This window comes from Clostridium sp. AM27-28 (genome assembly GCF_003480955.1).
Classification (GTDB): Bacteria; Bacillota; Clostridia; order Lachnospirales; family Lachnospiraceae; genus Otoolea; species Otoolea fessa.
Window position 1 is genome coordinate 115,343 of sequence record NZ_QUJT01000004.1, and the last position, 57,671, is coordinate 173,013.

The following is a 57,671-nucleotide window of genomic DNA, read 5'->3' on the forward strand; positions in this document are numbered from 1 at the left end:
GCAAACGTAGCGATCGATATCGATGCGGCGAAGTTCTGGGATATCGTTGAGGCAGGGCTGAGAAGATACAGCGAGGCATAGTTATAATACTTGTGTTCGGAGGCAGATATAGATGAGAGACCTGAAAGAAGTTTTAGAGCAGAACAAAGAGAAATATATCGAAGAACTCAAGAATCTGGTGGGAATTGATACCCATGACTTAGGGCACGGAATCGACGGTGGTCTGGAGAAACAGGGACAGGAGTATATGGTAAACCTGTTTGAATCGATGGGAGCCGACGAGATCACGGTGGATCCGATGGATGAGGCTGTGATTCAGGAAAGCTACAAAAAGCACCAGGAAGGAAACCTGGGGCACAACCAGACCGACCGTGCCAATGTCTATGCGACATTTAAAGGAAAACAGGGCGGAAAAAGCCTGTTATTTAACGGTCATATTGACGTTATGCCGGCGGAGATGGAAGACGGCTGGACGAACCCGCCGTTTGAGCCGGTAATTCGGGATGGCAAGATGTACGGACGCGGCTGCACGGATATGAAGGGCGGTCTGATGGCATCGGTGATGGCGGTAAAGCTTTTGCAGGATGCCGGGTATGAGCTGCCGGGCGATGTGACAATTACCTCCGTGTGTGACGAGGAAGGCGGAGGCAATGGCTCGATCCAGGCGGTAATGCGCGGTCTGAAAGCCGACGGCGTTGTCAACTGCGAGCCGACCGACGATACCCTGATTCTGGCGCATATGGGCTGGGTATTCTTTAAGGTTGATTTTGAAGGAAAAGCGTGCCATTCCGGTGCAAAAGCCGAGGGCGTCAGCGCGATCGAGAAGGCGATCAAAGTAATTCAGGGGTTAAATGAGATGGAGCACCGCTGGCTTCTGACGATCCGCCACCGCCTGCTTCCGCCGCCGAGCTTAAATATCGGCGTGATCGAGGGTGGAACCGCCGGTTCTACCGTGCCGGGCGAGTGCAGTTTTTCTACCTGCGTCCACTATGTTCCGACCCTGATGAATCAGGATATGGTTGTAAAGGAATTTACAGAGGTCGTTGAGCGGATCAGCCGTTCCGACGCGTGGATGGAGGCACATCCGCCGAAGATTTCCATTTACCAGACCGGACATGGGTTTGAGATGGAGGAGGATCATCCGCTGGTAGACACCTTTAAGGAGGCGTACAGTGAGGCACTTTCGCGCAGCGTGAAGGTGGAAGGATCCCATTTTGGCTGTGATTCCCGCCTGTGGCGCAACATTGCCGGATGCCCGACGATCCAGTACGGACCGGGCGAGGGCGCACAGTGCCATACCGTGGATGAGTGGCTGAAGCTCGATTCCTATCTGGAAGCGATTTTGGTGTATGCGAAACTGATTCTTTCCTGGGGAGAGAAGAAATAAGGAATTGATAAATATATAAGGAGATAAAAATATGAGCAAGAAAGTTTTACTGGCAGGCGAGTCCTGGATGAGCTATACAACCCATGTTAAGGGATTTGATTCATTTTACACTTCTACCTATGAAACCGGTGAAAAATGGCTGAAAGCAGCCCTTGAGGCAGGTGGTTATGAGGTGACATTCCTTCCAAACCATCTGGCAAATGAGGAATTTCCATTTACAATGGAAGAACTGAAACAGTATGATCTGGTAATTCTGTCCGATATCGGAGCGAACACCCTGCTTCTGCCGGGTGCTACGTTTAACCGCAGTGAGAAAATGCCGAACCGCTGCAATCTGATCCGCGACTATGTCAACGATGGCGGCGCTCTTCTGATGGTCGGCGGCTATCTGACCTTCTCCGGCGTGGATGCAAAGGGCAAATGGCATGACACAGCCGTACAGGAGGTTCTTCCAGTCGAGGTTCTGACGGTCGATGACCGTATGGAACACTGCGAGGGTGTAAAACCGGTAACCGTGGGCGAGCATGAAGCTTTAAAGGGCATTCCGACCGACTGGCCGGAGGTTCTCGGTTACAATAAGGTAATCGCAAAACCGGAGGCAGAGGTTCCGGTTACTGTAGAGGGCGATCCGTTTATCGCGTTTGCTTCTTATGGAAAAGGGCGCAGCGGTGTTGTCACAACCGACTGTGCACCGCACTGGGCACCGCCGGAATTCTGCGAGTGGGAATACTACAATAAATTGTGGCAGAATATCGCAGACTGGCTGATTCAGAAATAAGATAGCAGGAAAAAGGAGAGCGCGTATGGACGGAGCGGTGGAACTTTTAAAAGAGCTTCTGACCATTCGGAGTGTCAATGGACGGGATGACGAGGGAGCAGTGGCAGAATATTTGTGCAAGTATTTCGAAAAATCGGGAATTTCTGCACATATACAGCGGATTGACGCGACACACGCCAATGTGCTGGCGGAGCTTGAGGGGGAGTCGGGCGCTCCGATCTTCTGGAATGGTCATCTGGACACGGTTCCTTACGGAGATACCGGAGAATGGAAGACTGACCCGGCGGTTCCGGTGGAACGGGACGGTTTTCTCTATGGCCGCGGTGCCAGCGATATGAAGAGTGGGCTTGCCGCGATGGTGTACGCGCTCTGTGAATATAAAAAATCCGGTCGTCCGGTGCCGCGCACGATCCGCTTCCTCGGAACCTGTGATGAGGAAAAGGGCGGCATCGGCGCCAAGGAGATCTTAAAGGAAGTCCCGGAGACGTCGATTGGAACGCTTCTGATAGGAGAACCGACGGGATGCAGGCTGGGCGTGGCGCAGAAAGGCTGCCTGTGGCTGGAGATAGAAGCACACGGAAAGACGAGCCACGGGGCATACCCGCAGGAGGGCTGCAATGCCGTGGAACAGGCGATGGCGCTGGCAGGTGAGATTGAAACATATGTGAAAAGCTTCACACACCCGGTTCTCGGCGCATCGACCGCGCAGGTAACGCAGATTTCCGGAGGCGTGGCGCCAAATATGACGCCGGACACCTGCCGGATTCTCATGGATATCCGTATGACACCGGGACTGACAAGTCAGATGGTAGTCGGTCAGGCGGAGGCGTTTGCGGCGGCGCGTTCCGTTACATCAGAAGAAAAATTCCGCGTCAGCTGCCGGATTGTCAATGACCGGCGGGCGATCGAGATTGGAGAATCCCATCCGCTTGTGAAACAGCTCTCGAAGGGACTGGAGAAAAAAGGGCTTCCGGTGGAGACGACAGGGATTAATTTCTTTACAGATGCTTCGATCCTGGTGGAACACAAGCTGGATGCAGCCGTTCTCTTATTTGGTCCAGGCGAGGCAGGCATGGCGCATAAGCCAAATGAGCGGGTCGAGATAGAAAAATATCAGAAATCCATTCAGGTTCTCATGGATCTGATCGCATCGGAGGTGGATGAGTGAGGGCAACCATCAAGGATATTGCCGCTGCGACTGGTTTTTCCGTGACGACAATCTCACTGGTTCTCAATGGAAAAGGATATAAGATCTCGGATGAGACAAAGAATCAGATCCTAGCGAAGGCGCGGGAACTGAATTATCGTCCGAACCAGCTCGCGGTCAGTCTGGTAAAGCGGCAGAGCAAGACCATAGGATTTATCGTCCCGGATATTTCCAATGTATATTTTGCCAATATGGCGCGTGCGATCGATGAGGCGTGCCGCGAAAATGGCTGGAGTGTGATTCTCTGCAACACGAATGATAATTATGACCGGGATCGCGAGTATATCGATCTTCTGGCGGATAAAGGTGCGGACGGTATTGTGTTTATCATGGCTAAAGATAATACGCGGGAGATGGCGGCGGAGGAGATCGATTATCTGGAATCGATCCACATACCCTATGTGGTAGTTGACCGGATCCCGGAGCTTCGGAACTGTCCGGCGGTCGGTACCGACCATGAGATCGGCGGTTATCTGGCGGCGCGCCATCTGTTAAGCCTTGGACACCGGCGGATTGCCTGCGTTGTGGGACCGCATGCGACCCAGATGGATTCGGAGGCCCGTTACCATGGCTACTGCCGGGCGATGGAGGAGGCGGGAATTCCAGTGGATGAACGTCTCGTCTGTGCCGGCGAGTATACGCAGGAGGGTGGCGCGGCGGCGGTCGAAAAGCTCATTTCACAGGATTTTACGGCGATTTTCGCCTGCAACGACGCTTCGGCGTATGGCGTATGCAGAAAACTCAAGGAATATAGAAAGAAAGTACCGGAAGATGTTTCGGTTGTCGGATACGATGACGTTTTCTATGCACGGATGCTGGAGGTGCCGCTGACAACGGTACGCCAGCAGGTACGGGAGATGGGAAGAGAGGCGGTACGGCTGCTTCTGAAACAGATACGGGAACATAAAAGACCGGAGAGCAAGGTAATCTTTGCGCCGGAACTGGTGGTGCGGGAGAGCACGGCGAGAATACAGCCGTCCCGGTAACCGGAGAGAGAGGGGAGCAGAGTGAAGGTATTGAATTTTGGTTCACTGAATATTGATTATACGTATCAGGTGGATCATTTTGTAAGAGCGGGAGAGACGATGTCCTCCGAGTCGCTGCAGGTATTCAGCGGCGGCAAAGGGCTGAATCAGTCGATCGCGCTGAGCAAGGCGGGCGCAGACGTATGGCACGCCGGAGCTGTCGGAGCCGGGGATGGAGATTTCCTTATCGAGCAGATGAAGAAGGCGGGCGTCCACACGGAGTTGATCGAGCATCTCGACGGGCAGACAGGACACGCGATCATCCAGAAAGATCCGGCAGGGCAGAACTGCATTCTGCTGTATGGCGGTGCCAACCAGCGGATCACGAAGGAAATGGTGGATCGCGTCCTGACCCAGTTTGAGGCGGACGATTTCCTGATTTTACAGAATGAGATCAGCGAGATCGGCTATATCATGGAGAAAGCCCATGAAAAAGGCATGAAGATCGTTCTGAATCCGTCCCCGATGAATGCGAAGATCCTGTCCTATCCGCTGGAATATGTGGATTACTTCTTATTAAATGAGGTGGAGGCGTCGGATATCTGCGGCATTGAGGCAACCAAAGATCCGCAGGCGCTGATGAACGGACTGGTAAAACGGTTCCCGGAGGCGAAGATTGTCCTGACACTCGGCGGCGATGGTTCCGTGTACCGCGATGGCGACACAGTCCTTCGTCAGGGAATCTATAAAGTGCCGGTTGTGGACACGACGGCGGCAGGCGATACATTTACCGGTTATTTTATCGGCGGCTTACAGCTCGGTGAAGACCCGAAGACGGCGCTGGAACATGCGGCAAAAGCGGCAGCGATCGCCGTTTCCCGCCCAGGAGCAGCTCCGTCGGTGCCGAACCGGGAGGAAGTAGAGACGTTTGAGGGATAAAAAGCACCTGAAAGCTTGTCTTTTAAAACAGAATATAGTAAAATACCATTTGGTGGCGTTTCCGAAATTCGGGTTGGTACCGGGATTTGCGGAGGCGCCTCTTTTTTGCGCCCGTCTGACTCTTGTCAGTGTGGGCCTGTAGAAATAAAAAAGGAGAAGGTAAGTAGAAATGGGAAGAGAACGTTTTTCCTCTCGGCTGGGATTTATCCTGATTTCCGCGGGCTGTGCGATCGGTCTGGGAAATGTGTGGAGATTCCCGTACATCGTCGGTCAGTATGGCGGCGCGGCGTTTGTACTGATTTATGCGGCATTTCTGGTGCTTTTAGGTCTTCCGATCATCGTTATGGAATACTCGGTCGGCAGAGCGAGCCAGAAGAGTGCGGCGCTTTCATTTGATGTGCTGGAGCCAAAGGGTACTAAGTGGCATTTTGAAAAATGGTTCGCGATGGCGGGCAACTATGTCCTGATGATGTTTTATACGACGGTAGCCGGATGGCTTCTGCTGTATGTGTTCAAGATGGCGAAAGGCGATTTCGTGGGTCTGGATGCGGACGGTGTAGCAGGGGAATTTGGCTCTGTACTGGCAAATCCGGGACTGATGACGGTATTTATGCTGCTCTGTGTCGTATTCTGTTTTTCCATCTGTGCGATGGGACTCCAGAACGGTGTTGAGAAGATCACAAAGATGATGATGGTCTGCCTGTTATTCCTGATGGTTGTGCTGGCAATCAATTCGGTGCGGATGGAAGGCGGACGTCCGGGACTTGAATTTTACTTAAAGCCGGATTTTGGCAAGATTCAGGAGGTTGGTGTCGGCAAGGTCGTATTTGCAGCGCTGGGACAGTCGTTCTTCACGTTGAGTATCGGTATCGGTGCGATGGCGATTTTTGGAAGTTATATCGATAAAGAGCGCAGTCTGACCGGCGAGGCAATCAATGTACTGGTCCTTGACACGCTGGTAGCGTTTATGGCAGGACTTATCATTTTCCCGGCATGTGCGGCTTACGGCATCGAGGCAGGACAGGGACCAAGCCTGATCTTCATCACGCTGCCGAATGTATTTAACCACATGGCAGGCGGACGTTTCTGGGGCACGCTGTTCTTTGTCTTTATGACCTTTGCAGCGGCATCAACGGTCACAGCGGTATTCCAGAATATCGTATCCTTTGCAACGGATCTGACTGGCTGTTCGATCAAAAAGGCAGTCTGCGTCAATCTGGTGGTGATTGCGGTCCTGTCGCTTCCGTGCGTGCTGGGTTTCAATCTCTGGAGTGGTTTCATGCCGTTCGGAGAGGGCAGCAACGTGTTGGATCTCGAGGATTTCATCGTCAGCAACAACCTGCTTCCACTCGGAAGCCTCGTTTACCTGATGTTCTGTACCAGCCGGTATGGATGGGGATTTGAGAATTTCCTCAAGGAGGCAAATGAGGGAAAAGGCGTGAAGTTCCCGCACCAGGTGCGGGTGTATGTGACGTATGTCATTCCGCTGATTGTGCTGTTTATTTTTGTGCAGGGGTACTGGAGTAAGTTTTTCCAGTAGACTGTGTAGCTCTTTAGGTAACGAGAACAAAGGAAAGTCCGGCAGAGGCAAACTCCGTCGGACTTTCCTTTGTTCGCCAAGGCTATTGACATAGTATTTAAGAGAAAGTTTTACGGGATTTTTACACAGTTTTGTTAATTCTGTATAAACAAAAGGTATATTATAACCATTTGTATTAATTTTTATACAGAGTGAAGGGGGCAGAAGATTCATTTTTCAATTGTGAATTTTTTTTACCTGTGTTATACTATACGCGGTAGATTCTAGCTCCTACGCCCGATAATATTTTCACAATTTCGGCAGAAAAGGCATCTGACGGGAGGTGAATGGGTGGAGGATGAAGGAAAATTTAGTAAGAGAAAGAGGGTTTAATTGATGGGTTTGGCTACATTTATAGGCGGCATTCATCCATATGAGGGTAAAGAACTGTCTGAGGATAAGCCGATCAAGGTTCTCGAACCGTTACAGGGCGAGATCATGGTTTATCCGCTGTCCCAGCATATTGGCGCACCTGCGAAACCACTGGTAGCGAAGGGCGATCACGTGCTGAAAGGCCAGATCATTGCAGAGGCAGGCGGATTTATTTCCGCAAACGTACTCAGTTCTGTTTCCGGTACGGTAAAGGGAATCGAGTCCAAGCTGGTTGCTAATGGTGCAATGGTTCAGTCAATCCTGGTGGAGAATGACGGTGAAGAAGAGGCGATTGAGGGCTTCGGAACAGACAGAGATGCAACAAAGCTGTCGAAAGAAGAGATCCGTAAGATCGTTAAGGATGCCGGTATCGTCGGCCTGGGCGGCGCTGGTTTCCCGACACATGTAAAGCTTACTCCGAAAGATGAGAACGCAATTGATTACGTTATCGTCAACGGTGCAGAGTGTGAGCCGTACTTAACCAGTGACTATCGTACCATGATGGAGCGCCCGGAGCAGATTATCGGCGGCCTGAAGGTTATGCTTCAGCTGTTTGACAATGCGAAGGGTGTTATCGGTATCGAGAACAACAAGCCGGAGGCTATCAAGAAGCTGACGGAGATGGTAAAGGACGAGCCGAGAATCGAAGTATGTCCGCTGCTTACCAAGTACCCGCAGGGTGGTGAGCGTACACTTATCTATGCAGTGACAGGACGTGAGATCAATTCTTCCATGCTGCCGGCAGATGCAGGTTGTATCGTAGACAATATTGATACCGTTGCTTCTATTTATAATGCAGTATGCAAGACAACTCCGCTGATCCGCAAGATCATTACGGTAACCGGTGACGCCATTGCAGAGCCGCAGAACTTTGAGGTACGTCTTGGTACCAACTATCAGAGACTGGTAGAGGCAGCAGGCGGCTTTAAACAGGAACCGGAGAAGATGATTTCTGGTGGTCCTATGATGGGACAGGCTCTTTTCAGCCTTGACTTCCCGGTAGCGAAGACTTCATCTGCTCTGACCACCTTTACCAAGGACCAGGTAGCAGCGATGGAGCCGTCAGCATGTATCCGCTGCGGACGCTGTGTAGGCGTTTGTCCGGAGCACCTTGTACCTCCGCTGATGATGAAAGCATCTACGGCTCACGATCTTGAGAAATTCCAGAGCTTAAACGGCATGGAATGCGTTGAGTGCGGATGCTGTGCATATGCTTGTCCGGCAAGACGGCCGCTGACCCAGGCATTCAAAGAGATGCGTAAGGCAGTAGCAGCCAGCCGCAGAAAGTAGGAGGTGGGAAGAAATGGAAAAATTATTAAAAGTATCGTCATCACCTCATGTTCGTGACGGAGTTACGACACAGCGCCTGATGTTTGACGTTGTGATCGCCATGATTCCTGCCAGTGTTTATGGTGTATGGCAGTTCGGCATGAATGCACTTCTGGTTCTGATCGCTACCGTGATCGCCAGTGTGGCAGCCGAGTATCTTTATGAGAAATTAATGCACAAGCCGATTACGATTTCGGACGGCAGTGCAGTTGTTACCGGCATGATTCTTGCACTGAATATGCCGCCGGAAATCCCGGTTTGGATCCCGGTTCTTGGTGCATTCTTTGCAATCATCGTTGTAAAACAGCTTTACGGTGGTCTGGGACAGAACTTCATGAACCCGGCACTGGCAGCCAGATGTTTCCTTCTGACTTCCTTCGCTCTGTTTATGAATAACTTCTCATCCGCAAAGCTTGGATTTGACAGTCTGACAGGTGCAACTCCGCTGGCACAGTTAAGAGCCGGTGAGACAGTGGATCTGGCATCCCTGGTAATCGGACGTATCCCGGGAACTATCGGTGAGGTATCTGTAATTGCCCTGCTGATTGGTGCGATTTACATGGTAGTCCGCAAAGTTATCAGCCCGGTTATCCCGCTGATTTACATTGGAACCGTATTTGTATTTACATTCCTGTTTGGCGGATTCAACCTGACCTATTCTCTCAGTGAGATCTGTGCAGGTGGTCTTATCTTCGGTGCATTCTTTATGGCAACCGATTATGTAACGAGTCCTCTGACTCCGAAGGGACAGATCGTATACGGACTGATCCTCGGAATCGTAACCGGAATCTTCCGTCTCTGGGGTGCTTCTCCGGAGGGCGTTTCCTATGCGATCATCTTCAGCAACCTGCTGGTACCGCTGATTGAGCGCTATACGCTTCCGACAGCATTTGGAAAAGGAGGTCAGAAGAAATAATGAACCAGATTATCAAAAATACAATCATCCTTTTCGTTATTACTCTGGTAGCTGGTATCTGTCTGGGAACAGTACATGATATTACGCTGGATCCGATTGCACAGGCACAGGAGGCAGCAGCTACTAAAACTTATCAGGAAGTTTACCCGGATGCGGCGAGCTTTGATGAACCGCAGGAGCTGGCTGACGCAGTAACTGCTGCAGCGGACAGCATCTCTGAGTGGGGATTTGGAAAAGTTACCATCAATGATGCAAAAGAAGCGCTGGATGCAAGCGGCAACCAGATCGGTTACCTGATTACCTCTACCTCCGCAGAGAGCTACGGCGGCAACGTGCAGATCGCAGTTGGTATCACCAACGAGGGCGAGCTGACCGGTATCGGTTTCTTAAGCATCAGCGATACGCCAGGTCTTGGTATGAGAGCCAAAGAACCGGATTTCAAGGATCAGTTTATCGGCAAGAAAGCTGAGAACCTGGAAGTTACAAAGACAGGCGCGTCTGCAGATAATCAGATTGAAGCCATCAGTGGTGCAACGATCACTTCCAAGGCAGTCACCAACGCGACAGATGCAGCTATCTATTTCGTGGCTAACTGCCTGGCACAGTAGGAGGTGGAAAGATTATGAATAAATATGTAGAGCGCTTATATAACGGTATCTGGAAAGAAAACCCGATTTTCGTTCAGATGCTGGGTCTGTGTCCGACCCTGGCGGTAACCACTTCCGCCATCAACGGTGTCGGCATGGGACTTTCGACAACCGCCGTACTGATTGCGGCGAACTTTCTGATTGCATTGCTTCGTAAGATCATTCCGGACGGCGTGCGTCTGCCGGCAGAGATCGTAGTCGTAGCATCCTTCGTAACCATCGTAGATATGTTGATGGAAGGTTTCGTTCCAAGCTTATATGCTTCCCTGGGACTTTACATTCCACTGATCGTAGTTAACTGTATCATCCTTGGCCGTGCCGAGGCATATGCTATGAAGAACGGCCCGATCCTGTCTGCATTTGACGGTATCGGTATGGGACTTGGATTTACAGTTGCTCTGGCACTCATCGGTTCTTTCCGTGAGCTTCTGGGTGCAGGTACTATCTTTGGTATCCAGATTATGCCGGCTTCCTATCAGCCGATCTCAATCTTCATCCTGGCGCCGGGTGCATTCTTCGTACTGGCTTGCCTGACTGCTCTTCAGAATCGTCTGAAGATGCCGTGTGCAACAAACGGTTCCGTAAAAGAGAAGAAGAAGGGTGGCTGCTGCAGCGGCGACTGCTTAAGCTGTGCTGGTCATGATGCAGAAGTTAAGAAGGAACAGGAGGAGAAGTGATGAAAGAATTACTTATTATTGCGATAAGCTCGGCGCTGGTCAGCAACGTCGTACTGAGCCAGTTCCTCGGTATCTGCTCCTTCGTCGGCGTATCCAAAAAAGTTGAAACAGCAGCTGGTATGGGTGGTGCGGTTATCTTCGTTATTACCATCGCATCCATCGTTGCAAACTTGATTTATCAGTTCGTTCTGGCACCGCTTGGTATCGATTACCTGAAAACCATCGTTTTCATTCTCGTTATCGCAGCACTGGTTCAGATCGTTGAGATGTTCTTAAAGAAGTGCATGGTTTCCCTGTATAACGCGCTGGGTGTATTCCTTCCGCTGATTACAACAAACTGTGCCGTTCTTGGTGTTGCCCTGACAAACGTCCAGAACGGATATGGATTTTTACAGAGCGTGGTAAATGGTGTTGGTACAGCCGTTGGTTATACCATCTCCATCGTGCTTCTGGCAGGTATCCGTGAGCACATCGAGGGAAATGATATCCCGTATAACTTCCAGGGATCTCCTATCGTACTTGTAACGGCTGGTCTGATGGCGATTGCATTTCTCGGATTTTCCGGATTACTGTAGAAGGAGGAGACGAAAATGGATATGAATTCAATCATTATCGCTGCTGTTGTGATCGCGGCAGTCGGCATCATCGTCGGTGTCGGTCTGGGTCTGTTCGGCGCGAAATTTAAAGTTGAAGTAGATGAAAAAGAGGCAGCTGTTCGTGAAGAGCTGCCAGGCAACAACTGCGGTGGCTGTGGTTACCCGGGCTGTGATGGTCTTGCAAAGGCCATCGCAGAGGGCAAAGCTCCGGTCAATGCCTGCCCGGTTGGCGGTGCTCCGGTTGGCGAGAAGATCGCTGCTATCATGGGTGTAGAGGCTGGTTCCTCTGAGAAGAAGGTAGCTTTCGTTAAATGTAAAGGTACCTGCGACAAGACAAAAGTACAGTACGAGTACCATGGTATCGAGGACTGTGCGAAGGCATCCGTTGTACCGGGTGGCGGTGCAAAGGCATGTTCTTACGGCTGTACCGGTTTCGGTACCTGTGTGAAGGCATGTAAATTCGATGCAATCCACGTGGTAGACGGCGTAGCGGTTGTAGACAAAGAGAAGTGTGTAGCGTGTGGTGCCTGCGTGGCAGCCTGCCCGAAACACCTGATCGACCTGGTACCGTACAAGGCAAAACATCTGGTACAGTGCAGCTCCCACGATCGTGGACCGGCTGTCAAGGCAGCCTGCCAGGTTGGCTGTATCGGCTGTACGCTGTGTACCAAGCAGTGTAAGTTTGACGCAATCCATATGGATAACAACGTAGCTGTTATCGATTATGAGAAGTGCGTAAACTGCGGAGCTTGTGCAGCGAAGTGCCCGGTTAAGGTTATTCAGTAAATAACGTAAAAGAATACGGAAATAAAAAGTCCGGTTGAACCGTTTGGAAAGATGGTTCAGCCGGATTTTTTTGGTTAAAAGATAAGGTGCTTTTCTGAAGCATCTGATGAAGGTGTTCTCTGAAATTTTTGATGTTATGCTATACGATATTTAAAGGATTGCTTTTGCTAATGCAGTATGTATCACATTTAATAATGCCTGCGAGGTATACTGGCTGCCACTTTCAAAGGAGAGATTTTCAAGCGATTGCGTGCTCACGATCTGCTCCGAGAGATGCGAAGCGGAAGAGGAGAGCAGTGGGTACATAGTTTCGATGGAATCGCTTAAAGGACGGCAGGTAACAGAGGTGATCTGGGTAGAATCAACCGTGACTTCGACGTTGACTGCCTGGCTGCCGAGTGTCAGGGTGGAACTGTACATACCAGGCAGATAGGAAATGCCGGCCGCAGCGGGAGCGGAGGCGCTCTGCGTCTTCCTGCCCGGTCGGAACATGATGAGAAGAAGGGCGATGAGAAGAAGCCCCAGTCCGATAAAGATAGCAGTATAAATAATCTCTTTCATGCGGAGTACGACAATTTTTGTTTTTGAGCTCATAAAAAATCCCCGGAATTCGTTTAATACAGTGTATGAGCGAATTTCGGGGAAAATGTTTTTAAATTATATGGAAGGGGTATTAAACATTAAAACGGAACAGCACAACATCGCCATCCTTTACCACGTAGTCCTTGCCCTCCATGCGTACCAACCCTTTTTCTCTGGCTGCATTGTAGGAACCACAGTCTAAGAGATCCTGATAGTTGACTACCTCGGCTTTGATGAAACCGCGCTCAAAATCAGAGTGGATCTTTCCAGCTGCCTGCGGAGCTTTGGTGCCGACCTTGATGGTCCATGCGCGTGTCTCGGTTTCTCCGGCAGTCAGATAACTGATGAGACCAAGCAGACGGTAGCTGGCTGCGATCAGTTTTTCAAGACCGGATTCGGTCAGACCGAGATCTTCGAGGAACATCTTTTTCTCGTCCTCGTCCAGTTCTGCGATTTCCTGTTCAATCTGTGCACAGATAACAAATACCTCGCTGTCGTTCTCAGCTGCAAATTCGCGAACCTGTTTTACATATTCATTGGAAGCACCGTCATCTGCCAGATCATCCTCAGATACGTTGGCAGCGAAGATAACCGGTTTCCAGGTTAAGAGGTCCAGCGTATTGATGAACGTGAGTTCATCCTCGTCCTCCGGCTCAAAGCCTTTAGCCAGATTGCCGTTTTCAAGGTGCGCATACAGTTTTTTCAGAGTTTCCAGCTCTTTTGCAAGGGATTTATTTCCCATGGCGCTCTTGGTTGTCTTGGCAATACGGCGTTCCAGAACTTCCATATCGGAGAAGATGAGCTCCAGGTTGATGGTTTCGATATCGCGGAGCGGATTGACGCTGCCGTCTACATGGATAACATTTGGATCCTCAAAGCAACGGACAACGTGTACGATCGCGTCTACCTCACGGATATTGGCAAGGAACTGGTTTCCAAGACCTTCGCCCTTGGAAGCGCCCTTTACCAGACCAGCGATATCAACGAACTCGATCACAGCCGGAGTGATTTTGGCAGAATTATAAAGAGCTGCTAACTGACCCAGACGCGGATCTGGAACCGGTACGACACCGACGTTCGGATCGATGGTACAGAACGGGTAATTGGCAGACTCAGCGCCGGCCTTGGTCAGAGAATTAAACAGTGTACTTTTGCCTACGTTTGGCAGACCTACGATACCTAATTTCATTTTATGATTTACCTATCCGAAAACCCTTTGCTTATCAGGATTTCCGCCTTTCTTTCGGTTTCTTATTGCGCCTTTTTACGCCCTTTTTGTAATGTTTCTTAATTTTAATGAAAGAAATCAATGCAACTATGTATTATAGCAGAAAGACGGCGCTTTTTCAATCTCAAAGGAGACATTTTGTGGCTATAGGAATGCAGAAATGGTTACTGTTCACAGGTAGGCACTTTTGGAACCGAAAGTGCCGTAAGAAAACGTGGTGGCAGCAGGAATTTGCCGTATTTAAATGCGAAGCCACGGCAAATTCCGTTACTGGGCACGTATGCGTGAACAGTAACCAGAAATGTGTAATGGTTGTCTATTTTCCTGTTTAAGAAGTAAGAAAGGATTTTTTAAGGGAGCTGCGGAGTGGTAGGATAGGGCTGAAATACATGATTTTGCAGTAGAAAGAAACTATAAAAATATAGGAATAATTAGAACAAATAAAAAAAAATAAAAAAAACAAAAAAATGCTTGCATTCGCGGAGCGCCTGTGCTATACTAAGCTTCGTCAGTGAGTGACTCACTCGACAGGCAAAAATAAAAAGCAGTAAGCGGGAGTGCTGGAATTGGCAGACAGGCAAGACTAAGGATCTTGTGGGTGTATGCTCGTGTGGGTTCAAGTCCCATCTCCCGCAGTAAGCAGAAGTGGCGGAATTGGCAGACGCGCACGGTTCAGGTCCGTGTGATGGCAACATCATGAGGGTTCAAGTCCCTTCTTCTGCATGACTGATAGCCCGGTACAGAGATGTGCCGGGTTTTTGCTATACTCTGATTCAATAAATTCAGATATAAATTTGCGGAAAACAGGCTTGCAATTTAAATGAAATTGTGCTATACTACTCTTTGTCGGTGAGAAAATCATCGGACAGAGAAAATTGAAAAACAGTAAGCGGGAGTGCTGGAATTGGCAGACAGGCAAGACTAAGGATCTTGTGGGTGTATGCTCGTGTGGGTTCAAGTCCCATCTCCCGCAGTAAGCAGAAGTGGCGGAATTGGCAGACGCGCACGGTTCAGGTCCGTGTGATGGCAACATCATGAGGGTTCAAGTCCCTTCTTCTGCATGATCGATAGCCCGGTACAGAGATGTACCGGGTTTTGTTTTGTTAAAAAAATAGATAGAATATGATGCTGGGATTTGCCATATAAGCATAAACTGTAAAATGAGTGAATTAGTGAATGGCAAGAGCCAGAAAAAAGAAAACCTTTTAAACTTATCTTTGGATGCGACAGAAGCGGAACGGGAAAAGTCCCCGGCACTTCAGATGGGATACGACCAGAATACGAAACGCTGGGAACTAATCATTCAATATAATGGAACTGTGGAAAAGTTGCAGGAACAGCTGCCGCAGGCGGAGATTTATCCACTTTCCGGCGGCTACGCGATTGTGCGGCTCCCTGAATCGCAGGTGAATGATCTGGCAGGATTATCACAGGTTGAGTATATAGAAAAGCCGAAGCGTCTTTATTTTGAGGTGAACCGGGCGATTCGTGATGCCTGTATTGCGCCGGTGCAGAGCGGAAATCAAGTCTCTCAAAACGTGTATGGCAGAGATGCTGATTTAAGTGGTCGCGGCACATTGACTGCCATCATCGATTCCGGAATCGATTATTTCCATCCGGACTTTCGAAACGCAGATGGAACGACGCGCATCGCCGCACTTTGGGATCAGGAGCAGAACCGGATTTATACGCGGGAGGAGCTCAACCGGGCATTGGAGGCGGGCAGCCGGGAACGCGCTTACGAGATCGTCCAGTCGCGGGATGTGAGCGGGCACGGGACGGCAGTTGCGGCGATTGCAGCCGGAAATGGCTGGGAGGGCGGCGGACACTACCGGGGAGTAGCCTGGGAGAGTGAACTTCTGATCGTGAAGCTTGGAACGCCGCTTGCGGATTCATTTCCCAGGACAACAGAGCTGATGCGGGCGTTGGACTATGTGGTGGGAATCGCACAGGAATGGCGGATGCCGGTGGCGGTGAATCTGAGCTTTGGAAATACATACGGTTCGCATGACGGAACCAGCCTGCTGGAGACGTATCTAAATTCGATGGCAGAGCGGGGGCGGACTTCCATCATCGTGGGAACCGGAAATGAAGGATACAGCATGGGACACCGGGCGGGATTTCTGCAGATGGGACGTCCGGTGGAGATAGAGCTTGCTGTGGGGGAATATCAGACGGGCTTCGGTGTGCAGCTATGGAAATTGTATCAGGACCGGTTTTCAGTAGAAATTTTCAGCCCGGGCGGCAGCAGCACCGGGGTGATCCGGGAATCATTGGGAGCACAGCGGTTTTCCTATGAGACGGAAGAGATTCTTCTATATTATGGGATGCCGAGTCCATACAGTCAGGCGCAGGAGATTTATCTGGATTTGATTCCAAAAGGAAGCTACATTCAGGACGGGCTCTGGAAAATCCGTCTGATTCCAGAAGAAATACGGGATGGTCAGTATGATCTGTGGCTGCCAGCGGGCATGGCACTGAACAGGGAAACACGTTTTTTGGCGGCATCGCCGGACACGACGCTGACAATCCCATCGACCGCCAGCCGGGCGATCTCGGTGGGGGCGTACGATGACGCCACGCAGGCGTATGCAGATTTTTCCGGTCGTGGATTTGCAAGATTGGGGCATCCGATCAAACCAGAGCTGGCGGCACCTGGTGTAAATATCATCACCGCCCGCGCAGGCGGCGGATATGAGGCGGTAACAGGAACTTCCTTTGCCGCTCCATTTGTGACCGGATCGGCGGCTCTGATGATGCAATGGGGGATTGTAAATGGGAACGATCCCTATTTGTATGGGGAGAAGCTGAAAGCATATCTCATCCGCGGGGCGCGGAGTCTGCCGGGGGAGACGGTATATCCGAATGAGCGGGTGGGGTATGGGGCATTGTGTCTGGAGCGAAGTTTTCCGTTGTAAAAACAATAGAAAGTGCAAGGTGCACAAAAAACAATAAATGAAATTGTAAATTATATTTAAAGTGTTAATTGAATTTTCTGCTCAAAAGAGTATAATTTATATGGTATAAAATGCAATGAGTATGGCAATAAAAGAACGGGAATACAGAGAGTTACTGGATGGAGCAGGAAAACTGTTTGGATAGAAAATCCGCCTTTGTTATCCGACTGGATAGCAGAGGCGTTTTTTTATAAATAAACAAAGGAAAGAGGTTTAACTATGAGTGGAGTAATGATGATGATAATCGCCATCGTTGTTCTGGGAGGAGCATACCTCCTGTACGGGCGTTATCTCCAGAATAAGTGGGGCATCGATCCGAATGCCAAAACTCCGGCATATGAGATGGAGGATGGTGTCGATTATGTACCGGCTGATACAAACGTTGTGTTTGGTCATCAGTTCGCGTCGATCGCCGGTGCGGGTCCGATCAATGGTCCGATCCAGGCGGCAATTTTTGGCTGGCTTCCGGTCCTGCTTTGGATTTTAATTGGCGGCGTATTTTTCGGCGCCGTTCAGGATTTTGCATCCATGTATGCGTCTGTCAAAAATAAGGGACGTACAATCGGATACATCATCGAAGAGTACATTGGAAAATTAGGAAAGAAATTATTTCTTTTATTCTGCTGGCTGTTCTGTATTCTGGTTGTTGCAGCGTTTGCAGACGTTGTAGCGGGAACATTTAAGGGATTTACGGTCGATGAGGCTGGTGCTGTCACAAAGATAGCGGCAAATGGAGCTGTTGCAACTACTTCTATGTTATTTATCATCGAGGCAGTTGCACTTGGATATTTCCTCAAATATACCAAATTCAACAAATGGATCAACACAGCCGTCGCTATCTTATTACTGGTGGCAGCGATCGCGCTGGGACTGAATTTCCCGGTCTATGTCGATCTTGGAACCTGGCATATTATTATCTTTGTGTACATTCTGATTGCCAGTGTCGCTCCGGTATGGGCACTGCTTCAGCCGCGTGATTATCTGAACAGCTATCTGCTGATCTTTATGATCGTCGGTGCAGTTATCGGTGTATTTGTGGCCAATCCGGCATGTAATTTGAAATCGTTTACAAGCTTTAATGTAAATGGACAGTATATGTTCCCGATTTTATTTGTAACGATTGCCTGTGGCGCAGTTTCCGGTTTCCATTCTCTGGTATCTTCCGGTACTGCATCTAAACAGATCAAAAATGAAAAGAACATGCTTCCAGTTTCGTTTGGCGCAATGCTGATGGAGAGTATGCTTGCTATCATCGCACTGATTGCAGTTGCTTCCTTTGCAGATGGCGAGGCAGCAGCACAGGGACTTACCACCCAGCCGCAGATTTTTGCAGGCGCGATCGCAAACTTTCTTTCCGTAGTTGGTCTGCCGCATTCGCTTGTATTTACATTAATCAACCTGGCGGTATCTGCATTTGCACTGACTTCCCTGGATTCGGTTGCCCGGGTAGGACGTCTGTCGTTCCAGGAATTTTTCATGGATTCGGACACAGACGAGGAAAATATGAGCCCGTTTGTAAAAGTAGTAACCAATAAATATTTTGCAACCATCATCACACTGGTACTCGCGTACCTGCTTACCAAGGTCGGCTATGCAGAGATCTGGCCGTTATTCGGTTCTGCAAACCAGCTGTTATCGGTACTTGCTCTTGTAGCTTGTGCAGTATTCTTAAAGAAAACCAAGCGTCAGGGCTGGATGCTCTGGGTGCCGATGCTGTTCATGATGGCAGTTACCTTTACTGCACTGAGCATGACCATCATAAAGCTCACAAACGCATTTATGACGAGCGGTCTGGATCTGGGAAATACACTGCAGCTTGTATTTGCAGTGCTGCTGTTAATCCTGGGTGTATTAGTAGCAATTCAGGGTATCAAGAAACTGCTTGAAAAAGCGGATAAGTAAAAATAATAAGTGAAAATAAAATGTAGATGAGGTCCATCAGGGACAGCCGTTACGTTTTGTATGTATGATAGCAAAGAGAGGATGTCTGTATTCAAAAGAACAGATGTCTTCTCTTTTTCATTCTAAGCCCCTTTGTTCAATAGATGGAAATAAGTAGTCATAATTCCCCTTCTTTCCACATAAAATAAAAAAAGAAAATAGAAAAAGATCAAAAATCCATGGAAAACCTCTGTCCCAAATTACAAAAATATGATATTATTATAAGATAATGGGCGAACTTTCGAATTTATTCCGTAAATTATTCTGAATAAAGGTGGGATCTGGATGAATATCAGAGAAACGATCGAAAAATGGGAACAGGAAACCCTGAGTCCGTATGCGTCGCTGAGTGCGAATACACGGGGACGGGAGCGGAAAGAACCGCTCTGCGACATCCGGCCAGAGTATCAGCGCGATCGCGACCGTATTCTGCACAGCAAATCGTTCCGGCGTCTGAAACAGAAAACGCAGGTTTTTCTGGCGCCGGAGGGCGACCATTACCGGACGCGCCTGACGCACACGCTGGAAGTATCGCAGATAGCGCGCACGATCGCGAAAGCGCTGCGGCTGAATGAGTCTCTGGCGGAGGCGATCGCGCTGGGGCACGATCTGGGACATACGCCGTTTGGTCATTCGGGGGAGGCGGTGCTCAACCGGCTCTGCAGCGAGGGGTTCGCGCATTATCAGCAGAGTGTCCGTATTGTGGAGGTGCTGGAGCAGAAGGGGCAGGGGCTGAACCTGACCTGGGAGGTTCGCAACGGGATCCTAAACCACCGGACGAGCGGTCATCCGGCGACGCTGGAAGGGAATGTTGTGCGGCTTTCAGATAAAATTGCCTACATAAACCATGATATAGATGATGCGATCCGGGGAAAGATCATGAAGGAAGAGGATTTGCCGCGGGAGTACACGGACATTCTGGGAAACAGTGTGCATGAGCGGCTGAATATCATGATCCACGACATCATCGAGCACAGCCAGGACAAGCCGGAGGTGGCGATGTCACCGGAACGCGAGGAGGCGATGCACGGGCTGCGCCGCTGGATGTTTGACCATGTCTACCATGACGGGATTGCGAAAGCGGAGGAAGGGCGCGCACAGCAGATGATCGAGATGCTGTATGGATATTATATGGCGCATCCGGAGGAACTTCCGGAAGAATCCCACCGGATTATGGAGATGAGAAATGAGACGAAAGAGCGCGCGGTATGCGATTATATCGCGGGTATGACAGATATTTACGCGATTGACCGGTTTAAGGAATTGTTTATTCCGAAAGCCTGGAGCGTATAAGGAGGAAGAAATGTATTATCCGGAAGAGGTAATCGAGGAAGTCAGAATGCGTAGCGACATTGTGGATGTGATTTCCGGATACGTGAAGCTGCAGAAGAAGGGAAGCAACCTGTTTGGACTCTGCCCGTTTCATCATGAGAAATCGCCATCCTTTTCGGTGTCGCCGTCCAAGCAGATGTACCACTGCTTTGGCTGCGGTGTCAGCGGCAATGTGATTACGTTTGTGATGGAATATGAAAATTATTCATTCCGCGAGGCGGTTGAGATGCTGGCGGACCGTTCGGGCGTGAAACTGCCGAAGATGGAATATTCTAAAGAGGCAAAGGCGAAGGCGGACCGCAAGGCGGCGCTTCTGGAGATCAATAAGCTGGCAGCCAATTATTTTTATTACCAGCTCAAGCAGCCGCAGGGAAAGATAGGATATGATTATCTGGTAAAGCGGAAGCTGACGGATGAGACGATCCGGCGGTTCGGACTGGGATTTTCCAATAAAATCAGCGACGATCTGTACCGGTATCTGAAAAGCAAGGGCTATGAGGACGAGCTTTTAAAGGATACGGGGCTGGTGACGATCGAGGAGCGCGGCGCCAGGGACAAGTTCTGGAACCGTGTTATGTTTCCGATCATGGATGTCAACAGCCGGGTGATCGGGTTTGGCGGACGTGTCCTCGGGGACGGGGAACCGAAATACTTAAACTCACCGGAGACGATGCTGTTTGACAAAAGCCGGAATCTATACGGACTTAATTACGCGCGTACTTCGAGAAAGAAATATATGATGCTCTGCGAGGGCTACATGGATGTGATTTCCATGCATCAGGCGGGTTATACGAACGCGGTCGCATCGCTGGGAACGGCGCTGACCGAGCAGCATGCGGCGCTTCTGAAGCGATATACGGATCAGGTCATTCTGACCTACGACAGCGATGGCGCGGGCGTCAAAGCGGCGCTGCGGGCGATTCCGATCCTCAAGCGGGCAGGAATTTCAACCAAGGTATTGAATATGCGTCCGTATAAGGATCCAGATGAATTTATGAAAAACCTGGGAGCAGAGGAGTTTGAAAAGCGGATCGAGACGGCTAGAAACAGCTTTCTCTATGAGATCGATGTGCTGAAAGCCGGTTTTGATATGGAAGATCCGGAGCAGAAGACGGCATTTTACAATCAGACGGCGCGCAAGCTGCTTGAATTTGGCGAGGCGCTGGAGCGGGATAATTATATACAGGCGGTTTCGCGGGAATACTTTATCAATTATGAAGATCTGCGGCGGCTGGTCAACCAGCTCGGAAGCCGGTATGGCGTCGGGGAGACGGCAGCAGGCGGATATGCGGGTCGCTATGGTGATTCATATAGAACCGGAAATACGACTGGTGCGGTACAAAACAGGGAGGTAGGCGGAAGCGTCGGCAGTGCCGGGACAGTGGCGGAAAACCGCGGTGCTGGAAATGCAGAGTTTCCGGGAAATGCGGGACCGGCGGTGAGACCGGTGGGCAGGAAGAAGGAGAAGGACGAGGGCATCCGCCGTTCAGAACGCCTGCTTCTTACATGGCTGATTGAAGAACCATCGCTGTATGCCCGGATCAAGGACATCATCGGACCGGAGGATTTTGTAAAACCACTTTATAAAGAAGCGGCAAAAGCTGTATTTGAGGGTCTGGAAGCTGGAAATGTCAATCCGGCGGCGATTTTGAACCGCTTTATCGACGACGAGGGCAATTATAAAGAAGTCGCGGCGCTTTTCAATGCAAGTCTGGAAGAATCCTTAAACAATGAGGAGCAGAAAAAGGCATTTGCGGAGACGGTGCGCCGGATCAAGAAGAACAGCCTCGACGATCAGATCCGGCGGGCGTCGGATTTGAATGAGCTGCAGCGGCTCATACGGGAACAGGCGGGATTGTCTTCGCTCGTCATTACGTTGGAGTGATTGCGGATTGGGAAAAATTGGGTTACTGTACACGGGTAGGCACTTTTGGAACCGAAAGTGCCGTAAGAAAACGTGGTGGCAGCAGGAATTTGCCGTATTGAAATGCGAAGCCACGGCAAATTCCGTTACTGGACACGTATGCGTGTTCAGTAACAAAATTGGAAATGGTCGGGCAGATTCTGAGGATGGAAGGAAGGACGAACTATGGAAGAGAAAAAAGTTACATTTGAAGAAAAACTCACACAGCTTCTGGAATTGGCAAAAACAAAGAAAAATGTACTGGACAATAAAGAAATATTGAATTATTTCCATGGTGAGATACTGAGCCCGGAACAGCTCGATCAGATCTATGATTTTCTGGAAAATCATCATGTAGATGTTCTCCGGATGGATGACGATGAGGACATGGAGCCAGAACTTTTTGAAGACGGCGAGGAGGAGGAGCCGATCGACGTGGACAACCTGGATCTCAGCATCCCGGATGGCGTCAGCCTCGATGATCCAGTCCGGATGTATCTGAAAGAGATCGGAAAAGTGCCGCTGCTTTCCCCGGAAGAGGAGATTGAACTGGCGAAGCGGATGGAGCTGGGAGATGAAAATGCCAGAAAACGTCTGGCGGAGGCGAATCTGCGCCTGGTTGTCAGCATTGCGAAGCGCTATGTCGGCAGAGGTATGCAGTTCCTTGACCTGATTCAGGAAGGAAATCTGGGTCTTATCAAGGCGGTTGAAAAATATGATTATTCAAAAGGATTTAAGTTCAGCACCTATGCAACCTGGTGGATCCGTCAGGCGATCACGCGCGCGATCGCGGATCAGGCGCGGACGATCCGGATTCCGGTTCACATGGTGGAGACGATCAACCGTCTGATCCGGACTTCCAGACAGCTTTTACAGGAACTTGGACGGGAACCTACCCCGGAGGAGATCGCGGAAAAGATGGAGATGCCGGTTGAGCGTGTGCGGGAGATCATGAAGATTTCACAGGATCCGGTTTCCTTGGAGACACCGATCGGCGAGGAGGAAGACAGTCATCTGGGCGATTTCATTCAGGACGATCATGTGCAGGTTCCGGTCGATGCGGCAACCTATACATTGCTGCATGAACAGCTCATGGAAGTGCTCGATACGCTGACCGAGCGGGAGCAGAAGGTGCTGCGTCTGCGCTTTGGCCTGGACGACGGCAGACCGCGCACGCTCGAAGAGGTAGGACGGCAGTTCAATGTCACCCGCGAGCGGATCCGCCAGATCGAGGCGAAAGCGCTGCGGAAGCTGCGCCATCCGAGCCGGAGCAAAAAATTGAAGGATTATCTGGATGAATGATCTGGAAAGAAGAAATAAAAAGTAGAACACAGGAGAATAAATCATGCGGACAGAAGTAAAACTCTCGAAGCGTCTGGAACGGATCGCTTCTTTTGTACAGCCGGGCAGCCGGGTAGCAGATATCGGCACCGATCACGGTTATGTGCCGATCTGGCTGGTGCAGAAGGGTGTGTGCCCGTCGGCATTGGCGATGGATGTGCGGAAAGGACCGCTGGAGCGGGCGGAAGAACACGTGGAAGAGGTGGGACTTTCCGGAAAAATTGAACTGCGCCTGTCAGATGGACTGGCAAAATTGAAGGCAGGCGAGGCAGACACAGTTGTGATCGCCGGAATGGGCGGAAAACTGACCTGCCGGATTCTGGAACAGGGACGCCATGTGTGGGAGAATTGGAGCGAGGGAAAAGAACGCCTGATTCTGTCGCCGCAGTCGGAGCAGGACGAAGTGCGTCATTTTCTGGAAGAACAGGGATTTTCGATTCTCCGGGAAGCGATGCTGACGGACGAGGGAAAATATTACATAGTGATAGAAGCGGCGCGAGGCACGATGCGGCCGGGGAGAGAGCAGGATTACCGTTTTGGAGCCGATTTGATCCGGAAGAAAGATCCGGTGCTGCTTGCGTATCTGGAGAAAGAAGAGAAGATGACGCGGCAGGTGCTGGCAGGGCTGACAGAAAATGATGCCCAGAACAAGAAGGAAACTTTAGAAGCCAGTGAAGCGGGAGAGACGGCGATCAGCCGCCGAGCAGCGCGCATCAACGAACTGACCGCCTATCTGGCGCTGATAGAGGAGACGAGACATGAAATGCAGTGAGATTATCAAGATCCTGGAAACACTTTCGCCGCGCAGCATGGCATGTGACTGGGACAATCCGGGGCTTTTAGCGGGGCGCAGCGGGAAGGAAGTGAAGACGATCTTTCTGGCGGTAGACGCCACAGATTCTGTGATTGAGCAGGCAGAGCAGGCGGGGGCGGATATGATTTTGACGCACCATCCGCTTATTTTCAAAGGAATCAAGCAGGTGTCCGATCAGAATTTCATCGGCAGAAGAGTCCTGCGGATGATTCAGGATGATATTTCCTACTATGCGATGCACACGAATTTCGACGCAGCGCCGGGCTGCATGGCAGATCTGGCGGCAAAGAAGCTGGGACTGACGGATTGTGAAGTTTTAGAGAAAATGGGAGAGACCGGAGACGGCACTTCCTACGGAATCGGATGCACTGGACGCTTCGAACAGCCGATGACACTGCGGGCAGCTGCCGAGCAGGTCAAGGAGGCATTTGGCCTGCCGTATGCGGCGGTCTTCGGTGAGCTGGACGGTGAGGCAGTGATTCAGAAAGCGGCGGTCTGCCCGGGCGCGGGAGGAAGCACGATGGGAGAGGCACTGGCAGCCGGGGCGCAGGTTTATATCACAGGAGATATCAGCCACCATGAAGGAATCGACGCGGTTGCACAGGGCATGGCGGTCATTGACGCCGGACATTATGGAATTGAACACATTTTTACAGAATTTATGGAGAAATATCTGATGAGGAAGCTGGGTGATGCCGTGAAGGTTGTGCGGGAGAAACCGGCGTTTCCAATCCAGATTGTTTAGGGAGGGGATTACATGCCGGATGTACGGATTGGGAGTGAGATAAAAACATATCCGCAGGGAACCGCCTACGCGGAGATTGCGGAGGAATATCAGAAGAATTACGAGAATGATATTCTTCTGGTCTCGGTAAATGGACGGCTGCGGGAGCTGCATAAAACACTGCAGAAGGACTGCCAGATGGAATTTATCACAGCGGCAGATACGGCTGGCTATCTGGCATATCAGAGAAGTGCCGTCTTTCTGATGATGAAAGCCTTTCAGGATGTGGCAGGCAGGGAAAATGTGAAAAATATCACGGTCTGCTTTTCTGTTGAAAATGGTCTGTATGTGGAGGTGGAAGGCGGGGTAACACTCAGCCAGGAGCTGTTAGACCGTGTGAAAGAGGAGATGAAGCGCCTGTCTGAGCAGGATCTGCCGCTGCAGAAACGGAGTGAAAATACGGATGAGGCGATGGATCATTTCCAGGAGCAGGGAATGTATGACAAAGCGCGTTTGTTCAATTACCGGAGGGCGTCGCGGGTCAATGTTTACCGGCTCGGCGATTATGACGACTATTTCTACGGATATATGGTCATGAGCACCCGGTATCTCAAATATTTTGATTTACAGATGTACGAGGAAGGATTTATCCTGCGTCTGCCGAACAAGAAGCAGCCGAAGGCGATTCAGCCGTTCCATCCGCAGAAAAAACTGTTTGATGTCCAGCAGGAGGCGGAAAAGCTCGGTCACAAGCTCGGTGTGTTTGATGTGGGAACACTCAACGATACGATCGCGCGGGGGCGCATGAACGACCTGATCCTGATGCAGGAGGCGCTGCAGGAAAAGAAGATCGGAGATATTGCGGAGCAGATTTATGAGAGCGGACGCAAACTGATCATGATTGCAGGACCGTCCTCTTCGGGAAAAACGACCTTTTCACACCGTCTGTCGATTCAGCTCGGCGCGCTGGGAATGAAACCGCATCCGATCGCGGTGGACAATTATTTTGTCAACCGTGTGGACAGCCCGCGGGATGAAAATGGAAATTACGATTATGAGGCATTAAACTGCATCGATGTGAAACAGTTTAATGAAGATATGGAAGAACTTCTGGCGGGAAAACGCGTGGAACTGCCGGTTTACAACTTTGTCAAGGGCGAGCGCGAATATAAGGGCGATTTCTTGCAGCTTGGGGCGGAGGATATTCTGGTCATTGAGGGAATCCACTGCCTGAATGATGATTTGTCGTATTCACTGCCGCGTGATAAGAAATTTAAGATCTATATCAGTGCGCTGACCCAGTTAAATATCGACGATCACAACCGAGTTCCGACGACGGACGGACGTCTGATCCGGCGGATGGTCCGTGATGCGAGAACGCGCGGTGCGTCGGCACAGGACACGATCCGGATGTGGGATTCCGTCCGCCGGGGCGAGGAGCGGAATATTTTCCCGTATCAGGAAGAGGCAGATGCGATGTTCAACTCTGCGTTTTTATATGAGCTTTCGGTGCTCAAACAGTATGCGGAGCCGATCTTATATAGTGTTCCGCGTGATTCAGCGGAGTATAACGAGGCGAAGCGGCTGCTCAAATTTCTCGATTATTTTCTAGGTGTCAGCAGCGAACAGGTGCCGCACAATTCGATTGTGCGCGAATTTATCGGTGGAAGCTGTTTTAAAGTATGATTGACTGGACAAATGCCTGAAAATATGGTAGAGTTAGAATGTTTTGAGTAAGACAGATGGTCGCGGCTGCAGAACCGAAAGGCTGCAGGTGAGGAAAGTCCGGGCTTCACAGGGCAGGATGCCAGATAACGTCTGGTGGAGGCGACTCCAAGGATAGTGCAACAGAAATGTACCGCCCGGTTTACCGGGTAAGGGTGGAAGGGCAGTGTAAGAGACTACCGCCCGGCTGGTAACAGCCGGGGCACATGTAAACCCCATCCGAAGCAAGACCGAACAGAGAGCGCAAGGCGGCCCGTCTGCTCTCGGGTAGGTCGCTTGAGCCTGCTGGCGACAGCAGGACTAGATAGATGACCATTCAACGACATAACCCGGCTTACCGTTTTGCTCAAATCATTTAAGGGGGCTGTTGCCGAATGCAGATACCAGAGGGCGTCTTTATTCGGCAGCGGCTCTTTTTTCTATTTACATACAAATGAAAAGGGGGAAACTTTATGTTAGAAGGATTTGCATCACTCGTTGGTGTGATCAGCAACGTCATGTACAGTTATCTGCTGATTATCATGCTGCTGGCGGTCGGACTGTATTTCACACTCCGAAGCCGTTTCGTACAGCTCCGTCTGCTTCCGGAATCAATCCGGGTAGTCGGAGAGAAGACGGACAGCAACTCCGTATCCGCATTTCAGGCGTTGATGGTATCGACGGCGAGCCGTGTAGGCACAGGCAATATCGTAGGTGTAGCCAATGCGATCGCGATTGGCGGTTACGGCGCGGTGTTCTGGATGTGGTTGATTGCGATTGTGGGCGGCGCATCGGCATTTATCGAGAGCACACTGGCGCAGATTTATAAGAAGCGCGACGCGTCCGGCGGAAGCTATGGCGGTCCGTCTTACTATATCGAGGCGGCGCTGAAGAACCGTGCGCTGGGTGTTATCTTCGCGATTGCCCTGATTGCTACTTATGCTGGCGGTTTCAATATGCTGGCGTCCTTTAACCTGATTGACAGTATGTCGAATTACGGTTTTTACCATCAGTTTATGATGGGGGACAAGAGCCTGGTTCCGATGATCGGCGGCGCCATTCTGGCGATTCTGGTCGGCATCTGTATCATGGGCGGCGGAAAACAGATTGTCCGCATTACCGGTGTGCTGGTTCCGTTTATGGGCGTTTTCTACATCCTGATGGCAGTTGCGGTCATGTTCTTAAACATCGGAAGACTACCGGAAGTGTTTGTCAATATTTTCTCCAATGCCTTTGATTTCAAGGCGATCTTCGGCGGATTCGCAGGTTCTGCCATGATGCAGGGAATCAAGAGGGGTCTGTATTCCAACGAGGCGGGTGTTGGTTCTGCACCGAACGCGGCGGCAGCAGCTAATGTCAGCCATCCGGTTAAGCAGGGACTGGTACAGATGCTTTCCGTCTTTATCGATACAATCCTCATCTGTACGGCAACAGCGATGATGTGCCTCTGCACCGGTATCGTTCCGTCCGAAGAACTGAAAGGCGCTCCGTTCGTACAGGAATCTTTGGGAACGGTATTTGGCGTGATTGGACCGTATTTCATTACATTTGCACTTCTTTTATTTGCATTTACGACACTGCTCGGCAACCTGTTCTACTGTGAGGGATGTCTCAACTACATCGCACGCCGTACGCTGAAAAACAAAGAAATGAACGTGTTCCGCCTGTTTGCGGTGGTAGTTGTCTTCATCGGCGCACAGCTCCAGTTCGGTCTGGTATGGGATCTCGCGGATGTCCTCATGGGTATCATGGCGATCATCAACCTGCCGGTTATCGTGATTCTGGGAAATACAGCGCTCAAATGTCTGGACGATTACCAGGCGCAGAAAAAGGAAGGCAAGAATCCGTGCTTCAAGGCTGAGAGTATCGGGCTGGAAGGTAAGACAGAGTTCTGGAATTAAGATGTTCAAGGGTAGGCACTTTTGGAATCTATAATCTGGAAAATAATAAAAAGCCATGAAATCGCTTATGATCTGTAAATCTACAGAAAAGTCGTTCATGGCTTTTTTGATATTCATTTGATATATTCAGAAGAATCTACAGCGAATACTTCTCATCGCAGTACTGGCAGCGGTATACCTCTTTTTCCTCATCCGCGAGATAGAAGATATGCGGAAGCTCCTGCTCGATCGAGGTAATGCAGCGCGGGTTCTTGCAGTGGATGACATTTGTGATTTTTTTCGGCATCTTGACATCTTTTTTCTCTACGATTTTTCCATCCTTGATGATGTTGATCGTGATACGGTGATCGATGTAGCCGAGCACATCAACATTTACCAGATCAAGGCTGCCGTCGATCTTGATGATGTCCTTGCGTCCCATCTTGCTGCTGCGCGCATTTTTGATGATAGCCACCTGGCAGTCCAGCTTGTCCAGCCCCAGTTTAAAGTAAATATCCATACTGCGTCCTGCCTGGATGTGGTCCAGAACAAAACCTTCTTTTAATCCGCTGATATTTAACATGGTTTTTCCACCTCCAGTAAAGTCATGATCAGAGCCATACGGACGTATACGCCGTACTGAACCTGTTTGAAGTAAGCGGCACGCGGGTCGTTGTCCACCTCAACGGAAATCTCATTGACACGCGGAAGCGGATGGAGCACAAACATATCATCACGGGCAAGCTCCATCTTCTTTTTGTCGAGAATGTAGCAGTCCTTCATACGGATGTAATCTTCCTCGTTGAAGAAACGCTCTCTCTGGACACGTGTCATGTAGAGAATATCAAGCTCCGGCATCGCCTCATCCAGGTTTTCAACCTCTTTGTACTCGATTCCCTTTGCATTCAGTGTATCCTCAATGATATAATCCGGGACGCGCAGTTCCGGCGGGGAAATGAGGACGAAACGGATGCCTGTGTAGCGGGACAGCGCATTGATTAAGGAGTGAACCGTGCGTCCGAATTTCAAATCGCCGCACAGACCGACTGTTAAATTGTTCAGGCGTCCTTTTAAAGAACGGATCGTCATCAGATCGGTCAAGGTCTGCGTCGGATGCTGGTGACCGCCGTCGCCGGCATTGATAACCGGGATGGAAGAGTGCAGGGAAGCAACCATCGGCGCACCTTCCTTCGGATGGCGCATCGCGCAGATATCTGCGAAGCAGGAGATAACGCGGATGGTATCTGCCACACTCTCGCCCTTGGAAGCAGAGCTTGAATCGGCAGAAGCAAAGCCAAGAACCCGTCCACCTAAGTTCAGCATAGCAGCCTCAAAACTTAAGCGTGTACGGGTGCTTGGCTCATAAAACAGAGTCGCGATTTTCTTTCCGTCGCAGACGTGTGCATATTTGGCTGGATTGGCTTCGATATCGGAAGCGAGATCCAGAAGCTGGTTGATCTCCTCAACGGAAAAATCCAGTGGATTCAGCAAATGTCTCATTTGATTCTCCTTCTCTATTCGTATTGGCATATTTTTCCCAACTATTATAAAACATTTCTAGATGGATTGCTATAGCTTTTAATGATCTGTGATATAAAAAATATGAATAGGGGGGATAGAAAATATGGACAATGTGATGACGGCTGGAAGATTACCTGCGATGAAATAGGAAATAAAAATGACTTTCCAGGGCAAAATGGATTAGCGTAAGGAACGGTCAGACAGGGAGAAAAATCTGGTAAGAAAAGCGTAAGGAACATTAAGAAAAATAAGGTAGGAGAATTGAAACAAATCCGGTATAATGTAGAAAGAAGAACTGGAATTGCAATGGTTGAAACTTGTATAAATCCAGGTTGTCAGGAATGGATTTCGATGGAATATTCAGGAGCATGAAATAAGTTAGAAAATGGAGAAGGCTGATGGAAGAGCGGAAAGTGCCGGGGAAGAATGAATTCCGGAAACGGGAACCTGTCATACAGGTAAAAAATCTATATAAAGTCTACCGCGTCGGCGAGACGAAGGTATACGCACTGAACGGCGTTGATTTTACGATGTACCGTGGCGAATTCTGTGCGATTGTAGGCACCTCCGGTTCGGGTAAATCTACCTTATTGAATATGCTGGCGGGGCTGGAGAAGCCGACGAAGGGCGAGATTGTCATAGCCGGACAGCACATAGAAAAATTAAACGAGAACCAGCTGGTGGCATTCCGCCGGGAGCGGGTCGGATTTATCTTCCAGTCATATAACCTGCTCGGTACGATGAATGCGGTTGAAAATGTAGCGCTTCCGCTGTCCTTCCGCGGTGTGCCGCGCGGCAGGCGCCGGGAGATGGCGGAAAAATATCTGAAAATGGTCGGACTGGAAAAAGTCGGCGATCATATGCCGAACCAGATGTCCGGCGGGCAGCAGCAGCGTGTCGGCATTGCACGGGCGCTGGTGGTACATCCAGAGATCATTTTTGCAGACGAGCCGACTGGAAACCTGGATTCGCACACGACGATGGATGTGCTGAAACTGATGCAGCAGATCGTCCGGGAACAGAACCAGACGCTGGTTATGGTCACGCATGATAACCATCTGGCGGCGTATGCGGACCGGATCTTCCATATTATCGATGGTAAGATTGTGAAGATAGAGGAGAATCGGCAAATGGGCAAGGAAGATGGGAAAATAGAGGAAATTTAAGAGAGCGAAAGACGGAGCAGATATGAAATAGACAGATAAAAATAGAGTGTTGGCTGTGTCTGGAATTTAGAAGGCTAAAACACAGGAATGCTGACGATAGAATGAGAAATTGATAAAAGCAGCATTTAATGTGAGCGGATATGGAGGTATGAAAAATGAGAGGTATGAGAAAGTGGAAAAGATGGGCGGTGTTTTTGCTGCTTTTTGTGGTGCTGGCGGTGGGAGGAAGCCGGACGGCTCAGGCGGAAATGCTGAACATGACGGATTTTCAGGACAATAATGGAACGATCACGGTCACGAAAGTTCCGCGCGGCAAGGCGGGCAATAAGATTTCGATCAAAATGACGATTCATAATACAGCAGAAAAAGGCGACAACAGCTTCAAGACAATCCGTCTTGCGAATGCGTATGAATATGAGAGATTCATGACAGATTCCTTTGGTGAATCAGATGACGAAGGTGACAGCGGAGATCTGTACTGGTATGACAAATCCTTTCCGTTTGAGGCGGATTCCAACACGTTTAAAAATAAGGCGATCGACATTAAGCCGGGTTCCTCCAAGAGTGTGACTCTGACGTATAAACTGCGCCGGGATCTGTCAGCTGGATATTATCAGGCTTTTTTCTTTATTGATGATAGTTTAAAAGTCGGCGTCAATCTGTGGGTATCCGCCTACGACGGTTCCTCCACCGAGGAAGACGACAACACGAAGCTGGATTACGATTTTTCCATCGGCGATAACCAGCAGACACCGTATGCGGGGTACAATCAGGTCATGGATTTTGGCGTGAACCTGACCAATACGGGACTTAAAAAGGTTTACGATGTCCGCGTGGATATGCAGCTTGACGCAGATATTACGAAATTCCCGTTTGATATCAATGAGGGCAACTATAACCGTAAAATGGGGGATATGGAACCGGGGCAGATGGTGACGGTTCCGTACAGCATGATGGTGCGCGAGGACGTAAAATCGGGCTTTTTCCCGATTCACTATCTGGTTACATACCGCGAAGAAGAGGGCGGCGAGTTTTCGGAGCCGGTGGACAAGGTGTTTTACGTGCGCGTCAAGGGAAAAGATGACGATGAGCTGTCGGCAGATGCGGGCGAGCAGGATCGAACCAAGGCGCGTATCATTGTGGACAGCTTCGAGACGCTCCCGGCAGAGATCTATGCCGGACAGCCGTTTGAACTGCGTGTGCGGATGAAGAATGCGTCTTCGGATGTGGCAGCTTCCAATATTATGTTTACATTTGCTTCGGAAGAAGTTGAAAATACGCCGATCTTTACATCCGAGAGCGGTTCCACCTCCGTAGTTGTCAATAACATGGCGCCGGGGGCGACGGCGGATCTCTCGATGGTGTTCAAGGCGGCGCCGACGGCGGAACAGAAATCATACCGCATGACGATTCAGGAGCAGTACGACAGCCCGGAATTTAAAAATGCCAAGGAAGAAGTCAAAATTGCCCTCCCGGTCAAGCAGGAGCCGCGGCTGAACACCAGCACGATCGATGTGATGCCGGATGCGATCGAGGTTGGTTCTGAGACGAATGTCATGTTTGGCATCAACAACACCGGAAAAGTAATTCTTTACAATGTTATGGCGCGTTTTGAGGCAGATTCTATCCAACCAGCTGACTCTTACGTGGGAAATATCAAGCCGGGCGAAACCGGCAATGTCGATACGATGCTGACCGCGATTGCGCCGACAACCGATGATGGAAAAGTGAAGATTATCATTTCCTATGAGGATGAAAATGGAGTCGTTTCAGAGACTGAAAAAGAAATGCTTCTGAACGTGAGTGAGGCGTTTTCCGATGACGGGATGGACGGCATGGATGGAATGGACAACGGCATGGATGCAGATGCCGATGCGGCGCAAGCGGGCGGCGCTGGGCGGATCGCTCCGATGCTTGTGATCGCTGCGCTGGTGGGCGCAGGTGTCGGTGTAGTTGTCTGGAAGAGGAAAAAGAAGAAAATAGCAGAAGAAAAGGCGCTTGAAGGCGAATTAGAAGAGGAACTGGACAATGAGCTGGGCGAGCCGGAAATGACGACAGCAGATGTATCGGAAGACGAAACAAAGGACGTTGAAAAAGAACAAAACGATCATCTGAAAAGGAAGAAAAAATAGAAAGGACCGGTGAAAATGAGATTCAGTGATCTGCTGACGATGAGCGTCAACAACCTGTTTCGCAGAAAGCTCCGTACCTTTCTGACGGTTCTGGGAGTCGTGATTGGTACGGCATCGATCGTTGTCATGGTTTCCATCGGAATAGGACTGAAAGAATTTACCATCAAACAGTATTCTTCCTATGGAAGCCTGACCGCGATTCAGGTGTATAATTATGACAATGGAAATTCCAGCGATAAGAAAAATCCAGAGGACAGCTTCATGACGGATGAGACGATGAAGACATTTGAGAAAATTCCGCATGTGACAAGTGCTTATCCGGATCTGAACCTGAATGTGATTATGCGTCAGGGTGTCTACGAGGGAAATGTGCAGCTGCATGGGATCCCCTTGGGAGCAATGAAGAATATCAAGCTGGGGGAAGGAAGTCTGCCGACTGCCGAAACGAAGGATATGGAGATGGTGGTCGGAAACATGGTCGCGCAGAATTTCAGCAACGCTAAGACGGGAAAAGGCTATTGGGACACCGGAGAGATGCCGGATATCGATTTTATCAATAAGCCGATGTTCACGATCTTTGACACGGATGCCTACTATCAGTCTAAGAGCAATTCCGGCGGTGATGACGGCAGCCAGAAGGTGGCGGCTCCGAAGAAATATATGCTGAAAACCGCCGGTCTGGTCGCAGGCGGACCGGATGAGTGGAGTGATTATAGCTACGGCGTCTACGTTGATCTGGATAAGCTCAAGACACAGCTAAAACAGATGTTCAAGAAAAAGCCGATTCCGGGTCAGCCGACCAATAAAAAAGGAAAACCGTACAATTATTTTGTATATGAGGAAGCGACGGTCAATGTGGACGATATGGATCATGTAATAGAGGTACAGAAAGCCATCAGCAACATGGGCTATGAGGCAAACAGCCAGATGGAATGGCTGGAACAGTCCAAACAGCAGTCCAACATGATCCAGGCAGCCCTCGGCGGCATCGGCGCCGTTTCTCTGCTGGTAGCTGCGATCGGCATTGCCAACACGATGATGATGTCCATCTATGAGCGGACGAAGGAGATTGGCGTGCTGAAAGTGTTAGGATGTTCCCTTGCAACTATCCGAAATATGTTTCTGATCGAGGCAGGTTTTATCGGTTTCATGGGAGGACTCATCGGACTGGCGCTGAGTTTTATGGTTTCCGTGCTGATCAACCAGTTTCTGGCAGCGACTTTTTTATATGGAATGGATGGAAAACTGTCCGTGATCCCGATCTGGCTGGCAGTTCCGTCGGTCGGATTTGCCGTCATCATCGGCATGGCGGCCGGATTCTTCCCGGCGATGCGCGCAATGAAGCTGAGTCCGTTGGCGGCGATACGGAATGAGTGATACGTTTGATTATGCGATAAAATAGGCAGATGCCAGTTTTCCTCCTTGCAAATCCCCCCAACTTGTTATATACTTAAATATACTATGTTATTATAGTAATGAAAGAACGAAAAAAGGAAGGAATTACCGATGACACTGTTAGAAAATTGGCGCAATCTGGCATATGGTGACGGGCTGGATGATAAAAAGAAAGAGGAACTCTGGTCTGGATATTTTACGATTGAGAAAGGCATTTACGAGCAGATTCTTGCAAACCCGACTGAGGTTGTAGAAGGTACCGTTAAGGAACTGGCTGAGAAGTATGATACCGAAGTTATGATCATGACCGGTTTCCTGGATGGAATCAATGAGAGCTTAAAGGGCTATGAGAACCCGATCGAGACCATGGATGAGGATACCAAGGTTAAGATTGAGATCGACCCGGAGAAGTTATATTACAACATGGTAGAGGCAAAGGCTACCTGGCTGTATGAGCTTCCGCAGTGGGATGCAATCCTGACTGAGGAGAGAAGAACAGAGCTGTACCGCGAGCAGAAGGCATCTGGCACAGTACGCAATACACATAAGATTTACCCGAACGATCCGTGTCCATGCGGAAGCGGTAAGAAATATAAGAAGTGCTGCGGAAAGAATAAATAATAGATTTATGAATCAGAGAAGCACATCCGGAACACAGAGTGAACCGGATGTGCTTTTTTCTATGGAAATATAGGACGTGCTCTTGTATAATAGATATAGAGAAAAGACAGCAGACGAATGATGGCAGGAGGCATGATAAAAGAATGGCAGGTACAAAGCAGTGGAGGGCGGCAGATGGGAGACTACAGCCGGGATTTCAGACAGCAGGTTTTACATTGAAACAGGTGGGAAAACTGCAGGCGCTGGGAGCGCAGACACTGTATTTTGAACATGAGAAAAGCGGGGTGTCCCTGTTTTATATCAGAAATAAAGATACAAACCGGGGATTCTCGATTTCCTATCGGACACCGCATCTGGATGAGACGGACACGAATCATGTGTTTGAGCATTCGGTACTTGCTTCCTCTGATAAATATCCGAGTAAGGATATTTTTTTTGATCTTTGCAGCAAGACATACCACACATTTGTAAATGCATTTACCTATATACCATTTACGGCATATCCGGTGTGCAGCCAGAGCGAGGAACAGCTGCTTAAGATGGCAGATGTGTATTTAAGCTGCATGAAAGCGCCGGGAATCCGGCGGGAACGCCGCTTTTTTGACCGTGAAGCGGTTCGCTATGAGCTGCGCGACCGCAAAAGCCCGATTACGCTGGCAGGAACGGTGTACAGCGAGGATTTCGGCATGCTGAATGATACAGATAATGAGGCACTGCGGAATGTTTTGCGGGCGCTGTATCCGGGGGAGACGGCGGCAAATGCGAATGGACAGGCGCACCGTTTTTATAAGGATCTGACGTATGAACATACGATGGAGATGTATGATCGATTTTATCGGTTCGATAATGCTCTGATTTTGTTGTATGGGGATCTGGACTGGAAACGGTTTCTGGCATTCCTGGATAAAGAGTATCTGTGTGATGCAAAGAAAAGCTATGGAAAAGAAGACGGATGGAGTTTCCAGTCAGGCAGCGGGCGACAGGAAAAACAGGAAATGCAGAATACAGGGATGAGTGCGTGTTACAGCCCCGAGCCAGATGGTTTGGAAAATGGGGGAGAATCATTCTTCCGTCAGGCAACCGTTCCCAGTCCTGCTTACCGGGGAGACGCATCGGAGAATGCGGCGGTGGTATCGTATGCGATGGATCTGAGCGGCATTTCATGGGAAAAGCTGATCCAGTACAGCATCATTGCGGGAATGATGAATGTGGATGGATCGGTTTTCAGGGAAAAGCTGCGGACGGCGGGCATCCATTGTGATGCGAGCGCATCGGTGATGATGGAGGCAGAAAAGCCATTTTTTGTTTTCGAAATGACAGACAGCAGTCCGAAGGATGCAGAACGGTTCCGGCAGGTGTCGGATGAGACATTGTGCGAGATGCAGGAGCGCGGGATCGACCCGTCAGTGGTGGAGACGGCGCTCAAGGCGCGGGCGATACATGATTATACGGCAGGCGAAGATACGGATGTATTTGCGGATTCGATCGTGCCGGAAGTCAGCCTGAAATGGGCACTGACGGGCGATGCGGATGTGTATGCGGATGAGGCGGCAGCCTATGATTCTCTGGATGCAGGGACGGCACAGGCGGAGATTCGTCGGTTTGCGGCAGAGCTTGGCGCGGCGAAGCGGCGGGTTCTTGTCACGACGGTTCCGACGCCGGGGATGGCAGAGGCGATGGAGCAGGAGCGCGACGCGTATCTGGCGCAGATGAAGGCGGAGATGAGCGAGGCAGAGCTGGATGCGCTGATTGCGAAGACCCTGGATTTTGATGTGTGGAATGCGTCGGAGTGTTCGAATGCGGATTTTATGATCCGGGTCGATGAGCTTCCGCCGCCGGAAGAGACGCCGGAATATCAGATATATGAGATAAATGGGATTTCGGTCTATGAATCGCCGTCGGATCTGGAGGCGATCAGCTATAACCGCTTATACCTGGATTTGAGCGGCGTGCCGGAAGAGGACCGCTTTTATATTCCTTTATATACAATGTTTGTTTCAGAGCTTGAAAATGCCCGGTATGGCAGAATGGAAAAGGAAAATCAGATTGAGCGCTATCTGCATGATTTTTCCATGAATGAGGGACATCCGGAGGTTCGGGCGGGACGAAACAGCCATCCGACGCTGGCGGTCAGCTGGTACGGGATGGCGGAAGATTATGAAGAGAGCCTGTATGTCCTGTTGGAACTCTTATCACATCCACTGTGGAGAGATAAGAATGCGGTTCTTCAGGCACTGGATGAGACGATTCCGTCCTGTGATGAGTCGCGCAGTGATGCGTATTCGCTGGCGGTGCGTCTGGCGGCATCTGGCTATAGCATCAATACGCGGTATCAGGAATATGTCGGCGGACAGGCGTTTTATGAGTTTTTGAAAAAACTGCGCGGGCGACTGGAACAGGAGGATGCAGCGATCTTCCAGCTGGCAGAGAAGATGGAGGAGGTGCGCGACCGCATCCTGCATGGAACAGCGGTGACGATCCTTCATGTTGCACCGAGGGAAAATCTGGAATGGATGCGGAACTGTGCAGGGCGGATTCTGGGAAATCTGCGGGGAGAACAGATGCCAGACCATGAGAATAAAACGGAAAACAGAGGGGAAAATGCTGGGTATACTTTCCCGGTTCCGGCGCGCAGGGAGGCGGTAATTGTGGAGAGCTCCAGCCAGTATACCGTCTTTTCGGCAGAGCTGAGCGCTGTAGATGGATTTTCCGGGCGGATTCTTCCGTATGTAAATGCGCTGGATGACCGGTATTTTGTGCCGCAGCTCCGTTTTCAAGGCGGCGCCTACAGCGCGTCGTTTGCATTTACGCCGACGATGGACCGGATCGTGGCGAGTACATACCGGGATCCGAAGGTCAGTGAGACGATCGAGGCGATCCGGGCGGCAGCGGGTGTATTGGAAAAACTGCAGCTTTCGGAGGCAGATCGGAATGGCTATATTTTAAGCAGTTACGGCAATGCGACGGCGCCGTGCGGATGCCTGGGACGGCGGATGGCAGCGATGCAGTATGCGTACAATGGCCTGGATATTGTACAGATCCGTCGTTGGACAGAGGAGATCCGTAAGACGACCGCAGAGGATCAGAAAGAGGCGGCGCGGATCATCCGGCGGCTTTTGGAAGAAGCGTGGATTGTGACGACTGGAAATCAGACGGCGATCGAGATGGATCGGGACTGCTTTGACCGGATCCGGGATTTCCGCAGTAAAATGGCTGAATAACCAGATCCATATTTATAGGGAGGTAGAGAGAATGCGTACAAAGCGATTGGGAGACATGCTTTTGGAGCTGGGACTGATCACAGAAGGGCAGCTTAAAGAGGCGCTTGACTATCAGGCGAAGGAGAAAGAACGTCTGGGAACAACGCTGATCAAGCATCATTATATCACGGAAGGTCAGCTGATCGATGCGCTTCGCATGCAGCTGGGCATTGACTATATTGATTTGACGCGGGTCGATATCAGCCCGGAACTGTCGCGTTTTGTGCCGAAAAACCTGGCAAAGAAGATGACGATCGTACCGGTGCGTATTTCCAAAGACCAGCTCTATCTGGCAATGGCGGATCCGCTGAACTTCATGGCGATTGAGGAAGCACAGCATACTTCCAAAAAGAAAATTGTGCCGATGATCGCCTCTGAACCGGCGGTGAAGCGTGCGATCAATATTTTGTATGGCAACGAGGGCGCGGCAGAAGCGATGGCGCAGATGCAGGCAGAGACGGCAGCGGCACAAGAGGCGCGTCAGGGGCAGACGGCGGCAAGAGAAGGACAGGAAAATGTGACGCCGATGATCCGCCTGGTCAATTCGATTATTGAGCGCGCCATTTCGGAAAATGCTTCGGATATCCATTTTGAGCCGACGGAGGAGGAGATGGTCGTCAGGATGCGTATCGACGGGCAGCTTCATCGGATCATGACGATCCCGTCGGAACTCAAGGATTCGGTCATTTCGAGGCTTAAAATCATGTCCCAGCTCGATATCGTCGAAAAAAGAATTCCGCAGGATGGTCGTGCGGTGATGCATTTAAGGGGAAAAGATATTGATATGCGTATATCCACCCTTCCGACCCTGTATGGAGAAAAAGTGGTTATCCGTATTCTGAAACGAAATGAGGAGACGCTGAACCGCCGCGGTATCGGTATTCCGGCAGTGGAGGATGCAAAGATTGATACACTTTTAGGGCTTACTTCCGGAGTTATCATGATTGTAGGACCGACTGGTTCAGGTAAATCTTCGACGATGTATACGCTGATCCGCGAACTTCTTTCGGATCGGACCAACCTGATTACACTGGAGGATCCGGTGGAATACCATATCAAAGGCGCGACACAGGTGCAGATCAATGAAAAAGTGGGGCTGACCTTTGCATCGGGTCTGCGCTCAGTTCTGCGTCAGGATCCGGATATCATCTGCGTCGGCGAGATCCGTGACGGTGAGACGGCAGAGATCGCGATGCGTGCGGCAATGACGGGACATCTCGTTATCACCACGATTCATACGGAAGATGCGATCTCGGCGATTGACCGTCTGCGAGATATGGGCGTGGCGTCATACCTGATTGCGGCGGGACTGCGAGGCGTTATTTCCCAGCGGCTGCTGAGGAAAATCTGTTTGAACTGCAAAACCCAGATTCAGCCGCCGAAAAAAGCGCTTGAGATGGCAGGAATCTCGGAGAACCCTGGAAAATTATACTGGCAGGGAGCCGGATGCGATCAGTGCTTCAATTCGGGATACCGGGGCAGAATCGGTGTGTTTGAGGTAATGCTGATTCAGGAGGAGCTGCGCCGGTGCATTCTGGAAGGAGCTGACCGGACACGTTTCTTAGAGGCAGCCAGAAGAGCGAGCCAGTATGTTCCGATGCTGGAACACGCGCAGAAGCTGGTAGAAGAGGGTGTTTCGACGGTGGACGAGGTGATCCGGACGCTGCTGGCACTGTAAATGGTTCAGAAAGAGAAGAGGAGACAGATGATATGTATGGAATCGAGGAATTAATCGCGCTGGCAGCTGAAAAAAGGGCATCGGATGTGCATCTGATTGCAGGGCTGCCGCCAAAATGCAGAATTGACGGCAGAATCGAGACGCTGACGGATGGCGGGCTGACGCGTGAGGATTGTGAGGAATATGGACGCCAGCTGGCAGGCAATGCGGCAGATCAGATCGAGGCGATCGGACAGCTGGATTTTAGTGCTTCGTTTGCGGGACGGCGTCTCCGTGTGAATCTGTTCCGGCAGCAGGCCGCGCTCTCTGCGGCGATCCGTCTTCTGAGCAGTACGATTCCGAACCTGTCGGAGCTGGGGCTTCCGGAAGCAGTGAATCAGTTTTCAAGCTGGAATAAAGGCATTATTCTGGTAACCGGCGAGACGGGAAGCGGCAAGTCAACGACGCTGGCGGCAATTTTAAATGAGATCAACCAGAATCGTCCGCTCCATATGATTACGCTGGAAGACCCGATCGAGTATGTCTATGAACCGGCGCAGGCGATCATCAACCAGCGCGAGGTGGGCGTGGACGTAGAGAGCTATGATAAGGGGCTTTATGCGGCGCTCCGTGAGGACCCGGATGTCATTCTGATTGGAGAAATGCGTGATCCGGCGACGATCGAGACGGCACTGATGGCGGCGGAGACGGGACATCTTGTTTTTTCCACCATTCATACCAATTCGGCAATCGACAGCATTGACCGGATTGTGGGTGTTTTTCCAGAGGATAAACAGCCGCAGATCCGGACGCAGATCTCGATGACGCTGCGGGCGGTGCTGTCACAGCAGCTGGTTCCGAGGGCGGGCGGTCAGGGCAGGGCAGCAGCTTGTGAGCTTATGATGCTCACGCCGGCGATCCGGAATCTGATCCGTGATGGAAAAACACCGCAGATGCAGAGCTATCTGCTTTCTAGTGCAAAAGAGGGCTCTATTACGATGGATAATTTTCTGATCCGTATGGCGAAAGAGGGCGTGATCACACCGCAGACGGCAGTCGATGCATCCCAGAACCCGCAGGAACTGAGAGAGAAACTGGCGGCGGTGCAGTATTAATAATATGGTAAAAACGGGTGAATGAAGCCTGCGAGGAATGCAGATTACTAGAAAACATAAAAATGTATGTTTGTGTAAATACTGAGATTGTAGCGAAAGTTTGAACAGTATATTTTTGACAATGTTTTTATGTTTCAGGAGGAGTTTTATGCAGGCAGGTAAATCAAGCATCCAGTTTGAGCATCCGCCCATCATCACATCGGCGGCATCGATCGTGGGGCAGACGGAAGGCGAGGGACCGCTGGCTAGTTTTTTTGACCGGGTGGAGCCGGATCCGACGTTTGGGAAAAAGTCGTGGGAGGAGGCGGAGAGTGAATTGCAGCGCCAGACGGTGCAGAAATGTCTGGATAAGGCGGGCAGACAGGCGGCGGATGTGAATTGCCTGTTTGCGGGAGACCTGTTGGGACAGATTGTGGCGTCCTCGTTTGGCGTGGAGTCGTTTGATATCCCGTTTTTCGGGCTTTACGGCGCCTGCTCGACGATGGGGGAGGCGATGATTCTGGGGGCGATGGCAGCAGGGGCTGGCTATGCGGACCGGGTTCTGGCGCTGGCGTCGAGCCATTTTGCCTCGGCAGAACGGCAGTTCCGGTTTCCGCTGGCGTATGGGAATCAGAGACCGCAGTCCACAACCTGGACGGTGACCGGGTGCGGGTGTGTGATGATCGAGGGAAATGAGAAAAATGAAGGGAAAGATGGGCGCAGAGCGAAAGAAAATGCGTCAGAATCACTGAAAAATGCTGGACAGGAAAAATTGCATCCCAAATTTCAACCTTGTATCCCAGCTGCCACCCCCGGAAAGATCGTCGATATGCAGATGCGCGATTCCATGAACATGGGGGCGGCAATGGCGGTGGCGGCGGTAGACACAATCTTGCAAAATTTCCGTGATTTTAACCGGAAACCATCTGACTATGACCGGATCATCACTGGCGATCTGGGAATGGTGGGGAAGGAAATCCTGCTTGATTTTATGCGCGAGGCAGGACAGGATATTTCCAGCATCCATATGGACTGCGGGATCGAAATGTTTGACCCGAAGACGCAGGATACCCATTCGGGCGGGAGCGGCTGTGGTTGCTCGGCGGCGGTGCTGTGCGGCTATATTCTTCCGAAAATACAGGCGGGTGAGTGGAAACGCGTCCTGTTTGTGCCGACCGGGGCGCTGCTGTCCCAGATCAGCTTTAATGAGGGGCAGAATGTGCCGGGGATTGCCCATGGAGTGGTGCTTGAGGGAAAAGAATCGTTCGGTGAATGATAGGTATTTGCAAGAAACTTTAGAGAGGGAGCAAAAAATGGACTATATCAAAGCATTTGTGACCGGCGGACTCCTCTGTGCCGCCGTGCAGATTCTGATGGATAAAACGAAACTCATGCCGGGGCGGATCATGGTACTTTTGGTGGTATGTGGCTCGATTCTCGGTGCGATCGGCTTGTACGAACCGTATGCCAAATGGGCGGGTTCCGGGGCAACAGTGCCGCTGCTGGGGTTTGGGAATACGCTTTGGAAGGGCGTGCGGGATGGAATTGACAAGGATGGGGTTCTGGGGCTGTTCACCGGCGGATTCACGGCGGGTGCGGCGGGAATTTCCGGGGCGTTGATCTTCGGCTATCTGTCGTCGCTGATTTGCAAACCCAAGATGAAGGATTAGAGAGAAGACGAAAGAAAAGTAAAAGAAAGCAAAGCAAAAGAAAATCAGTTGAGGAAATAAAAAGCTGCTGTAAAAGAGGCATTTGAATGTCACTTTTTACAGCAGCTTTTTGCAGATATATTATTTTGCTGTTAATGCTCCGGATTCGCCGGGACAATCGGAATATTATTTCCATTCCGTCCACTTCCCGCCATCGGGCGTGGAACCGCAGAGTGGATCGGAGCCGATAGATTATCTGAATCGGGGCTGTAGCCCGGAGCTGAGAAATCGGCGCTCTCAGAAGGATGGATGATCGTGGACGAACCATTGTGAATCTTGCACTCGCCCGGCATGGAGAAGCGGGAATCGTCCGTTTCTCCGCCGTCTTCCGGAACGACCATAACTGTCTTGGAAATCTGCTGGTTCGTCGGGCAGAAGGCAGTCGAGATGCCGCCGGAGGCGGAGCAGATTGTCACGCGGGTGTGGTGATCGCAGGTCTCGGTCGGAACCGTGCCCTTCGCGAAATATTCAGTGTAGACGGCCGTTCCGCGCGGGTCACTGCTGCAGACGCCGGAAACCGGAAGCTTGCCGGATTTGCGGCATACTTCAGCAGTTTCAATGCTGTCCGGAACCGTAAATCCGGGGTCGCTTAAGCTCTCATGGACACGTGTCATGATATTTCGCCAGATGCGCTTGTGGTAACTGGTACCGCCGTTTGAAACGGTGCCGCCTTTTAATGGCTGGTTATTGTCACATCCGCCCCAGATACCGGCAGTGTAGTACGGCGTAAAGCCTACAAACCAGACGTCGACGTTGCTGGTGGTCGTACCGCTCTTTCCGGCGCAGCTCATATTAGGAATCGCCGCTGTCGTACCGGTCGATTTAACCCCGGAACCGGAACGCGTATACATTGTATTGCTCTGCATAACATCCTGCATCGCGCTGGTTAAAAGATAGGCGGTAGAGTCTTTGAGCGCCTGCCGCGTCTCCGGTTCATTGTCGATCAGTATCTTTCCGTTGCGATCCAGGATCTTAGTAAAGAAGACAGGCTTCGTGTAGGTGCCGCCGTTGGCGATCGCCGCAAATGCATTTGTCAGTTCCAGGTTGCTGACGCCCTTTGTCAGACCGCCGAGTGCTGTCGAGAGAGTCTGATCCTGGCTTACGAGGGAAGTGATTCCCAGCCGTTCGGCATATTCGACACCGAGCTGCGGCGTTACCGTGTCCGCCATGCAGCGCAGGGCGACGATGTTCATGGAATAGGTAATGCCGTCGCGGATGGTGTGATAGCCCTTGTAATCGCTGCCCCACCAGTTTCGGAACTCTTTTTCACCGGAAGAGTATGGTCCGTCATAGTAAACGGTTGATAGGGTCGCGCCGCAGGCATCCAATGCCGGGGCAAAGGAGGAAATGACCTTGAAGGTCGATCCTGGCTGCCGCAGGGAGTCGGTCGCACGGTTTAGGGTGCGGTTCGCCGTCTTTTGTCCGCGCCCGCCGTTGATTGCCTTGACATAGCCGGTGGACTGTTCGATCAGGACGAACGAGGTCTGCGGCTCTAAAATCATGGTAACTGATTCCCCTAGAACGGTGCTTCCGTCCTGCGTGAGGACGGTGCGGTACTCATCGATCGCCGCCTGGGCCTCTTCCTCGGAATTAAACAGCCCGTCAAAACCGCTTTGTCCCTTGACCTGCTGAATCCATGTTTTCAGAGTCTCCTGTGAATAATGCTGTGTTTTCCCGTCTGGATGGGTCAGGGAAAGGCGGTACTCAACCGAATAACGCGCCGCGTCGTAGTTCGCAGGATTGTTGACTTCCTCATCGACGATCGCCTGTATCTGCGGATCCTGCGGGGTGTAAATCTGCAGTCCGCCGCTGAACAGAAGATTGGACGCCTGCGTGTCAGTATAGCCGAGCTGCTCTTTGAGCGCTTCGGTGACCTGGCTGATCAGCTCGTCCGTGTAATAGGAGTACGGTGTCTCATTTTCCTTGAGCGCCGTGTCGACATTCTGGATACGGGCGTAGACGTCGTCCGCCAGTGCTTCCTCCTGTTCTTCTTTTGTGATATAGCCCTGCTCATACATTGCCTGCAAAATGACCTTGCGCCGGGCGGCATTTGCCTCCGCGCCGCTGATCGGATTCAGCTTTGACGGATTCTGTGTGATACCGGCGATGACCGCGCACTCAGAAAGAGTCAGATCGGAGACGTTCTTATTAAAATAGCGCAGCGCCGCTGCTTTGACGCCCAGCGTATTGCTGCCGAGGTTGATCGTATTTAAATAGTTCGTTAAAATGACCTTCCGATCGACGTTTTTTGTCAACTGCAGCGCCAGATATTGTTCCTGGATTTTTCGTTCAATTTTGGAACCTTTGCTGGTCTCCATACCGCCGTTGAAGACGGTATTTTTGATGAGCTGCTGGGTCAGGGTGCTGGCGCCGCCTTTATAATTATTTGTCAGGACACCGACCACGGCGCGTGAAATGGAGCGCAGATCGATACCGCTGTGCTGCCAGAAACGCGAGTCCTCGATGGAGACGAATGCGTCGATCAGATCCTGAGGAAAATCCTCGTAGGATGCTTCAATTCGGTTCGAGTTGGAACCGACCAGCGTGTCGGTCACTTCCCCGGCGCTATTATATATAGTAGAAAAATATCCGCTTGGGGTGAAGCTGTCCGGGTTGAAGTCTGGCGAACTGTCCAGAATGCCTTTAAACATGCCGATAAAGGTGCTGGCACCCGTCACGCAGAGAAACAGAACAAGAACAAAGGCAGTCTTGAAGAAGGTCAGAAACAGCCGGTTGGCGTATTTCTTCTTCCGGGAATTGGCTGCCCGGATCCGTTTCTTGGTTGCTTTTACACCGTAATTCATGAGAACCTCCTTTGGGTTCGTAGTGGTTCGTTCTATTAATAAATACAGTATTTCCAATTATATCAAAATTCATAGGATAAATAAATACTATTGTCATGAAGTTTTTTTTACGGTATCATAAAAGATAAGGTTTGTTACTGGGCACGTATGCGTGAACAGTAACTAAGTGTTATTGTGGTTAAAGAAGTGAAAAAACATCCGTTTTAAGGATCGTAGTTCATAGATGGAGGAAAAGATGAAAGAGCGCTATAAAATCGTCTATCAGGGTGGCGAGGGCGAGATTGTGGAGAAGAAGTCCCGCTTTATCGCGGAGATCCGCCCGGTGGAATCGGAAGAAGAGGCGACGGCATTTATTGCGGAAGTCAAGAAGAAATATTGGGATGCGAGACATCATTGTTCGGCATTTACGATCGGAGAAAATAACGAGGTGGCGCGCTGCAGCGACGACGGCGAACCGGCGCAGACGGCGGGACGCCCGATGCTGGATGTGCTGCTGGGACGCGAGCTTCACAACGTCTGTGCGGTTGTGACCCGGTACTTTGGCGGGACACTTTTAGGAACCGGCGGACTGGTGCGGGCATACGGCGGCGCGGTCCAGGAAGGCCTTAAAAACTGTGTGGTTCTGGAAAAATGCCTGGCTCGCAAATGGAAGGTCGGGACAGACTACAGCGGGCTTGGAAAGGTGCAGTACATTTTGGCAGAAGCAGAGTTGCCGATTCTGGACAGCGAGTACGGCGAGGGCGTGGATCTGACGATCCTGGTGCCGTTTGACCAGGCGGGAGCAGCGGAGAAGAAGCTCATAGAGGGCACAAATGGAAGATGCCAGATCGAAAAACTGGATGAAGTTTATTTTGGCATGGATGACGGAAAAATCATTTTATTGTAAAAAAAGATTGAATAATGGATAAAAAAATGCTAAAATAACAAGCTGTATTATTTTGTGGGCGGCTCCTTTGCCAAAGACGAAACGGCAGGATGCCTGTCTGTGACAGAAAATAATTATTAATTAGTACATGTAATGAATCATCATAAGAAAAGAGAGTAAGCAGATATGAAAATGAAACGGGAAGATGTCAGAAACGTTGCAATTATCGCTCACGTTGACCACGGTAAAACGACGCTGGTAGACCAGCTGCTTCGCCAGAGCGGTGTATTCCGTGCCAATCAGGAAGTAGTCGATCGTGTCATGGACTCTAACGATATTGAGCGTGAGAGAGGTATCACGATTCTGTCCAAGAATACGGCTGTTAATTACAACGGCACCAAGATCAACATTATCGATACACCAGGACATGCGGACTTCGGCGGCGAGGTAGAGCGTGTTCTTAAGATGGTAAACGGCGTTATCCTTCTGGTAGACGCATATGAGGGCGCGATGCCGCAGACCAAATTCGTTCTGCGTAAAGCACTGGAACTGGATCTGCCGGTTATCGTATGTATCAATAAGATTGACCGTCCGGAAGCACGTCCGGAGGAGGTTGTGGACGAGGTTCTCGAACTTCTGATGGATCTGGATGCATCCGACGAGCAGCTTGACTGCCCGTTCTTGTATGCATCTGCACGTTCTGGCTATGCGAAGAAGAACCTGGACGATCCGAATGTGGATATGAAGCCGCTGTTCCAGACCATTCTGGATTACATCCCGGCGCCGGAGGGAGATCCGGATGCAGAGACACAGGTTCTGATCAGCACGATTGATTACAACGAGTATGTAGGACGTATCGGCGTTGGTAAGATCGACAACGGTTACCTGAAAGTAAATCAGGACTGCGTCATCGTCAACCATCATGAGCCGGACAAGTTCCGCAAAGTTAAGATCGGTAAGCTCTATGAGTTTGAAGGTCTGAATAAAGTAGAAGTACAGGAAGCAAAGATCGGTTCGATCGTAGCGATTTCCGGTATCGCAGATATCCACATCGGTGATACCCTGTGTTCACCGGAGAAACCGGAGGCAATTCCGTTCCAGAAGATTTCTGAGCCGACCATTTCCATGGATTTCATGGTAAACGACAGCCCGCTGGCAGGTCAGGAAGGTAAATTCATCACTTCCCGCCACATCCGCGAGCGTCTGATGCGGGAGCTGAATACCGATGTCAGCCTGCGTGTAGAGGAGACAGACTCCGCTGACTGCTTCAAGGTATCTGGCCGTGGCGAGCTGCATCTGTCCGTCCTGATTGAGAATATGCGCCGCGAGGGCTTTGAGTTCGCAGTCAGCAAGGCGGAGGTACTCTACAAATATGACGAGAGAAACCGCAAATTAGAGCCGATGGAGATCGCTTACGTCGACGTACCGGATGACTTTACCGGTGCTGTTATCCAGAAGCTGACCAGCCGTAAAGGCGAGCTGCAGGGCATGAGCCCGATCGGCGGCGGATACACAAGACTGGAGTTCTCGATTCCGTCCAGAGGTCTCATCGGCTACCGCGGCGAGTTCATGACCGATACAAAGGGAAATGGTATCTTAAACACCAGCTTTGACGGCTATGCACCGTTCAAGGGCGAATTAAGTTACCGCAAACAGGGATCCCTGATTGCATTTGAGGCAGGCGAGTCCATCACCTACGGTCTGTTCAATGCCCAGGAGCGCGGAACCCTGTTCATCGGACCGGGCGTTAAAGTTTACTCCGGCATGATTGTCGGACAGAGCGCAAAACCGGAAGACATCGAGTTAAACGTCTGCAAAACCAAAAAGCTGACCAACACCCGTTCTTCCAGCGCCGATGAAGCCCTTCGCCTTGTTCCGCCGAAAATCATGAGCCTGGAGCAGTGCCTCGACTACATCGATACCGATGAACTTCTCGAGATCACCCCGACCAGCTTACGAATCCGTAAAAAGATTCTTGATCCGACTCTGAGAAAGAGAGCGATGATCAGCCGTAAAAATAGCTAAATAATCGTAAAGTGGGAGCAGCCGCGCAAGCCAGCTGCTCCTTTTCGTATATTCAAGCGAGAGATATCCAGGAAACGACGCGCCCCGCCGTTTCCGTCCCTCTGCCGATCCCATTCCCTCTGTCGATTCATGTCCCCCACCCTGTCGAAATTTCTCATTCACTTCTTCTTCTAAAACGGTCATTCCCCTCATACATATATACAGTAAGAAGCAGGACTCCAAGAACCTGCCGTGAAAAACTGCAAAAAAGAAGAGGAGAGAGATACTATGTCGGAAAAAATGATTGAAAACAACAAGGTTAGCGTGATTGGTGAGGTCGTATCGGAATTTACATTCAGCCACGAAGTATTCGGGGAAGGATTTTATATCGCAGACCTGGCAGTCAGCCGTCTGAGCGATCAGGTGGACGTGATTCCACTCATGATTTCAGAACGGCTTTTGGATGTATCGAAAGACTACCGCGGAATGACGATGGAGGCGATCGGCCAGTTCCGTTCCTACAACCGTCATGAGGGCGCGAAAAACCGTCTGGTGCTGTCTGTGTTTGTCCGTGAGATTCATTTCCTGGAAGAATTTACGGATTACACCAAAACCAACCAGATTTTTCTGGAAGGCTATATCTGCAAGGAGCCGATCTACCGGAAAACACCGCTGGGACGCGAGATTGCCGATATGCTGCTGGCGGTCAACCGTCCGTATGGAAAATCCGATTACATACCGTGTATTGCGTGGGGCAGAAATGCCCGCTATGCGTCCGGATTTGGCGTGGGAAGCCACGTGTGCGTGTGGGGGCGCGTGCAGAGCCGTGAATATACGAAGAAGCTGAGCGAGACAGAGTGCGAGAAACGTGTGGCATACGAGGTGTCGGTCAGCAAGCTGGAGTGCGTGGAAGAATAGGATAGGTTTAGGATGTTACAGCAAAGTTTGAAGCCGGTTATGCAATCTATAGGGCATGATAAATGGCTGGTTTTGCCATAGCTTGCCAAAACAGATAAAATATGCTAGAATAAGGCAGCTTACAGAATTCGTAAAACGATTATTGGATGGATAGAAATAAAACACACAGGTCTGTGTGTAAAAAGACATCAGGAAAGACAGTCTGTGCGCCAGCGCAGCGGGAGGCACAGAAAGAGGAGAGGGAAATGAAAAAGGGGAAAGTTCATATCATCTTCGGCACCGGGATGGGAAAAACAGCGATGGCACTGGGACGTGGTGTCAGTGCAGCCATGCACGGCCGGAAGGTAATTATGATACAATTCTTAAAGGGAGTGCTGAGCCATGAGACAGCAGATGGGTTAAAACAGCTGGAGCCGGCATTTAAAGTATTCCGATTTGAAAAACAGAATGAGTATTATGAAAATCTCTCTGAAGAAGGCAAAAAGGAAGAGCTCTGCAATATTCAGAACGGGTATAATTTTGCAAAAAAAGTACTCTGTACCGGCGAATGCGATATGCTGATTCTGGATGAATTTCTTGGGGTGTTAGATCAGAAACTGGTCGGAGACGATGCTCTGGAAACACTGCTGGCAGCGCGCGAGGAGAATGTCGATCTGATTCTGACCGGAAAAGTATGCCCGGCTGGGGCAGAGGAGCATGCAGACGAGGTGACGCGCCTGGAATGCCTGAAGCCGTCAAACGATCATGCGTGCATGAACGGTTGACAAGTATTCAAAGTAATGCTAAGATAGAAAAAACAAGTAGAGGTTGCGTTGATTATCAGTAAGCGGTCGGATGCGGCAGGTGCAGGAGAAGACAGCTGAAAGGATGATACGCCGAAGGGCTGCGGCGCCTGTATCTGCAGTTCCTGGGTGCAGGATGAAGAATTCTGTAACTGTCATCGATAGATGGGGAGCTACTGGGAGTTTGGATTTGAATTCATAGAGCTGGCCATTGTGCCAGCTTTTTGTACGCTCAGGACCGACAGGCTGCAAACATTCGTTTGAAGCGGGGACAGAAACGGACTCTGGAATAGAAACTCAGCCATCGTGCAAAAGAATAAGGAGGAAACAAAATGTCTATTTTTGAAGGAGCAGGCGTAGCGCTGGTAACGCCATTTCATGAGGATGGAAGCGTAAATTATGAGAAACTGGAGCAGATCGTAGAAGAACAGATCGCTGGCGGTACAGACTGTATTATCGCCTGCGGTACGACCGGCGAGGCGGCTACATTAAGCCATGAGGAGCACATCGAGGTGATCCGTTTCGTATGCCAGGTCGTAAATAAGAGAATCCCGGTTGTAGCAGGAACCGGTTCCAACTGCACAGAGACAGCGGTATATCTGTCTACCGAAGCGAAAAAGGCAGGAGCAGACGGACTTCTGCTCGTATCCCCGTATTACAATAAATCAACCCAGAAGGGTTTAAAGGTTCATTTCTCAGAGGTCGCAAAGGCAGTTGATCTTCCGATCCTTCTGTACAATGTACCGAGCCGTACCGGCGTCAATATCACCCCGGAGACGATCGTGGCACTGTGCAAGGAATATGAGAACATCGTCGGTGTCAAAGAAGCAAGCGGCAATTTCTCCGCGATCGCACAGATTGCAAGCCTGTCAGGCGGATCAGTTGATATTTACTCCGGCAACGACGACCAGACGGTTCCGATGATGGCACTGGGCGCAAAGGGCGTTATCTCCGTATTATCCAACGTGGCACCGCGTCAGGTACATGATATGTGCGCGGCATTCAAGGCTGGTGATGTAGCGAAGGCAAGACAGATGCAGATAGATGCAATTCCGCTGATTGAGGCGCTGTTCTGCGAGGTAAACCCGATTCCGGTTAAGGAAGCGATGAACATGATGGGCGAGGAAGTGGGTCCGTTCCGCAAACCGTTAGTGGATATGGAACCGGCAAACCGCGATCGTCTGAGAAGAGAACTGGTAAATTACGGAATCAGCCTGAAAGAGTGATAAGAACCGTTAAAATTAGGATGAGATAGGGAAATGAGGTTTTAACAGATGGTACGAGCAATTATGCATGGCTGTAACGGCGCCATGGGACAGGTTATTTCCGGAATTGCAGCGAAGGACGAGGAGATCTCTATCGTTGCGGGTATTGATATGAGAACCGAGCAGAAAAATGATTATCCGGTTTTTGCGTCTCTGAACGAATGCAAGGTAGAAGCGGATGTTGTGATTGATTTTTCCAATGCAGCAGCTGTCGATGAACTTCTCGACTGGTGTGCAGAGAAGAAAATGCCGGTTGTTCTGTGTACGACAGGACTTTCCGAGGTACAGCTGGCAAAGGTAGAAGAGACGGCAGAGAAGACAGCTGTTCTTCGCTCTGCAAATATGTCTCTTGGTATCAATATGCTCTTAAAGCTTCTGAAAGAAGCAGCGCAGATTCTGGCTCCGGCTGGATTTGATATTGAGATTCTGGAGAAACACCACAATCAGAAGGTGGATGCTCCGAGCGGTACGGCGATTGCGCTGGCAGATTCGATCAACGAGGCGATGGGCAATACATACCATTACAAATACGATCGTTCCGCTACACGTGAGAAACGTGATGCGAAGGAGATTGGTATTCAGGCGATCCGCGGCGGCACAATCGTAGGCGAACACGATGTCATTTTCGCTGGTCAGGATGAGGTGATTACCTTTAATCATACAGCTTATTCCAAGGCGATTTTCGCAAAGGGTGCGGTACAGGCAGCCAAATTCCTGGCAGGAAAGCCGGAGGGACGGTATGATATGGCGGATGTGATCGGTTAAGAGATTTTATACAGATGTGAAAATGGAACCCCGACTGTGAGTAAGTTTATCCACTCACAGCCGGGGTTTTCATTTCTGGAACTTTTCCCGCCCTTGTGTTTGTGGATGAAAGCTTCTGAAAATCAATTTGTCAAGGCTAGTGTATCATTTTTTTACATCTTGTGTAAAAAAATGACATCTTGTGCAGTGCAAATTGTAGAAAAATAAAACAAATGATAAGATGAATACAACAAGAAAAGCTTGAAATCGTGAAAAAGAAGAAAAACTCCAGAATAAAAATACATGAAAGACAGCTTTTCGATCAATACGAGGAGGTATGCTATGAGAAAACGCAAATGGATGAAGGCGGGTGCCTGTGCACTCAGTGCCGTTTTGATCATGGGCTTGTATGCTGGACCTGCTTTTGCCGAATGGGTAGGTACAGGAGGTGCAAGAGCCTACATCCTAAATGGACAGGTGCAGACAGGCTGGCAGCAGATCGATGGAAAATGGTATTACCTGAATGAACAGGGAGCACCGCAGATCGGCTGGGTAAAAGACGGGGACAAACAGTATTTCTGTACGGCGTCGGGGGAAATGGTCAGCGGTGTTGTCTGGATCAATGGAAAAACCTATTATTTTGGCACACCGGACAGTGGAGAGATGGCAACGGGCGTTGTCAGTATCAACGGAATTCCTTATACGTTTGAAAACGATGGCACATCGTTCGGCGGCCGCAAGCCGAGACCGGCGAGAAGCTTTGAGGTAAAAGTGGCAGAAGACGGAACGATGACCATCTTAGAGACGACCAATGCCGATACACCGAAGCTGAATTCCAGAACATCCAAAGAACGCAGACATTCTGGAGGCGGTGGTGGAAGCGAAACGCCGAGTGTGGTACCGAGTGATGCGCCGGCGACGAAAGAACCGACCGAAAACCCGACGCCGACCGTGAAACCGACCCAGCCGGAAGAGACGAAGGGGTATACAACAACGGAGCCACCGCAGACAACACCGGAGCCACCGCAGACGCCGGATCCATCGGAGGCGCCGAGGTCAACAGATCCGTGATCAATCTGAAACTAAGAGTATGAAGTGAAAATAATCGGCCAAGTTCAGATTTGGGGCGATTACAAACATTAATCATCTATAATTTAACCTTGTTTTTGCTCTCCTGCATATAGGATGATGGAAACAGATTCATATACTCCCGAGCTCTTTCCTGCGTATGTGCAGGGAGGATCCCGGGAGTATATAAATTATAGCGATGAGAAAGAAACGGCGTGTCTGAGGGGAGTGCCACCGAAATGGAGCACTTAAAAAAGTCGTTAAAGGAGGTGCCAGAATGAAATCAGCTTACTGTATCGCCATTACGGCGTGCCTGACTGTCATCTGGCTGTATGAGGAAAAGAAAAAGCGGGGGATGGCGGGAAAGCTTTGCTGGAAAGCAGCGGCCGGGTATCTGATTACGCGCTTTGTATTCTTTGCCATTTCTAATCAGGAGGTTCATGGCTTCCTGGAAGTCATGGCAATGGATCTGGTGACAGCCGGGCTTTTATATATTTTGTCCGGGAAAAACGGAAGCCGGGAATCAGTGTGGGAATGCCTGTATCTTTATATTTGGAATCCGATCCCGGTATTATCTGTTCTTTCACAGGGAAAAAAGCGGATGCTTTTTATCTGGCTGGCGGTATTGATTCTTTTCGTGGGCAGTTCGTGGATAGAGCACTTCAGAGCGCGTCTTGGAATAGAAAGATTCAAAAAAATTGGAATTCTTCTCACGGTTGCGGGAACTGGCATACTCTGGGCGCGGGATATCACCGGAGAGCGCTTCGGACAGTGCAGTCCGGGAGATGAATTTTATCCGCTGATGCTGATGTTTTTTGCAGTACTGGGTGTGGGAACCTGTGTATATGGAATTGCTTCTTATGTTGGAATATTACATGAAAAATGTCAGATTCCTGAATCGAGAGTCGAGCTGGATGAAGCAAAAGCGGCACGCTGCGCATCAAAACGAATGACGGGGAGTGAAAAAATAGATGCCGGGAAGAGCTTGGAAATAAAATCTTGTGAAAAGAACACAGAGTCGGAAAAGACCGGCGCGCCCTGGTCCGGCCGTGACTGGTGTATGGCAGCAGGATTGACAGTTCTCTTTGCTGTGATGGCATTTGTGAATCTTGGAAGCATGAAGGCGCCGCAGACTGCGTATGAATTTGAAAAAAATGATAGCCACGGAAATGAGATGGTGCTTCGGTTTGATGGAAGTGTGACTATCTCAGAAGCGCAGGTTTATCTGGGTGGAAAGGAGAAGAGACATTTTGTATGCTCGGTTCCGAATGCCGAGGGAGATGGCTGGGATGCCATCGGGGAAGAGACAGAATTGTTATCTGTATACTGCTGGAATCCAGTGGAAATTCATTACCGCACTTACGAACTAGGGATCGTGTCGATGGATGAGAGTGCAGAGGTTCTGGAAATCGTTCTTCTGGATCCAGATGGAAATCCGATCCTTCCATCCAATGCAGAGGATTATCCAGAGGCATTTGATGAGCAGGAATTGTTTCCGGCGGATACAACCTATGAATACCAAAGTATGTTTGATGAGGTTTACCATGCCAGAACGGCAAATGAGATAGTAGAAGGGCGTACAATTTATGAGACAACGCACCCACCGCTTGGAAAATGGTGGATGAGTCTGGGAATCCGCGTATTTGGAATGACGCCGTTTGGATGGCGGTGTGTATGTGCTCTGTTTGGCATCCTGATGGTGCCGGTCAGCTATGCGTTTATGCGGAAAATCAGCCGGAGTACATGGATTGCCTCATTTGCAGCACTGTTGATAGTCTTTGATTTCATGCATTTTACATTGTCAAGAATCGGAACCATTGATGTGATAGTGGGATTTTTTATCCTGCTTACCTTTTATCTGATGTATCTGGTGCTGGATGACTTGAAAATGGGATGCAGCTGGAAAACGGTGTGTCTGATGATTTTAAATGGCATGGCAGCTGGAGCGGCGATGGCATCGAAGTGGACAGGGGTATATGCCTGCGCGGGGATTGCAGTCCTCTTTTTTACATTTTTGTTCCAGGAATATGGGACAGCTGCGGCACGGACCAGAAAGGGAATGTCTGGACAGGCGGCGATAAGTTACCTGGCGGGGCTGTCTGTCATCTGTATCGCTGCATACATTTTGATTCCGGCAGTGATTTACGTTGCATCCTATCTTTCTTATGGAAATGGTATGGGAAATGGAAATGTTTTCCAGACTATGTGGGAAAATCAGCAGCTTATGCTTCATTACCATGAGAAAACGGTGTTTGAACATCCATATGCCTCTGAATGGTATGAGTGGGCCTGGATTAAACGACCGCTTCTGGATGCATACACGTCGCTTAAGTCTGGTAAAATCAGTGTGGTTTCAACTTTTGGAAACCCGGTAATCTGGTGGTCGGCAATTCCGGCGCTATTTTATACTATATACCTGTGGCAGATTCGACAGGATAAAATAGCGGGATATCTGTGCATTTCCTATGCTTCTATGCTGTTTCCGTGGTTATTTATCCACAGAACCGTGTTTATCTATCAGTATTTTGCGTGCAGTATGATACAGATTTTAATGCTGGGAAATTGTCTGCATTTTTTCTGGGAAAGAGATCCGAAACGAACCAGGAAAGCAGCGTTGCTGTATCTTTCAGCAGTGATCGGCGCGTTCCTTCTTTTCTATCCGGTGCTGTCTGGATATCCGGTAAAACAGGAATTTGCCGAGCAGTGGCTGGAATGGCTGGAAGGTTGGGTGTTGTCATGAAAGAAAAAAGAGAGACTGGGCGATCAGCGCTGGCTTTCTGGGGGTGCTTTTGACGGCTTATGTGATAAATTATAGATTTGGTTTTCTGGAAATTCTTGATTTTCATATCGAGAAAGTAAAGAAAGCATACCCAGCTTATTTTGGCACCTATGACCGGATGGGTGAATTGACTGCATGGTTGAATAAAATCGAAAATCTGTTCTGTATCGGACGGAATGGACAGCATCGCTACAATAACATGGATCATTCGATGATGACAGCATTTTGTGCAGTGGATCTCCTTCTGGCGGGAAGTGCGGATAAGGAGCATATCTGGAGTGTGAATACAGAAAAAGCGTATCATGAGAAAAAAATAAACTGCCTAAAAACCACAACTTTCAGTTCGGAAAAGCCCTGCCTGTGAGCCGCATCATCTTTACAGATTTTTTTCTATTTGTTATAGTAAAAATGGAGAGGCACCTGTGGGAGGAATGCAGATGTCAGAGAAACATAGAAATGCACAAAAATCAATGCCGCAAAGCAGAAAGCTGTTTAAATATCAAAAACGGAAGATTCGCCGCTATCTGAAACGCGTCCGCTGGCGGAGGAAGCGGAGGCAGAGGTATTTTCTGTATGGACTTGCACTGGCTGTATCCATGTACTTGGCGAGTATATGGAAGATGCGGGAACGGATCTGGTCGATCCGAGAGATGGATGTGATCGAGTATGAACTGCCGGAGGGGGAAAGAGCAGAGAATGGGGCGGAGGAAGCGCCTGCAGACTGGCAGGAGAAGAGAACAGTTGAACGGGAAAATGCCGGGGAAACATACGGAGCGACAGAAAAAACGGGAACTTCCACGAAAATCCGTCTGCATCTGAAGACCGGAGAGCTGGAAATCGTGCACGAACGGGTGGAATCAGAAGGAGAGTGACTGTTTGCGGCAGGAAAAACGTTTGGCCGGGCATGAATGATGAATGGAAGAGCAGGAACGGTTACTGTGGCAAATTCCGTTATTGGGAATGTATGCGTGAACAGTAACCAAGAACGAAAGAGCTGCAGCCGGAACAGCGAAAAGTGATTGATTTTGAAAAGTGCCTGTATTATAATTTGCAGGTAGGATATTGAGAAAATGTGTCGGTGACGCCTTCAAATGGCTGCGAAAGAGACTATTTTCCATACCCTGAAAAAAGAAAGCGAGGTAAATTAGCCATGTACGACAGATATGTAAGCCCTCTTTCCGAGCGCTATGCAAGCAAGGAGATGCAGTATATTTTTTCTCCGGACAAGAAGTTCCGCACCTGGAGAAGACTCTGGATTGCGCTGGCAGAGACGGAGAAGGAGCTTGGCCTTCCGATCACGCAG

Annotated in this window: 48 protein-coding genes, 4 tRNA genes, 1 other RNA gene and 1 riboswitch (2 of these 54 running past the window's edge); of the genes, 47 read left to right on the forward strand and 6 right to left on the reverse strand. The window is 50.1% G+C overall.

The features are described from left to right. From DW720_RS06225 to DW720_RS06285, 13 genes are all read left to right on the forward strand, one after another. On the forward strand, positions 1 to 81 hold the 3' portion of the coding sequence (locus tag DW720_RS06225) for a nucleoside hydrolase (protein ID WP_118749380.1). Its footprint begins 858 nt before the window's first position; 81 of the gene's 939 nt are visible here — the last part of the coding sequence; its start codon lies beyond the left edge, outside the window; the stop codon is at positions 79 to 81. A gap of 31 nt (positions 82 to 112) precedes the next feature. Continuing rightward, positions 113 to 1,387, forward strand: a complete 1,275-nt coding sequence (locus DW720_RS06230) for an ArgE/DapE family deacylase (RefSeq protein ID WP_118467445.1) — start codon at positions 113 to 115, stop codon at positions 1,385 to 1,387. A 31-nt stretch (positions 1,388 to 1,418) separates the two neighbouring features. Continuing rightward, complete coding sequence (locus DW720_RS06235) at positions 1,419 to 2,165, forward strand: glutamine amidotransferase (RefSeq protein ID WP_118472469.1); 747 nt, start codon at positions 1,419 to 1,421, stop codon at positions 2,163 to 2,165. A 25-nt stretch (positions 2,166 to 2,190) separates the two neighbouring features. Next, positions 2,191 to 3,333: a M20 family metallopeptidase gene (locus tag DW720_RS06240; RefSeq protein WP_118749381.1), complete on the forward strand. Its 1,143-nt coding sequence runs from the start codon at positions 2,191 to 2,193 to the stop codon at positions 3,331 to 3,333. Then, complete coding sequence (locus DW720_RS06245; RefSeq protein ID WP_118522416.1) at positions 3,330 to 4,358, forward strand: LacI family DNA-binding transcriptional regulator; 1,029 nt, start codon at positions 3,330 to 3,332, stop codon at positions 4,356 to 4,358. The genes DW720_RS06240 and DW720_RS06245 overlap by 4 nt, the downstream gene beginning before the upstream one ends. Before the next feature lie 21 nt (positions 4,359 to 4,379). Next, a complete protein-coding gene (locus DW720_RS06250; protein ID WP_118749382.1) occupies positions 4,380 to 5,276 on the forward strand; it encodes a ribokinase in 897 nt (298 codons plus the stop codon). A gap of 169 nt (positions 5,277 to 5,445) precedes the next feature. Continuing rightward, complete coding sequence (locus DW720_RS06255) at positions 5,446 to 6,816, forward strand: sodium-dependent transporter (RefSeq protein WP_118749383.1); 1,371 nt, start codon at positions 5,446 to 5,448, stop codon at positions 6,814 to 6,816. 375 nt (positions 6,817 to 7,191) lie between these two features. Next, the gene (gene rsxC / locus DW720_RS06260) at positions 7,192 to 8,517 is read left to right on the forward strand and encodes an electron transport complex subunit RsxC (protein WP_107001559.1); all 1,326 of its coding nucleotides are present in this window, start codon (positions 7,192 to 7,194) and stop codon (positions 8,515 to 8,517) included. Positions 8,518 to 8,530: 13 nt separating this feature from the next. Beyond that, the gene (locus tag DW720_RS06265; RefSeq protein WP_107001558.1) at positions 8,531 to 9,472 is read left to right on the forward strand and encodes an RnfABCDGE type electron transport complex subunit D; all 942 of its coding nucleotides are present in this window, start codon (positions 8,531 to 8,533) and stop codon (positions 9,470 to 9,472) included. Further along, complete coding sequence (locus DW720_RS06270; protein WP_022359777.1) at positions 9,472 to 10,080, forward strand: RnfABCDGE type electron transport complex subunit G; 609 nt, start codon at positions 9,472 to 9,474, stop codon at positions 10,078 to 10,080. Before DW720_RS06265 ends, DW720_RS06270 begins: the two co-directional genes overlap by 1 nt. Before the next feature lie 14 nt (positions 10,081 to 10,094). Beyond that, on the forward strand, positions 10,095 to 10,796 hold the full coding sequence (locus DW720_RS06275; protein WP_022359778.1) for an electron transport complex subunit E: 702 nt from the start codon (positions 10,095 to 10,097) through the stop codon (positions 10,794 to 10,796). Further along, positions 10,796 to 11,371 (forward strand): RnfABCDGE type electron transport complex subunit A, encoded by a 576-nt coding sequence (locus DW720_RS06280; RefSeq protein ID WP_107001556.1) that lies wholly within the window; start codon positions 10,796 to 10,798, stop codon positions 11,369 to 11,371. Before DW720_RS06275 ends, DW720_RS06280 begins: the two co-directional genes overlap by 1 nt. Positions 11,372 to 11,386: 15 nt before the next feature. After that, positions 11,387 to 12,178: an RnfABCDGE type electron transport complex subunit B gene (locus DW720_RS06285; RefSeq protein ID WP_022359780.1), complete on the forward strand. Its 792-nt coding sequence runs from the start codon at positions 11,387 to 11,389 to the stop codon at positions 12,176 to 12,178. A 150-nt stretch (positions 12,179 to 12,328) separates the two neighbouring features. On the opposite strand, the gene DW720_RS06290 is transcribed toward DW720_RS06285, so the two are convergent. Continuing rightward, a complete protein-coding gene (locus tag DW720_RS06290) occupies positions 12,329 to 12,772 on the reverse strand; it encodes a hypothetical protein (RefSeq protein ID WP_022359781.1) in 444 nt (147 codons plus the stop codon). Between the two features lie 79 nt (positions 12,773 to 12,851). Further along, positions 12,852 to 13,949, reverse strand: a complete 1,098-nt coding sequence (ychF, locus tag DW720_RS06295; protein ID WP_118749384.1) for a redox-regulated ATPase YchF — start codon at positions 13,947 to 13,949, stop codon at positions 12,852 to 12,854. Between the two features lie 590 nt (positions 13,950 to 14,539). Between ychF and DW720_RS06305 the strand changes: the two genes are divergently transcribed. From DW720_RS06305 to DW720_RS06370, 14 genes are all read left to right on the forward strand, one after another. Further along, positions 14,540 to 14,623: transfer RNA gene (locus DW720_RS06305), tRNA-Leu, on the forward strand. 4 nt (positions 14,624 to 14,627) lie between these two features. After that, positions 14,628 to 14,711, forward strand: a tRNA-Leu gene (locus tag DW720_RS06310). A gap of 166 nt (positions 14,712 to 14,877) precedes the next feature. Continuing rightward, positions 14,878 to 14,961: transfer RNA gene (locus DW720_RS06315), tRNA-Leu, on the forward strand. 4 nt (positions 14,962 to 14,965) lie between these two features. Further along, positions 14,966 to 15,049 (forward strand) — tRNA-Leu (locus DW720_RS06320). A 99-nt stretch (positions 15,050 to 15,148) separates the two neighbouring features. Beyond that, a complete protein-coding gene (locus DW720_RS06325; protein ID WP_118749385.1) occupies positions 15,149 to 16,906 on the forward strand; it encodes a S8 family peptidase in 1,758 nt (585 codons plus the stop codon). A gap of 258 nt (positions 16,907 to 17,164) precedes the next feature. After that, positions 17,165 to 18,847 (forward strand): carbon starvation protein A, encoded by a 1,683-nt coding sequence (locus DW720_RS06330; RefSeq protein ID WP_118749386.1) that lies wholly within the window; start codon positions 17,165 to 17,167, stop codon positions 18,845 to 18,847. Positions 18,848 to 19,171: 324 nt separating this feature from the next. Next, the gene (locus tag DW720_RS06335; protein ID WP_022359692.1) at positions 19,172 to 20,179 is read left to right on the forward strand and encodes a deoxyguanosinetriphosphate triphosphohydrolase; all 1,008 of its coding nucleotides are present in this window, start codon (positions 19,172 to 19,174) and stop codon (positions 20,177 to 20,179) included. Between the two features lie 10 nt (positions 20,180 to 20,189). Next, positions 20,190 to 22,103 carry a DNA primase gene (dnaG, locus tag DW720_RS06340; protein WP_118749387.1) on the forward strand — a complete coding sequence of 638 codons (1,914 nt, stop codon included), beginning with the start codon at positions 20,190 to 20,192 and terminating at the stop codon, positions 22,101 to 22,103. A gap of 204 nt (positions 22,104 to 22,307) precedes the next feature. Then, positions 22,308 to 23,423, forward strand: a complete 1,116-nt coding sequence (rpoD, locus tag DW720_RS06345) for an RNA polymerase sigma factor RpoD (RefSeq protein ID WP_022359694.1) — start codon at positions 22,308 to 22,310, stop codon at positions 23,421 to 23,423. 43 nt (positions 23,424 to 23,466) lie between these two features. Continuing rightward, positions 23,467 to 24,234 (forward strand): class I SAM-dependent methyltransferase, encoded by a 768-nt coding sequence (locus DW720_RS06350; RefSeq protein ID WP_117795149.1) that lies wholly within the window; start codon positions 23,467 to 23,469, stop codon positions 24,232 to 24,234. Next, a complete protein-coding gene (locus DW720_RS06355) occupies positions 24,221 to 25,021 on the forward strand; it encodes a Nif3-like dinuclear metal center hexameric protein (protein ID WP_118749388.1) in 801 nt (266 codons plus the stop codon). The genes DW720_RS06350 and DW720_RS06355 overlap by 14 nt, the downstream gene beginning before the upstream one ends. Before the next feature lie 12 nt (positions 25,022 to 25,033). Beyond that, positions 25,034 to 26,686, forward strand: a complete 1,653-nt coding sequence (locus tag DW720_RS06360) for a nucleoside kinase (protein WP_118749389.1) — start codon at positions 25,034 to 25,036, stop codon at positions 26,684 to 26,686. 44 nt (positions 26,687 to 26,730) lie between these two features. Continuing rightward, positions 26,731 to 27,078, forward strand: an RNA gene (gene rnpB, locus DW720_RS06365) — RNase P RNA component class A. 99 nt (positions 27,079 to 27,177) lie between these two features. After that, positions 27,178 to 28,605: an alanine/glycine:cation symporter family protein gene (locus tag DW720_RS06370; protein WP_118749390.1), complete on the forward strand. Its 1,428-nt coding sequence runs from the start codon at positions 27,178 to 27,180 to the stop codon at positions 28,603 to 28,605. A gap of 136 nt (positions 28,606 to 28,741) precedes the next feature. Here DW720_RS06370 and DW720_RS06375 read toward each other — a convergent pair whose 3' ends face one another. After that, a complete protein-coding gene (locus DW720_RS06375) occupies positions 28,742 to 29,167 on the reverse strand; it encodes an aspartate carbamoyltransferase regulatory subunit (RefSeq protein WP_022359701.1) in 426 nt (141 codons plus the stop codon). Then, positions 29,161 to 30,084 (reverse strand): aspartate carbamoyltransferase, encoded by a 924-nt coding sequence (gene pyrB / locus DW720_RS06380; protein ID WP_118749391.1) that lies wholly within the window; start codon positions 30,082 to 30,084, stop codon positions 29,161 to 29,163. Before pyrB ends, DW720_RS06375 begins: the two co-directional genes overlap by 7 nt. Positions 30,085 to 30,503: 419 nt before the next feature. On the opposite strand from pyrB, the gene DW720_RS06385 reads away from it, so the two are divergent. The 9 genes from DW720_RS06385 (at position 30,504) to DW720_RS06425 (ending at position 43,100) form a co-directional block, all read left to right on the forward strand. Then, complete coding sequence (locus DW720_RS06385; RefSeq protein WP_118749392.1) at positions 30,504 to 31,271, forward strand: ABC transporter ATP-binding protein; 768 nt, start codon at positions 30,504 to 30,506, stop codon at positions 31,269 to 31,271. 155 nt (positions 31,272 to 31,426) lie between these two features. Continuing rightward, positions 31,427 to 33,403: a CARDB domain-containing protein gene (locus DW720_RS06390; protein WP_243099710.1), complete on the forward strand. Its 1,977-nt coding sequence runs from the start codon at positions 31,427 to 31,429 to the stop codon at positions 33,401 to 33,403. Between the two features lie 15 nt (positions 33,404 to 33,418). After that, positions 33,419 to 34,780 carry an ABC transporter permease gene (locus DW720_RS06395; protein WP_118749393.1) on the forward strand — a complete coding sequence of 454 codons (1,362 nt, stop codon included), beginning with the start codon at positions 33,419 to 33,421 and terminating at the stop codon, positions 34,778 to 34,780. 129 nt (positions 34,781 to 34,909) lie between these two features. Continuing rightward, positions 34,910 to 35,419, forward strand: coding sequence for an SEC-C metal-binding domain-containing protein (locus DW720_RS06400; protein ID WP_022359524.1), 510 nt, complete (start codon positions 34,910 to 34,912; stop codon positions 35,417 to 35,419). 143 nt (positions 35,420 to 35,562) lie between these two features. Beyond that, a complete protein-coding gene (locus DW720_RS06405) occupies positions 35,563 to 38,640 on the forward strand; it encodes an insulinase family protein (RefSeq protein ID WP_182436522.1) in 3,078 nt (1,025 codons plus the stop codon). A 31-nt stretch (positions 38,641 to 38,671) separates the two neighbouring features. After that, positions 38,672 to 40,357, forward strand: a complete 1,686-nt coding sequence (locus tag DW720_RS06410) for a GspE/PulE family protein (RefSeq protein WP_118749395.1) — start codon at positions 38,672 to 38,674, stop codon at positions 40,355 to 40,357. A gap of 32 nt (positions 40,358 to 40,389) precedes the next feature. Next, positions 40,390 to 41,451 (forward strand): type IV pilus twitching motility protein PilT, encoded by a 1,062-nt coding sequence (locus tag DW720_RS06415; RefSeq protein ID WP_118749396.1) that lies wholly within the window; start codon positions 40,390 to 40,392, stop codon positions 41,449 to 41,451. 148 nt (positions 41,452 to 41,599) lie between these two features. Then, complete coding sequence (locus tag DW720_RS06420; RefSeq protein ID WP_118749397.1) at positions 41,600 to 42,706, forward strand: stage V sporulation protein AD; 1,107 nt, start codon at positions 41,600 to 41,602, stop codon at positions 42,704 to 42,706. 37 nt (positions 42,707 to 42,743) lie between these two features. Next, positions 42,744 to 43,100: a SpoVA/SpoVAEb family sporulation membrane protein gene (locus DW720_RS06425; RefSeq protein WP_022359528.1), complete on the forward strand. Its 357-nt coding sequence runs from the start codon at positions 42,744 to 42,746 to the stop codon at positions 43,098 to 43,100. A gap of 131 nt (positions 43,101 to 43,231) precedes the next feature. On the opposite strand, the gene DW720_RS06430 is transcribed toward DW720_RS06425, so the two are convergent. Then, positions 43,232 to 45,943, reverse strand: coding sequence for a transglycosylase domain-containing protein (locus tag DW720_RS06430; RefSeq protein WP_118749398.1), 2,712 nt, complete (start codon positions 45,941 to 45,943; stop codon positions 43,232 to 43,234). Between the two features lie 235 nt (positions 45,944 to 46,178). Between DW720_RS06430 and DW720_RS06435 the strand changes: the two genes are divergently transcribed. Beyond that, positions 46,179 to 46,829: a YigZ family protein gene (locus tag DW720_RS06435; RefSeq protein WP_022359530.1), complete on the forward strand. Its 651-nt coding sequence runs from the start codon at positions 46,179 to 46,181 to the stop codon at positions 46,827 to 46,829. 165 nt (positions 46,830 to 46,994) lie between these two features. Then, a complete protein-coding gene (gene typA, locus DW720_RS06440; RefSeq protein WP_117795171.1) occupies positions 46,995 to 48,833 on the forward strand; it encodes a translational GTPase TypA in 1,839 nt (612 codons plus the stop codon). Here typA and DW720_RS16135 read toward each other — a convergent pair. Then, positions 48,830 to 48,964, reverse strand: coding sequence for a hypothetical protein (locus DW720_RS16135; RefSeq protein ID WP_267895340.1), 135 nt, complete (start codon positions 48,962 to 48,964; stop codon positions 48,830 to 48,832). The two genes, typA and DW720_RS16135, sit on opposite strands and share 4 nt — an antisense overlap. A gap of 136 nt (positions 48,965 to 49,100) precedes the next feature. Between DW720_RS16135 and DW720_RS06445 the strand changes: the two genes are divergently transcribed. The 9 genes from DW720_RS06445 to purB all read left to right on the forward strand — a co-directional run. Then, positions 49,101 to 49,730: a single-stranded DNA-binding protein gene (locus DW720_RS06445; protein ID WP_022359532.1), complete on the forward strand. Its 630-nt coding sequence runs from the start codon at positions 49,101 to 49,103 to the stop codon at positions 49,728 to 49,730. A 245-nt stretch (positions 49,731 to 49,975) separates the two neighbouring features. Next, complete coding sequence (locus tag DW720_RS06450; RefSeq protein WP_022359533.1) at positions 49,976 to 50,494, forward strand: cob(I)yrinic acid a,c-diamide adenosyltransferase; 519 nt, start codon at positions 49,976 to 49,978, stop codon at positions 50,492 to 50,494. A gap of 29 nt (positions 50,495 to 50,523) precedes the next feature. Then, a riboswitch (Lysine riboswitch) is annotated at positions 50,524 to 50,696 on the forward strand. A 148-nt stretch (positions 50,697 to 50,844) separates the two neighbouring features. Further along, positions 50,845 to 51,738, forward strand: a complete 894-nt coding sequence (gene dapA, locus DW720_RS06455; RefSeq protein WP_118467484.1) for a 4-hydroxy-tetrahydrodipicolinate synthase — start codon at positions 50,845 to 50,847, stop codon at positions 51,736 to 51,738. Between the two features lie 48 nt (positions 51,739 to 51,786). Then, on the forward strand, positions 51,787 to 52,542 hold the full coding sequence (gene dapB, locus DW720_RS06460; protein WP_107001533.1) for a 4-hydroxy-tetrahydrodipicolinate reductase: 756 nt from the start codon (positions 51,787 to 51,789) through the stop codon (positions 52,540 to 52,542). 321 nt (positions 52,543 to 52,863) lie between these two features. After that, positions 52,864 to 53,592: a hypothetical protein gene (locus tag DW720_RS06465; protein ID WP_182427915.1), complete on the forward strand. Its 729-nt coding sequence runs from the start codon at positions 52,864 to 52,866 to the stop codon at positions 53,590 to 53,592. A gap of 274 nt (positions 53,593 to 53,866) precedes the next feature. Then, positions 53,867 to 56,329: a phospholipid carrier-dependent glycosyltransferase gene (locus tag DW720_RS06470; RefSeq protein ID WP_118749399.1), complete on the forward strand. Its 2,463-nt coding sequence runs from the start codon at positions 53,867 to 53,869 to the stop codon at positions 56,327 to 56,329. Positions 56,330 to 56,390: 61 nt separating this feature from the next. Beyond that, positions 56,391 to 56,732, forward strand: a complete 342-nt coding sequence (locus DW720_RS06475; RefSeq protein ID WP_147355504.1) for a hypothetical protein — start codon at positions 56,391 to 56,393, stop codon at positions 56,730 to 56,732. Positions 56,733 to 56,805: 73 nt separating this feature from the next. Further along, a complete protein-coding gene (locus DW720_RS06480) occupies positions 56,806 to 57,240 on the forward strand; it encodes a hypothetical protein (RefSeq protein WP_117795179.1) in 435 nt (144 codons plus the stop codon). A 278-nt stretch (positions 57,241 to 57,518) separates the two neighbouring features. Next, on the forward strand, positions 57,519 to 57,671 hold the start of the coding sequence (gene purB / locus DW720_RS06485; RefSeq protein ID WP_107001528.1) for an adenylosuccinate lyase. The gene runs 1,278 nt beyond the window's last position; the window shows 153 of its 1,431 coding nt (coding positions 1-153); its start codon is at positions 57,519 to 57,521; its stop codon lies off the right edge, out of view.

What these genes read in the sequence shown, in the direction of transcription:
- DW720_RS06230 (WP_118467445.1), top strand. Translation starts at nt 113, where the DNA reads ATGAGAGACCTGAAAGAAGTTTTAGAGCAGAACAAAGAGAAATATATC.
- DW720_RS06235 (WP_118472469.1), top strand. Translation starts at nt 1,419, where the DNA reads ATGAGCAAGAAAGTTTTACTGGCAGGCGAGTCCTGGATGAGCTATACA.
- DW720_RS06240 (WP_118749381.1), top strand. Translation starts at nt 2,191, where the DNA reads ATGGACGGAGCGGTGGAACTTTTAAAAGAGCTTCTGACCATTCGGAGT.
- DW720_RS06255 (WP_118749383.1), top strand. Translation starts at nt 5,446, where the DNA reads ATGGGAAGAGAACGTTTTTCCTCTCGGCTGGGATTTATCCTGATTTCC.
- rsxC (WP_107001559.1), top strand. Translation starts at nt 7,192, where the DNA reads ATGGGTTTGGCTACATTTATAGGCGGCATTCATCCATATGAGGGTAAA.
- DW720_RS06265 (WP_107001558.1), top strand. Translation starts at nt 8,531, where the DNA reads ATGGAAAAATTATTAAAAGTATCGTCATCACCTCATGTTCGTGACGGA.
- DW720_RS06270 (WP_022359777.1), top strand. Translation starts at nt 9,472, where the DNA reads ATGAACCAGATTATCAAAAATACAATCATCCTTTTCGTTATTACTCTG.
- DW720_RS06275 (WP_022359778.1), top strand. Translation starts at nt 10,095, where the DNA reads ATGAATAAATATGTAGAGCGCTTATATAACGGTATCTGGAAAGAAAAC.
- DW720_RS06280 (WP_107001556.1), top strand. Translation starts at nt 10,796, where the DNA reads ATGAAAGAATTACTTATTATTGCGATAAGCTCGGCGCTGGTCAGCAAC.
- DW720_RS06285 (WP_022359780.1), top strand. Translation starts at nt 11,387, where the DNA reads ATGGATATGAATTCAATCATTATCGCTGCTGTTGTGATCGCGGCAGTC.
- DW720_RS06290 (WP_022359781.1), bottom strand. Translation starts at nt 12,772, where the DNA reads ATGAGCTCAAAAACAAAAATTGTCGTACTCCGCATGAAAGAGATTATT.
- ychF (WP_118749384.1), bottom strand. Translation starts at nt 13,949, where the DNA reads ATGAAATTAGGTATCGTAGGTCTGCCAAACGTAGGCAAAAGTACACTG.
- DW720_RS06325 (WP_118749385.1), top strand. Translation starts at nt 15,149, where the DNA reads ATGAGTGAATTAGTGAATGGCAAGAGCCAGAAAAAAGAAAACCTTTTA.
- DW720_RS06330 (WP_118749386.1), top strand. Translation starts at nt 17,165, where the DNA reads ATGAGTGGAGTAATGATGATGATAATCGCCATCGTTGTTCTGGGAGGA.
- DW720_RS06335 (WP_022359692.1), top strand. Translation starts at nt 19,172, where the DNA reads ATGAATATCAGAGAAACGATCGAAAAATGGGAACAGGAAACCCTGAGT.
- dnaG (WP_118749387.1), top strand. Translation starts at nt 20,190, where the DNA reads ATGTATTATCCGGAAGAGGTAATCGAGGAAGTCAGAATGCGTAGCGAC.
- rpoD (WP_022359694.1), top strand. Translation starts at nt 22,308, where the DNA reads ATGGAAGAGAAAAAAGTTACATTTGAAGAAAAACTCACACAGCTTCTG.
- DW720_RS06350 (WP_117795149.1), top strand. Translation starts at nt 23,467, where the DNA reads ATGCGGACAGAAGTAAAACTCTCGAAGCGTCTGGAACGGATCGCTTCT.
- DW720_RS06355 (WP_118749388.1), top strand. Translation starts at nt 24,221, where the DNA reads ATGAAATGCAGTGAGATTATCAAGATCCTGGAAACACTTTCGCCGCGC.
- DW720_RS06360 (WP_118749389.1), top strand. Translation starts at nt 25,034, where the DNA reads ATGCCGGATGTACGGATTGGGAGTGAGATAAAAACATATCCGCAGGGA.
- DW720_RS06370 (WP_118749390.1), top strand. Translation starts at nt 27,178, where the DNA reads ATGTTAGAAGGATTTGCATCACTCGTTGGTGTGATCAGCAACGTCATG.
- DW720_RS06375 (WP_022359701.1), bottom strand. Translation starts at nt 29,167, where the DNA reads ATGTTAAATATCAGCGGATTAAAAGAAGGTTTTGTTCTGGACCACATC.
- pyrB (WP_118749391.1), bottom strand. Translation starts at nt 30,084, where the DNA reads ATGAGACATTTGCTGAATCCACTGGATTTTTCCGTTGAGGAGATCAAC.
- DW720_RS06385 (WP_118749392.1), top strand. Translation starts at nt 30,504, where the DNA reads ATGGAAGAGCGGAAAGTGCCGGGGAAGAATGAATTCCGGAAACGGGAA.
- DW720_RS06390 (WP_243099710.1), top strand. Translation starts at nt 31,427, where the DNA reads ATGAGAGGTATGAGAAAGTGGAAAAGATGGGCGGTGTTTTTGCTGCTT.
- DW720_RS06395 (WP_118749393.1), top strand. Translation starts at nt 33,419, where the DNA reads ATGAGATTCAGTGATCTGCTGACGATGAGCGTCAACAACCTGTTTCGC.
- DW720_RS06400 (WP_022359524.1), top strand. Translation starts at nt 34,910, where the DNA reads ATGACACTGTTAGAAAATTGGCGCAATCTGGCATATGGTGACGGGCTG.
- DW720_RS06405 (WP_182436522.1), top strand. Translation starts at nt 35,563, where the DNA reads ATGGCAGGTACAAAGCAGTGGAGGGCGGCAGATGGGAGACTACAGCCG.
- DW720_RS06410 (WP_118749395.1), top strand. Translation starts at nt 38,672, where the DNA reads ATGCGTACAAAGCGATTGGGAGACATGCTTTTGGAGCTGGGACTGATC.
- DW720_RS06415 (WP_118749396.1), top strand. Translation starts at nt 40,390, where the DNA reads ATGTATGGAATCGAGGAATTAATCGCGCTGGCAGCTGAAAAAAGGGCA.
- DW720_RS06420 (WP_118749397.1), top strand. Translation starts at nt 41,600, where the DNA reads ATGCAGGCAGGTAAATCAAGCATCCAGTTTGAGCATCCGCCCATCATC.
- DW720_RS06425 (WP_022359528.1), top strand. Translation starts at nt 42,744, where the DNA reads ATGGACTATATCAAAGCATTTGTGACCGGCGGACTCCTCTGTGCCGCC.
- DW720_RS06430 (WP_118749398.1), bottom strand. Translation starts at nt 45,943, where the DNA reads ATGAATTACGGTGTAAAAGCAACCAAGAAACGGATCCGGGCAGCCAAT.
- DW720_RS06435 (WP_022359530.1), top strand. Translation starts at nt 46,179, where the DNA reads ATGAAAGAGCGCTATAAAATCGTCTATCAGGGTGGCGAGGGCGAGATT.
- typA (WP_117795171.1), top strand. Translation starts at nt 46,995, where the DNA reads ATGAAAATGAAACGGGAAGATGTCAGAAACGTTGCAATTATCGCTCAC.
- DW720_RS16135 (WP_267895340.1), bottom strand. Translation starts at nt 48,964, where the DNA reads ATGAATCGACAGAGGGAATGGGATCGGCAGAGGGACGGAAACGGCGGG.
- DW720_RS06445 (WP_022359532.1), top strand. Translation starts at nt 49,101, where the DNA reads ATGTCGGAAAAAATGATTGAAAACAACAAGGTTAGCGTGATTGGTGAG.
- DW720_RS06450 (WP_022359533.1), top strand. Translation starts at nt 49,976, where the DNA reads ATGAAAAAGGGGAAAGTTCATATCATCTTCGGCACCGGGATGGGAAAA.
- dapA (WP_118467484.1), top strand. Translation starts at nt 50,845, where the DNA reads ATGTCTATTTTTGAAGGAGCAGGCGTAGCGCTGGTAACGCCATTTCAT.
- dapB (WP_107001533.1), top strand. Translation starts at nt 51,787, where the DNA reads ATGGTACGAGCAATTATGCATGGCTGTAACGGCGCCATGGGACAGGTT.
- DW720_RS06465 (WP_182427915.1), top strand. Translation starts at nt 52,864, where the DNA reads ATGAGAAAACGCAAATGGATGAAGGCGGGTGCCTGTGCACTCAGTGCC.
- DW720_RS06470 (WP_118749399.1), top strand. Translation starts at nt 53,867, where the DNA reads ATGAAATCAGCTTACTGTATCGCCATTACGGCGTGCCTGACTGTCATC.
- DW720_RS06480 (WP_117795179.1), top strand. Translation starts at nt 56,806, where the DNA reads ATGTCAGAGAAACATAGAAATGCACAAAAATCAATGCCGCAAAGCAGA.